Source organism: Paraburkholderia caribensis, assembly GCF_002902945.1.
Classification (GTDB): Bacteria; Pseudomonadota; Gammaproteobacteria; order Burkholderiales; family Burkholderiaceae; genus Paraburkholderia; species Paraburkholderia caribensis.
The window spans coordinates 1,898,412-1,955,552 of the sequence record NZ_CP026103.1 but is presented as its reverse complement, the minus strand read 5'-3'; the positions used below and the strand labels follow the sequence as shown (position 1 = coordinate 1,955,552).

Genomic DNA, 57,141 nt, shown 5'->3' with positions numbered 1-57,141 from the left:
GTCAGCGGGAGCGAAGGCCGTTGCGCTTGCTCCGCCGGATGCGTCGCTGAAAACTGCCCATTTACCCGTTCCCGAACTCGTCGATACGGATCTTCGCGTCGCACGCGCGTTTGGCTTGACCTTCGATCTGCCCGAGGAGCTACGCGGTCGGTACATCGATCTCGGGTACGTACCTCCTAAAAAAAGACGGTCAGGATTGTTTCTTGTTCCCGTGCCCGCGACATATCTTCTCGACGAGGACGGCATTGTCGCTTTTGCACATGTCGATTTCGACTATCGAAACGGGTTTGACGGCGAGTCGTTATTGAAGGCGCTGGATGCGTTTCGGGCACGACGTGAAGTGCGCGATCGCAATCGAGGGCGTCTTGCGGTACTGGAAGTCGTGAAAAAATCCCCGTGATTTTTGCTGTGTTTGTGAGTCTGAGCGGGAAACGGGCCGATGTATCAGCCAACTCAAATATGAACAGCGCAACGACAGGTATGGAAGCGGAACGGCCATCCGTTGCGATCGTCAGGCCATCGTTCGAATCTGAGGCGGCTTCCAGGAACCGTCGAGGATCGACTGCTTTCCCCAGTAGGCCCGTATGTATAGCGAGAATGCTCGAGCTGGCGCAGGTAGCCAGTTTGACTCGCGATCTGATCCGGGCGATTTCGCTCCAGCGTAGAGCGTCATCGAACCATCCGCGTTACGCTTGAGACTCGTGTTCTTGGTGCCAAGGGAATAGCGCTTCAGGTCGTTCGCATGGAAGAGATGTTTGTCGTTGTAGAGCGTCAGCGACCAGAAACCGTTGACGGGCGGCTCTTCCCCTTTGGCGAAAGTAATTTCATAGGTGTTCGCGCCGTTGAGCGCCTGACCAGACGCGTCGAAATCCGTGTAGAAATACTGCGTCTCATTCGGCCTGTTATCGAACATGTTCGATTTGGCCGTCCCCGTGCGGTCGAAATAATCGAACCCCGTCTGTGCGTTGTTGGTCGAGCGATTCCAGTTGTTGCCGGCTGGCACTCCGTTGCGCCGCCATTCGAAGAACGGAGCGATAGCTTGCTGCTCCGTGTCGACGGCCGTCGAGACCAGTATCTTTTTGATTTCAGGATCGCGGTTTGCCACTTCCATCAACGATCTGAACTGCGCATAGAGCGCTTCCTCGCCCGGCAGTGGCGCAACCGTATCGAGCACCTGAGGAAACTGATCAAAGAACTTCTCGGGGATCACCCACTTCGTTTCACCGCCGCCCTCGTCACTGCCTTTGTCTTCCGTTGGCGGCTGGATGATGGGCGCGTTCATCCAGTCGATCGTCTTCATGCGGCCATTAAACTGTTTGAGCGGATAAAAGACGATCTGATTCAGTACCGTCTGGATGGCTTGCTTATCCTGTGGTGTGTCGTTCTGGAAGACGCGCGGAATTGCATTGGCGAGCGCAGTGGGACAGCGGATCACGTCGGTGATGCCCACAGGCTTGATACCCTTCCAGTTCGGCCCGGCGAGCAGATAGAATCCGCGCCGCGTTTTGTAAGGCTTGCCGAGATGACCAAACTGATTGGTTCGCGCGTCGTACAGTGCATAGACCCAGAACCGGTCGCCAAAGTCGGGCACCTGGGCGACGACGGGCTCTTCGTCGAGCGAGAAAAAACCCAGACCATACACCACGTCCTGGTTAGGGCATGTCACGAAGGTCTCAGCTGGATCGATGTAGTCGTGAAGCATGCCAACCTGCCCGCGCGGAGCCGCTGGCAGCACGCCGGCCAGCAGGCCCGGATACGGCGCCTTGGTGATACGCGCGTTGCGATTCAACATGTTGACCATCGGCCAGCCCCAAACATAGGCCATACGCGCGATGACCTGCGCGTATTCCGGATGCATCAGGATTCCAGCTGGTGGGAGCGTCTCTTTCACCGATGTGCTGGTTGCAGGATTCGCGCGCTTCGACCCGTTGTCTTTCGCGGCAGCGGCGTCGGCAGATCGCGGCACAGCCGCTAACGCTGCGTAAGCGAGCGGCAATGCTGCGCTCATCGTAGTGACGAGCCTTCGCGTGGAATTCACATCATCTTGATCAGCCATGTTTGCCTCGTTGCGCGGGTTCTCAGTTATAGATTCAGGCGTATCAACTTTTCTTTTCGAGGTCTCCAGGTTTCCAGGTCTGATCGAAAAAGGCCTTCTCCGGTGAGTAGAGTCTGAAGATCACGAAGTAGCCTTTGCTGGGGACCGTTCGAAGCCAGTTCTTCTCTTTGCCAGCGGGTGCGGTGGGGCCGAAGTAAAGATCGAGGGAGCCATCGGCGTTCTGCATCGGCTGATCCATCTTGTTCAGCGACGGGTGCGGCTGTCCGCTATCCAGGCCAGATGCTGTGGTCGCGTCATACACCGTAGCCGACCAGAAGTTTTTCGCGGGGATGTCAGGCGGCAGATGCAGCGTGTACGACTGCCCTCCATCCAGAAAATTGCCGTCTTTGTCGCGGAACGTCACGGGGTACTTTGCGCCTGCGTCGATGAGATTCTTCACCATGCCCGGGCTCGCCGAATAGGCGCTTGTAAAGTACCCGGAGCGTTGTTCGAGGTTGGTAAAGGTGTGGCTCGACTGGAACGCCGTGTCCTCGCCCGCAAATACGTTGACCCACTGGCGATCAGGATAGTACTTGCCACCCGGCTCCTGCGGCAGCATCTCGGTGATCACAACCTTGCTCATCTTGAATCCGGCCTGCGCGGCGCTGTCCAGTAGCGCGTGCATCTCGGGCGTCGGCGCAAACGGCTTGCCTTTCTCGATGCCGATCGTATGCAGGAAGCCGCGCATATCGAGATCGGACGGATCGACGTATTCGCTATCGATGAAGCGCGACATCATTTCGAAGTAGCGGATATCGCGTGGGAAAAGCAGGTCGGCAGGTCGCTGGTTCGCGTCCGGAAACTGCATCGGCTTCGCGCTCGCCTTCTTGCCGAGCGGATAAATGCGCGTCGCGGCGATCTGGGCGTTCGGCCTCGTCAGATCCTTTGGGTTGGTGAAGAACGTGCGCCAGAAAAGGAACACGTTATAGGTGCGCGAGCGATAAACGAAGGCACCCTTGGGCATGCTGTCTTTCGGCGGCTCGCCCTTGTAGTCGGGTGGCAGGAGAACGTACGTGCCGCCCTTGCCTTTGTCGGGACCGGCAAGACCAACGTCGCCTATCCAGGTACGGCCATCGATGGTGGGGCCGATCAGCGGACGCTGGAAAAAGTCATCAAACATGCCTTGCACGCCTTGCGGCGCCTCGACGACGAGCGGACCGTCCTTGTGCAGATCGAGATAGCCCATCGCGTAGACAACGTCGGAATTGGGCGTCGTGACAAGTGTGGATGCCGTTATCCGCTCTTTCCAGACGGGCAGCACGTTGTATCCGTCACCGAAGACCTTTTCAGAGCCCTCCTTCATCGCCCAGATATTAATGGCAGGCAGTGCCCACAGGTACGCCTGCGTCGCGCGCTGGAAGATCAGTTCATCGCGCAGACTGCGAGCGGTATCGGCCGTTGGATAATCCTTGTCAAACTGGGCATTGACGAGCGCGTCGTAACGCGAAGTCTGAGCCTGCGATGCAATCGATACGACCATTGCTATTGCCGCGACCGCGAGTCGGGTGATCATCCCGTGCGTGAGCTGCATGACAGTTTCCCTGAGTGTTATTCATGGTCGAAACGCGACATGGCCTGATTGCGCGGTAACTCAGCAGACAGGCGCAGCACTGCAAGGATAGGCACGGTTACGCGGCGACCGCAAATCAAGTGTCGCGGCATTTCGGCATATGGGACAGAGAAAGGCCTACGTCCACGATTCAGTCAACAATCACACTTACTGTTTCGGAGAAAATGCGAGTGAGGCGCACGCCTGCCGCACTGATCCTTGGACAAAAGCAGCCGTTCGAAAGACAAACCTGCGGGACAGGCGAGCGTCGCTTCATGGCCGCTTCGAGGCAATGGCACCAGCGATATGCTCGCCGAAGACCGGCCATTTAGCGTGGGCGGACGAAACATTAGATATCCGAATTGGATGCGGCCTCGACGACCGGTTGTGGCCGATCGGATGAGGTCTACTTTGCGGATGTCCGCCGAGGAGCGCCAGGCCGTACTGGTCGTTCCTCAGGCTTGGCGGGATTCCGGGCTTTTCTGGTTTTATGTGGGACCGAGCTTCCGATAGCATCCTTCGGGCAGTTCTGGTGATCGCCGAGACGCTCAACGAGTTGTGCCTCGCATTCGGAAAAAGAGTACCCGCGCCGCTGCGAGATCATGAAGGTGAGAGGACGCATATGCCATGCGCGCCGTTGGAGTTCGACAAGTGTTCCCTTTGCGAGGTCTTCATCGACCATATGGCGCGGCATGTGGCCCCAGCACAAGCCTCCCCTGAGCAGATCGTGCTTCGCGCCGAGGTCGTTCACCCACCACTGGCGTTCACTGGCGACGCCCTGTTGGGTCTTTTCCGCATCGGGCTGATTGTCCGTTACGACAAGCTGGATGTGCCGGCCGAATTCCTCCCGCGGGATCGGCCCCGCGATTGAACCCAGCGGATGCGATGGTGCACAGACGGTCACCATTTGCACTTCAGATAGATGCTGCCTTTCTATGGTGCCGGGGCTCAACTCCGGCACGTCCGTGATCGTCACCGCCAATGCGCACGTGCCTTCGAGAACCAAACGCTCGCCGCCCTGCATGGTCGTCATGCGCAGATTGATTGCAACCGTTGGAAAGTCCGCCTGCAAGGTGCGCAGACATTTGATCAGGTGCGCACGTGGGAAATAGGTATCCACGGCAACCGAGATCTGAGGCACGCCGGCTTCAGCAATCGCAACCGCACGCATCTTCATCTCCTCCGTGCGTGAGATTACCCCACGCGCATCAGGCAGCAGGCTGCGGCCCGCAGCCGTCAGCGTCGCTTTGCGAGTGTTGCGCTCGAACAGCACCACATCAAAGGCGCTCTCGAGTGCGCCGATCGCATGACTGATCGCTGACTGCGCACGCCTTAGCTGCCGTGCGGCTCCGGAAAAGCTTCCCTCATCACACACGGCGACGAACGCCCGCAGTTGATTGATGGTGACGTTGTCCAACATATTTATCTAAAAAGTAGATGGTATTTATAGATATTCGGTCAATTGGCTTCATGAAGCAAGAGTCGCAGAATCGGGTTTGTCGCTTTTGTTTCGAAGGATGCATGACACATGAACAGACTGAATGGAAAGACCGCGGTGATAACGGGTGGCGCTTCGGGCATCGGCCGCGCCGCAGCAAAGCGCTTCATCGAGGAGGGCGCCTTCGTCTTCATCTTCGGCCGCCGGCAGGACGCGCTCGACGCCGCTTTGACCGATCTCGGGCCCAATGCCCGCGCGGTGAAGGGCTCCGTCTCCAATCTGGCCGACCTGGACCGGCTATACACGGCGGTGAAGGCCGAGCGCGGAACCCTCGAGATCGTCTTTGCCAATGCCGGGACGGGAAGCCCGCTTCCACTCGGCCAGATCACCGGCCAGCACATTGACGACATCTTCGAGACCAATGTGAAGGGGACGATCCTGACGGTCCAGAAGGCGCTGCCGCTGATGGGCTCGGGCAGTTCGATCATCCTGACGGGATCGAGCGCAGGCACCACGGGAGCCCCAGGATTCACGGCCTACAGCGCGAGCAAGGCGGCGGTGCGCAACCTCGCCCGGACCTGGGCCGAGGAACTGAAGAGTACGGGCATCCGGGTGAATGTGCTGTCGCCCGGCGCGACGGCGACCGAACTGGCGAAGGAGGCGCTCGGCGAAGAGGGCCAGAAGGCCTACGGCGCGATGACGCCGCTCCAACGTATGGCCGATCCCGCGGAGATCGGGGCGGTGGCCGCCTTCCTTGCGTCGTCGGACAGCAGCTTCATGACCGCCAGCGAAGTCGCCGTCGACGGTGGCCTGGCACAACTTTGAGGAGAACAATCAAATGACACGATCACTAAAGGGCAAAACAGCGCTCGTTACCGGCGCATCACGCGGCATTGGCCGCGCCATCGCTGAACGTCTTGCAAAGGATGGTGCGACAGTCGCGCTAGCCTACAACGCCAGCAAATCCGGCGCGGACGAGGTGATCGCGGCTATCGAGAGCGCGGGAGGCTCCGCGTTCGCGGTCCATGCGGATCTCGTTGATCCGGCGGCCATCCCGACTTTGTTCGAGAGACTCGACGACGAGTTCACCAGGCGCAACGGACGTAAAGCCCTCGACATTCTGGTCAACAACGCTGGCAATTCCGGCTGGCTTGGCTTCAAGGACGCAACGCCGGAGAGTTGGGACACTCTGATGGCGGTCTACGCCCGCGCGCCCTTCTTCATCGTTCAGGCCGCTCTCGATCGTCTCGCCGATGGTGGACGCATCATCAACATTTCTTCCGCTGCCGCCACGAAGCCCGTGACGGCTGCGCCCGTCTACTCGATGGCGAAAGCGGCCATCAACACGCTGACCCATACGCTCGCTATCGAGCTGGGGCCGCGTGGCATCACCGCGAACGCCGTCGCGCCTGGCTTCACGCGGACGGATGCGAACGCCGATTTTCGCCAGAACCCCGAACTCGTCAAGGCAGCCGAGGCCCAGATCGCGCTCGGCCGCTTTGGCGAGCCTTCGGAAATCGCCGCCGTCGTGGCGTTCCTGGCCTCCGATGACGGCCATTGGGTGACCGGCCAAACGATTGAAGCCAGCGGCGGTTACAAGCTCTGACCGCACCCGGAAACGAAGGAGAACCTGATGAAATACGCGATCATTGGCTTCGGCAAGATCGGCCACGCACTTGCCAAGGCGTTCGCCCGCAACGGCATCGAAGTGGTCGTTGCAACCACGCGCGCCCCGGAAAGCTTTGCAGCCGACGCGGCCGCGATCGGACCCACGATTGTTCCCAATACCCTCGCGGAAGCCGTCAAGGCGGACGTCATCTTCTTGGCAGTCCGTTTTGAGTCGCACCCGGAGGTCGCAAAAGCACTGCCCGACTGGAAGGGGAAGACTGTTGTCGACGCGATGAACACGCAGGCCCCGCTCGAGGAGTTGGGCGGTGTCCCGTCCTCCGCTTACGTCGCGAGGGTGTTTGCCGGAGCGAGGGTGGTGAAAGGCTTCAACCATCTGGTCGCTGCCGTCCTCGGCCAGAACCCGGCCGTACACGGTGGCAGAAGGGTCGTGTTCCTCGCGAGCGACGATGGCGGCGCTGCAGCGGAGATGGGTACGCTTGCGGAACAGCTCGGATTCGCGCCTATCCAGCTCGGCGGGCTTTCTGAGGGCGGACTGCTTGTGCATGCGCGCGGGAAAAGCTGGAGTCACCTGATCTTCAAGGACTTGATCGCGTTCGACCGATGAACAACCGAGCCGTTTCCGGATATTTTCGCTGAATGGAATGGCTGATTACCCAAAACGACCGACATCCGAACGTCCGAACGGCAACGCGCCGGAATGCCTCCTCATGGCCGATCACGGAAATCCGCAGGGCGCCGATGATTGCGCGTCGCTGAGCCGACTCCCGACCTCCAAAGCTTCCGAAGAGTTGACCGGCGCGGCGTTCGACAAGTAGGGCGGTACAGCAACCGGCGTGGATGAAGATTCGCGTTCTTCGGGTTACATCTGCCCGGCATAAAAATTGCTACGGTGACGGTTTTTATCCCCGGCACCTGGTCCGGCAGGCATCCGCACACCGGTCGCACATGAACGACGACACAGCACCCGCCACTGGCTTTAGCGCTGTCTGGCTTCGGCTATGGGCCGAGTCGACTGACGACTATTCCATTTTCGCCCTCTCGCCTGACGGCATCGTGATGACCTGGAACCCGGGAGGCGAACGTATCCAGGGTTACACGGCTGATGAAGTTATAGGGCAGCCATTCTCCGTGTTTTACACGGAGACCGAGCGTGCCTCGGGCGTGCCCGAGGCCGCGCTCAAAGCTGCGGCCAGTTCGGGGCGCTATGTTACTGAAGGATGGCGTGTACGAAAGGACGGCTCGAGGTTCTGGGCCAATGTCGTCATGACAGCACTTCGTGACAGCACCGGCCAGCTTCTGGGCTTTGGAAAGGTCGTTCAGGATGTCAGCGACAAAAAGGCGGCTCACGATGCCGTGCTCGAAAGCGAGCGGAGCTTTCGCCTGCTGGTTCAGGGCGTCACCGACTATGCCATCTTCAGGCTGTCGCCCGACGGGCGGGTCACAAGCTGGAACTCCGGCGCCCGGCGAATCAAGGGATACAGCGAAAGCGAGATCGTCGGCTCGCATTTTTCGAGGTTTTACGCGCCCGAGGACGTGGCGGCCGGGGTGCCATTTCGCGGCCTGGAGACGGCAAGACGCGAGGGCCGTTTCGAGGCAGAAGGCTGGCGCGTGCGGAAGGACGGCAGCCGCTTCTGGGCGCATGTCGTCATTGACGCGATACGCGAGAATGGTGAGCTCGTCGGATTTGCGAAGGTCACGCGGGACATTACCGAGCGTCGGCGTGCATCGGAACTGCTCGAGCAAACGCAGCGTGCTTTGTTCCAGGCGCAAAAAATGGAGGCGCTGGGGAAACTGACGGGCGGGGTCGCGCACGATTTCAACAATGTACTGCAGGTGCTACGGGGAAACCTGGAAGTACTCGAAAGCAGGTACGGTCGCGACAGCTGGAGCGCCGAGCGCCTGGGCAAGGCGATTGACGCCGTGGATCGCGGCGCGAAACTGGCCTCGCAGCTGCTCGCCTTCGGACGTCAGCAGCCGCTGGCGCCCGTCGTCATGAATCCCGCACACCAGCTTCGCGCGCTGGACGACCTGTTGCGCAGGGCGCTGGGCGAGACGATCGAGATCGAGTCTGTAGTCGCGGGCGGTCTCTGGAACATCCTTGCCGATCCCCATCAGCTGGAAAACGTGATTCTGAATCTGGCCATCAACGCGCGCGACGCAATGCCGGATGGCGGGAAGCTCACGCTCGAACTCGCCAACGCGACGCTGGACGACGAGTATGTATCGACGGTTCCTGACGTCAGCCCCGGACAGTACGTCATGCTGGCTGTCACGGACACGGGAACCGGCATGACCCGGGAAGTGATGGAACGCGCTTTCGATCCCTTCTTCAGCACGAAACCGGAAGGCCAGGGTACAGGCCTCGGGCTGAGCATGGCGTATGGGTTCGTCAGACAGAGTGGCGGGCACATCAAGCTCTACAGCGAGATTGGCGAAGGAACAACCGTCAGGATTTATTTACCCCGCTCGACCGGTACGGCAGTCGAATTCCCGCCTCGTACGAGTCGCAGCGTAGAGCATGGCGAAGAGACCATTCTCGTGGTTGAGGATGATCCGCAGGTCCAGTCGACGGTCGTCGAGCTTCTGACCGGTCTAGGCTACGCCGTGTTGAAGGCCAATGACGCGCAACAGGCACTGGCCGTCGTCGCGAGCGGCGTGCACATCGATCTGCTATTCACGGATGTCGTGATGCCGGGGCCGTTGCGTAGCCCCGACATGGCACGGCAAGCCGCCCGGATGCTACCGGGACTGAAAGTGCTTTTCACTTCAGGGTACACACAGAACGCTATCGTGCACGGCGGCCGGCTGGACCCGGGCGTGGAACTGCTCAGCAAACCGTACAGCCGTCAGCAGCTCGCGATGAAAGTGCGGCAGGTCCTCGGCGACAGTGATGGCGATAGCAAGGCGATGGAACAGCCGATGACCGGGTCCGTCGATGGCCCGAATGGTCCCGTCTCGCGCCCCGAAGAATTGCGCGTCCTCGCGGTCGACGATGACCGCGCGTCGCTCGACGCGCTCTGTGAACTCCTCCAGCTGCTGGGAATCGACGCACGGCGTGCCGAAAACGCAGCGGCAGCTCTCGAAGTGCTAGAAGCAATCGACGTCGACGTTCTTCTCACAGACGTGGTCATGCCCGACATGTCCGGGCTGGAACTGGCGCGCCGCGCAGCGGCCATGCATCCCGGCCTCAAGGTCATCTTTGCTTCTGGAAAGAGGCTGCCGGACCAGCAGACCATGACATTCGACTGGTCGGCGCTTCGCAAGCCGTACACGTTCGCGCAGTTGCAGGATGCCCTGCAGTCAGCCGGTTACCGGCAGGAAAAGCGGAAAGCCGGCGGGGGCGGCGCCGACAGAATCCGCCACCCAGGCGATAAACCGGGCGCTGGATCATAGTGCCTTCGGACCCGCGTTGCCCCGGGTTTCCCAGCGAAATCAGTGCGCCCGCCTGCTATGAAGAGAGTCTGCGTGCGCATGCGGCTCCAGGCTAACGCGCCTTTTTGGATAGTGCGCGGATAGTGCGCTCCTGCCCGGGACGAGTTCTGCGTCGTACCCGGACAGACCCCGGAAAACAGTGATCGCCTCCGCCTCGTCCCTGCGATCATCTACGACCAGTAGCTGGCGCGGAGTGAACCTTTTGGGACCGCGCGTGCGCTGAGTTCACCGAGTAATCGGCGAGGACAGCGGCATGAGCGGATATATACTTTTCAAGTTGCCTGGCAACGTGCAAAGCATCGTCCGTTCCGGACGTGGGAAGGGGGCGGACACAAGGGGCGGCCTGTTTATTGCGCACAAGAAGCCAAGGCGTGGATGGGCGAGGGAACATATGACTCTGTCGGACTTCATCGAAAGCAACCTGGCCCCGCTCGTCGAAGACTGGACGGCATTTGCGCGCCAACTGACCCCCGCGGACGGCCAGCTCAACGACGAGCAATTGCGAAACTCAGCGCGCGCGCTCCTGACCGGGATTGCAGCCGACATGCGGGAACCGCAGACTGCAGCGCAGCAACAGACCAAATCCTACGGCCATCGCCCAAGCCCGGATTCGCACTTCAACCAGATTGGTCGCGTACACGCCGACGACCGGCGCGCGCACGGCTTCGAGATCAATGCCCTGGTGGCGGAATATCGTGCGTTGCGGGCAAGTGTCCTGCGCAGATGGCAACAGACCTGCCAGTTCGACGCAGCGGCATTTGAGGAGATGATCCGTTTCAATGAGGCAGTGGATCAGATGGTTGCTGAGTCGGTTCAGCAGTTCGCGAAGACGACAGAGCGTATCAGGGATCTGTTCGCGGGTGTCCTTGCACACGATCTGCGCTCGCCAGTGGGCGCGATCGTCAACTCGACCTACGTGGTTCTGAAGGACGAGAACCTGTCGCCGACCAGCGTTCGGGCGGCTGCGAACCTGCGACACAGCGCGGAGCGCGTGAAAATGATGGTTGACGATCTTTTCGTCTTCACGCGTACACGCCTCGGGGACGCGCTTCCCGTTGATCCCGCCCAGCACGATCTCGAGCGCATCTGCCACGGCGCGGTCGACGAGGTGTGCGCCACGCATCCCGACTCACACATCAGGGTGGAAGCCCGAGGTGAGCTCATCGGCACGTGCGACGGCGCACGCATGAACCAGCTCGTCGTCAACCTGGTCGCAAACGCCGTTCAGCATGGCTCTGGGCCTGTCCGCGTCGAAGTGGAGGGCGATGGCGAGCGCATAAAGATCGCTGTCTCAAGTGGAGGGCAACCGATACCGCCCGACGCACTGCCCACCCTCTTCGATCCGTTGACGCGCGCAGCGCCTTCGCGGGAACGCAAGCGCGCTTCGCCCGGCATGGGGCTTGGCCTGTATATCTGCCGGTGCATTGCGCACGCCCACCGCGGCACGATTACGGTTGCATCTGATGAGCGCGCAACGGTTTTCACGGTGGACATCCCGCGGTTCGCCGTGCCGAACCGCTGACCCGGACTACGACGCCAGCAAACGGAAGTCTGATGGCTATTGGCCGGTGAGCGGCCGCTTCCTCGCGGATTACCCGTTTAACGCTGGCTGAATCGTTAGTCTGCAATACGCGACTCTGGCCGCATCAATCTTGCTGAAGCGTCTCGACTGCAAGCGTGAGATCAATAGCGCTACCGCTCGTGGACGGTAGGTCGCGCCCAATGGTGGGCCTGCCTGCCAAACGCAATGCAGTCCGATAGGCCTTTGGCGATCTCCCCGTGATGCGCTTGAAAGCGTGGCTGAACGCGCTCTCGGACGCATACCCCAGTGTCTGAGCGACGACCGAAACCGGCGTGGCGTCGTCTCCCAGTGCGCGTTCCGCCAATCGCATGCGCCAATTGGTCAGATAAGTCAGTGGTGCAACGCCCGCGACGGCTTTGAAGTGAGACGCAAATGTTGTTCGCGACATAGCGCAGGCCTGGGCCAGATCTTCGAGATGCCACGACCGTGCGGGACTCTCATGCATCAAACGGAGCGCAGGAGCGATGCGTGCGTCGCTCAACGCGCGCAGCCATCCAGCGTTCAGCGGCCCCGAGCTCGCCACGTGTGCGCGCAGGATCTCGATGAACAGCAGCTGCGACAGTTGCGCCGACGCGAGATGCGAGCCGGGCTGCCCTGCCGCTCGCTCCTCCACCAGTCTGTCGAGGAGCCAACTGAAGACCGCCGCTTGCGGCGACGCGGCCTTGATATGGATCCACGGAGGCAAGACGTCCAGCAGCAGCGGGCCGCTGACGGGGTCAAGCAATACGTGTCCTCCGACGTGCGCGAACTCGTTCCCATTTGCTAGCTGCGTGGTCGAGCGTCCGGCGCGAGAGAAGATATCCATCGCTTCAATCGGTTCGGTCTCCAGATCGCTCGACAGGATCGACCAGCGGGGAGCAGAGAGCAACCCGACATCGCCCGTCTCGAAACGCACCGGCTCGGGTTCGCCCTCGAGCCGTACCCAGCACTTCCCTTTCACAACTGCAAAAAACTTGATCTTGTCGGGAGCGGGGAAGCGCACTGCCCATGGCCCACCAGCCGTAAACCCGCCGGTGACGAGGCTCCGAGCCTGCGTCAGTTTGAGGATGTCGGAGAACGGATCGGTCGTCATCTTCGTACTCTTGCACAAGCAAAACGTACTTTCAAGCATTCTCAGCACGGCGAGCGTGGCTTATCGTGCTGCCTGTCTGGCGGCAGCTTCGACGATGAATTGCCCTGCAGATGTAGGGCTACGCGGTTGATCGCTGAGCCGGCCGACTGATTCAAACGACTTAACCCAAGGATCAAAAATGGACCAGGAAATGGTACTCGTCACCGGCGGAACCGGGTTTATCGCTCAGCATTGCATGCTGGCTTTGCTGAGTCAGGGCTATCAGATCCGCACAACCTTCAACTTGTCGCGGGAAGCAGAAGTCCGGGAGAACCTGAAGACGGGCGGTGCAGAACCAGGAGATCTGTTGTCGTTCGTCGCGGCAGATCTCGGTTCCGACGAGGGATGGGCCGAGGCAATGCGCGGCTGTACCTATGTCATTCACTGCGCTTCTTCAACGCCGTCGGGCAACTACGCCACCCAGAACGACTGGAATAAGCCCGCTGTCGAAGGCAATCTGCGAGTCTTGCGGGCAGCGCGCGACGCAGGTGTGAAGCGCCTCGTGCTGACTTCTGCGTTCGGCGCTGTTGGCTGCGGCCACGAGCCACTCAACAGGCCTTTCAACGATAACGATTGGAGTAATCTGCAAAGCGACCTCGCGCCCTATCAACGGTCAAAGACACTCGCAGAGCAGGCTGCCTGGGAATTCGTGAAGCAGGAGGGCAACGGACTGGAGATGACTGCCGTCAATCCCACGACTGTTTTAGGTCCCGCCCTCGGCCCGGATTACTCGCATTCCATTCGAATGATCAAGAATATGCTGGAAGGCCAGCCCGGGATACCCAGGCTCAACTCGTGTTTTGTCGACGTACGCGATGTCGCCGACTTGCATGTGCGTGCCATGTTGGCGCCGACTGCCGATGGGGAGCGCTTTCTCGCGTCCGCGGGCGAAAGCCTGTGGTTGGCCGATGTCGCCAGGATTCTGCGCAGGCGCATGGGGCCGGCGGCCAGCAAGGTTTCGACGCGCGTGTTGCCCAACTGGCTCGTTCGACTCGGCGCGCGGAAGAACCCTCAGCTGAAGGCCATCGCACCTCTGCTGGGAGTCAACATGAACGCCACGAGCGCGAAGGCGAGAGCACGTCTCGGCTGGAAGCCGCGTTCGGCCGAGGACGCCATCGTTGCGACCGCCGAGAGCCTCGTCCGGCTGAATCTGCTCGGGGCTTAGCCGTCGCGCTCTGGCAAAACGAGGCCATTGCTTCGGATATCAAATTGATGAGGGATTGCGTTGAGCGCACGTTCGAATAGCGTCAGTGACCGCTAACAGGTCTTTGAGTCCGAATCGTTGTGTCCGCTCAGTCACGCCTTCAGACGCATGTCCGGACACGCTCCGACAGCATATCGGCATATTGCGCGGGCTGCTTCCGAAGCTGGCGACAGAGAACTCAGCGGCGTACGCGAGAACGAACGGGCTGCTGGTTCGAGTCTGCAGACGTTTCCACCGGAAGCCCGGTGAAATGTTCGAGCGACTCTGCGTTCGCGTACAGGCGCTCCAGCAGATCGCGCAGGAAGTCGATTTCCACCTGACTGAAGCAGTTCAGCGCCGTGACTTCGAAGTGCTTCGCAAGCGGCACGATTTTGCGCGTCAACCTCGCGCCTTCGGCGGTAAGCGAGAGCTGCACGGCGCGTCCATCCGCCGAACTTTTTTCGCGCAACACCAGGCCTTGCGCGATGAGGCGATCGACGATACGCGAAAGCGCGGACATGTCGACGCAAGCGCGTTCGACCAGTTCCGACAGCCGTTGATGCGGACGATGCCCAAGCGACGCGCACACGCGCCATTCGCTAAGCGACAGGCCGTAGTCGCGCAGCACTTTCGAAAATGAACTGCCCATCCGACTGCCCGCGCGCGCAACCAGGTACGGAATAGCGCGTTCCAGATCATGCTCGATGAGCGGCGGGTTCGGCTTCTTCATGTCATGCCATGTTTTATAGTTGAAGATGCAAGTATATACCATAGGCGGGGCGCGACAGGTACGACCGCATCCAGCTCGTGTTTTCATGCGCTTTGAGACATGAATGTAAGAAACACCGCACGGGTAATCCCTGGTTTATAGTTGAAAAATCAAATATATACTTTCCGGAAATTTAGATGATTTTTCAAGTAAATTACCTGAGACCTGTACCATGAAAGACAAGATCGCGCTGGAAGAACACTTCGCCATCGACCAGACCATCGCCGACTCGCAGGTATATGCACGTCCGGAAGTGTGGACGACGCTGCGCGCCAATCTGCTCGACTTCGAGCAGCAGCGCCTCGAACAGATGGAAGAATGGGGCACCGCATATTCGATCCTGTCGCTGAACTCGCCGGCCGTACAGGCGATTCCGGACGCCGGCCAGGCCAACGACGTTGCGCGCCGCGCCAACGACGTGCTCGCCGAGCAGATCAACCGTCATCCGACGCGCTTCGGCGGTTTTGCCGCGTTGCCCATGCAGGACCCCGAACTCGCCGCGCGCGAACTCGAGCGCTGCGTGAACGAGCTGGGCTTTCACGGCTTTCTGGTAAACGGCTTCTCGCAGGTCGGCGACGCAGAGACGGTCGTCTACTACGACGATCCGCGCTATGAGGGCTTCTGGGCACGCGCCGCCGCGCTGAACAAGCCGTTCTACATGCATCCGCGCGACCCGCTGCTGTCGCACGCGAAGATATTCGACGGTGCGCACTGGCTGACGGGCCCGACATGGGCGTTTGCGGCCGAAACCAGCATGCACGCGCTGCGCCTGCTGTCGAGTGGGCTTTTCGACCGTCATCCCCGCTTGCAGATGATTCTCGGCCATTTCGGCGAGGGCATTCCGTTCAACGTCTGGCGTATCGATCACATCCTGCGCAAGGGCCGCCGCGGCATGCCATGCGAACGTGAGATCGGCGCATACCTGCGGGAGAACGTGTACATCACGACGAGCGGCAATTTCCGCACGCCGACCCTGCTTTCGACGATGCTCGAAGTCGGCAGCGACCGCATCATGTACTCGGTCGACTATCCGTTCGAAAAGCACGAGGACGCAGCGCGCTGGTTCGATCGCTGCGAGATCAGCGAGAACGACCGGCACAAGATTGGCCGGGACAACGCGCGCCGCCTGTTTGGTCTTGCATGAACACGCGCGCGCAACAGCCGGACGCAATCGACGTCGCCGCCACCATCGACGCGCAGCCGGTCGGCGCGTTCCAGAAGCGGCTGATGGTATTGATCGCGCTGTGCGTGGTGGTCGACGGATTCGACGTGCAGTCGATGGGTTTCGTTGCGCCGGCGCTGATCGCATCGTGGCAGGTGTCGCGCGCGGCGATGGGGCCGGTGTTCGGCGCGAGCCTCGTCGGCATGCTGATCGGTTCACTGGCGATGGGGCCGCTTGCCGACCGCGTAGGCCGTCGCCCGGTGCTGCTCGGCTGCACGGCGTTCGTCGGCGCGATGATGATCGCCACCGCCTTCGCGGGTTCGCTCACACATCTGCTCGCGCTGCGTTTCGTGACGGGCGTCGGCCTCGGCGGGATCATGGGTAACGCGGTGGCGCTCGTCAGCGAGTACAGCCCGGCCCGCAAGCGCGCGACGTTGACCATGTGGGTGTCGTGCGGCTTCACGCTTGGCGCGGCGTTCGGCGGCGTCGTGTCGGCGCTGCTGATTCCCGTCGCCGGCTGGCGCGCGGTGTTTGCGCTCGGCGGCGTCGTGCCGCTTCTGATCGCCGCCGTCATGGCGTTCACGCTGCCGGAATCGATGCAGTTCCTGATCGCGCGCGGTGCGCCTGCCGCCCGGGTTGGCGCGCTGTTGCAGCGCGTCGCGCCTTCCGTGCGCGTGGCGATGCACACGCGTTTTGCCGCGCCCGTGCGCGCGTGTACGGGAAGCTCTGTCGCCGCGCTCTTCGCGGACGGCCGCGCGCGCGTCACGCTGCTCGCGTGGGGCGTCAATTTCATGAACCTGGTGAACCTGTTCTTTCTTGCGAACTGGCTGCCGACCATCGCAACCGACTTCGGCTATGGCGTCGCCGACGCCGCCGTCATCGGCACGACGCTGCAGGTCGGCGGCGTGATCGGCACGGTCGCCATGGGACCGTTGATCGACCACTGGGGTTTCTTTCGCGTGCTCGTGCCGGCTTATCTCGTCGCGACCGTGACGATCCTCTCGGTCAGTCACGTCGCCGCTTCGCTGCCGATGCTGCTGGCCATCGTCGCGGCGAGCGGCTTTGCGATCGTCGGCGGACAGCCGGCGAACAATGCGCTGTCGGCCGCGCTTTATCCCGTGACGCTGCGCGCGACGGGCGTCGGCTGGTCTCTCGGCATTGGCCGTGCCGGGTCGATCGTCGGGCCGATCGTCGCGGGCTCGCTGATGCAACTGCACTGGAGCGCGCAGCAACTCTTCTACGCGGCAGCCATTCCCGCGCTGCTGTCGTCGCTGATGTTGTACGCCATGTCGCGCGACGGGCGCCTCATGCTGACGCCCAAGCCATCGACGGAAGCCGCCTGAGCCTGAATGCGCGGCTCGCGTCGCCGTCGTACTTCTTCCTTTCCCACTGAGGTATTCCGATGACGATTTCGCTGCTGGTGAACCGGCAACGGCACACTGTTCCCGCGGCGCCAGAGACGCCGCTGCTTTATGTGCTGCGCAACGATCTCGCGCTGAACGGCGCCAAGTTCGGCTGCGGACAGGCGCAATGCGGTGCATGTACGGTGATGCTCGGCAAGACACCCGTGCGCTCGTGCGTGTTCCCGGTCGGCGCCGTGCGCGGGGAGCCCGTGACGACGGTCGAGGGGCTCGGCACACCTGAGCATCCGCACCCGTTGCAGCAGGCCTTCATCGCCGAGCAGGCGGCGCAGTGCGGTTACTGTTCCAGCGGCATGCTGATGGCGGCCCGGGCATTGCTGGAGGCGAACCCGCACGCCGACGAGAGCGCGGTGCGCGCCGCGCTGGCCGGGCAGAAATGCCGTTGCGGCGCGCACAACCGGATCGTGCGCGCAGTGTTGCGGGCAGCGGAGGCGATGCGCGCATGAACGCCACTGACACATCATCCTCACGCTTTTCTCCATCGCGCCGCCGCTTTGGCAAACAGGCGGGCGCGTTGGTGGCGCTGTTCTCGCTCGCGCCGTTCGCTTCGAATGCGCAAACGTCCGCGCAAGGCGCGCAGAAGGCGCCGATGCCCGTCAGCTTCCGAGAAAACCCGCGACTGACCGGCTGGATTCGCATCGACGATCGGGGTCACGTGACAGTCTTCACGGGCAAGGCCGAACTCGGGCAGGGCATCCTGACTGCGCTCACGCAAATCGCCGCGGAGCAACTGGACGTCGACTTCGCGAGCGTATCGATTCTCTCCGCCGACACGTCCCGTGGCCCGAACGAGGGCTACACCTACGGCAGCCAGTCCGTCGAACAGAGCGGCGCGGCGTTGCAGGCCGCGAGCGCGCAGGCGCGCGCGGTGCTGGTCGGCGCGGCGGCGCGGCAACTCGGCGTCGCTGCCGACGCGCTGAGCGTACGCGCCGGCGTGATCCACGCGCCGGATGGCCGCACCGTGCGCTACGGCGACCTGGTGCGCGGCGAGCGGTCGCTGCTGGATCGCGCGGTGACGGGCGATGCGCCCGTCAAGCAGCCTGCCGACTATCGGTTGATTGGTCGTTCCATTCCACGCATCGATCTGCCGGCAAAGTTCACGGGCGGTGCCGCCTTTGTGCAGGACATGCGCTTGCCCAGCATGCTGTTCGGCCGCGTGGTGCGTCCGCCGCGCGCGGGCGCCGCGCTGATCGACGTCGATCTCGAGAAGGCGCGGGCGATGCCAGGCGTGGTCGCGGTGATCCGTGACGGCGGTTTTCTCGCGCTCGCCGCAGAACGTGAAGAACAGGCAATCGCCGCGCGCGCGGTGCTCGCGAACGCAGCCCGCTGGAGCGACGCGCACGCCGATCATCCCGATGTCGACGCATTGCCGGCCGCACTGCGCAGCTGGCGCAGCGAAGACACCGTCGCGGCGGCGACTGGCCAGGATGCGCCCGTGCCTTCGGATGTCCGCTGGATCGAAGCGGATTACTCGCGGCCGTATCTGTCGCAGGCTTCGATCGGGCCTTCATGTGCGCTCGCGTGGCTCAAAGGCGCGCGCATGACGGTGTGGTCGCACACGCAGGGCGCGTATCCGCTGCGCGGCGATCTTGCGACGGTGCTCGGCATGCCTGTCGATTCCGTCGATGTGGTGCATGTGCCGGGTTCGGGCTGCTATGGCCACAACGGCGCGGACGACGTGGCGCTCGATGCGGCGCTGCTCGCACGTGCCGTCGCGGGCCGTCCCGTGAAGCTGCAATGGATGCGCGACGACGAATTCGCGTGGGCGCCGATCAGTCCCGCGATGTCGATGCGCATCCGGGCCGCGCTGACGCCGCAAGGCCGCATCGCAGACTGGCAGTACGACGTGTGGAGCAACACGCACGCGGCGCGTCCCGGCCAGCCCGGCGGCATCAATCTGCTCGCTGCCTGGCATCTGCAGAAGCCGTTCACGCCGTCGCCGTTCCTGCGCATTCCCCAGCCATTCGGAAACGGCGATCGCAACGCGGTGTCGGTGTATGCGTTGCCGCGACAGCGCGTGGTCAATCATCTGCTGCTTGAATCGCCGATCCGCACCAGTTCGCTGCGCACGCTCGGCGCGTTCGGCAACGTCTTCGCGATCGAGTCGTTCATGGACGAACTGGCAATCGCCGCGAATGCCGACCCCGCCGCGTTCCGCCGCGCGCATCTCACTGATCCGCGCGCGTTGGCCGTGCTCGATGCGGCGCTCGCAAAGGCGAACTGGCGCGCGGACGAAAAACTGCCACCAGGACGAGGGCGCGGTCTCGCTTATTCGCGTTACAAGAGCATACAGGCGTATGCGGCGGTGATCGTGGATGTGGACGTGGAGCGCGAGAGCGGCGCGGTGAAGATCACGCGCGTCGCCATGGCCGCTGATCTCGGTCGCGTCATCAATCCTGACGGGGCGAAGAACCAGATCGAGGGCGGTGTGCTGCAGGCGCTCAGCTGGTCGCTGAAGGAGCGCGTGAGTTTCGACCGGCGCGAGATCACGACGCGCGGCTGGGCCGACTATCCAGTCTTCACCTTCGAAGATGTGCCGCCCGTCGATATCGTGCTGATCGACAGGCCGGACATGCCGTCGCTAGGTGCGGGCGAGTTCTCCGTGGGACCCGCCGCGGCGGCGCTGGCCAATGCGGTTGCGGCGGCGACCGGCGGCCGCGTGCGCGATTTGCCGATGACGCCGCAGCGGGTCAAGGCGGCTTTCGTTGCAGCTTGAATGGCGAAAGCGCGGCTTGTCGCCAGTTGCCGCGCTGCGTGTTCATCATCGTTCGCCGGGCTTAAAAGCGAAGAGCCCGCTGCCGGATAAACCGGCGGCGGGCTCGGCGATCAATCAGCTTTAGCCGACGCGAGGCGGCAAGCGCGTACTTTGTTCGATCACTCGCGCGCCGACGTGCCCGAACGCGGCTCGATCAGCAGCAAAAAGCCGCCGACCATCGCGATGTTCTTGAAGAAGTTGTTCAGTTGCGGATTGAATTGCGCCGGATCGGCGTCCCAGAAGCGATGCGCGACGAACGCGGTCATGAGCGTGTAGACAGCGAGAATCAGCGCGATTTCCCGCAGGCGCCAGCCGAAGATCAGGGCCAGCGAGCCGCCAATCTCGAGCAGTATCACGAGCGGCACGATCGCTTCCGCCATCGGCAGGCCGAGTTTCGCGAAATAGCCCGTCGTCGCCGACCACGTGAGCAGCTTGCGGATGCCGGATATCAGGAACAGTGCGGCCATCAGCGTGCAGGCAATGCGCAGTCTGGCGGGATGCGTAGCGAGTGTATTCATCGTCGAGGTGTCCTTGCTGGTGAAGATTGACATGTCAGGAAAGCGCGGGCGGCGCGCCGTCGAACGCTCGCTGCAGCAGCGCGCGGATGGGCGCCCGTTCGATCGGGCGCGGATTCCAGTAGGCGTTCTGGCAGGCGAGATCGGCGGCGCGGTCCAGATCTGCCTCGCGCATGCCAAGCGCGGCAAGCGAAACGGGCGCGCCGTGGTCGCGCGCGAGCGCATAAATGCCGGCGGGCGCGTCGTCGCAGCCGAGCGCGTCGGCAATGCGTGCCATCGCGTGCGGCGCGGCGCTCGCGTTGTACGCAAGCGCGTGCGCGAGTACGGCCGTGTGTGTCGGCGCATGCGGCAAATCGAAACTGCCGCCGAGCGTATGACAGAGCTTGTGATGCAGCGACATGCCAACCGAGCCGAGCACCGAGCCGCACAGCCACGCGCCGTACAACGCATCGGCACGCGCTTCACGGTCCGAGGGCGTGCGCGCGATTGTCGGCAGACTGCGCGCGAGGGCGGCGATACCCTCATGCGCGAACAGGCTCGTGACGGGATTCGCGTCGCGTGCGTACAGACCTTCGGCCGCATGTGCGATGGCATTGATGCCGCTCGTCAGCGACAGCGCGGCGGGCAGCGTCAAGGTGAGTTCGGGATCGTAGACGACGGTTCGGGGCAGCACGCTCATGTCGCTGCCCGTGCGCTTCAGGCCGTCTTCCGTGAGACCGTAGATGGGCGTCATCTCGCTGCCTGCGTAAGTGGTCGGTACGGCGATCACGGGCAGCCCGCTCGTCAGCGCAATGGCTTTCGCAAGGCCGATTGCGGAGCCGCCGCCCGCCGCGATCAGGCAATCCGCGCGCAGTTGTGCGGCGGCCTCGCGCGCCTCGCGGGCCAGCGCGGCCGGCACGTGCATCGCGGCGCGATCGAAGAGCCCTGCGCTCGCGCTTCCGAGCGCGTCCGAAAGCGCTTCGCCCAGCGCGCGCTGCTCCGCACCGCAGATCACGAGCGCGCGACGGGCGCCGAGCAGACGCACTTCATCGGCGAGGGTCGAACGCTTGCCGGCGCCGAACACCACACGCACGGCGCGGCCTGTATAGACGAACTCAGTGGTGTGCATGACGCGTGTCCTCGATTGCATAGTCGACCTGAAAGCGCGCGATACGAATATCGCCGAGCGCCGCTTTCATGCGCAGATGGGCGGGATGCGTCGCGTAGCCATCCAGCGCGCTCTGCGATTCGAAATCGGCGACGAGCACGGCATCGCACGCGTAGTCGACGCCGCTCATATCGAGACCGAGTTCGATCGACAGCATGCCGGGAATCTCGCCGCGCATCGCTTCCACCGATGTCTTCACGAGCCTGCGCGCGGCGTCGCGCTCGACGGGCGAGTCGCCGCGCAGCTTCCACATCACGACATGGCGGATCACGTGTTGTCTCCTTGCGGGTTGGCCGGCTTGCGTGGGTTCAACACGAAGCGGTAATCGAGCGTGTAGAAGGGCACGTCCATCCGCGTGGAGTCGGGCGCGATGCCCGCTTCGTGCCGGTTCCAGTCGACCACCAGCGACGAGCGCACGCCGAACACCGCGTCGCTGTCGAGGTAGCGATCGCCGTTGCGGAACACATGGGTGATCAGTGGTTCGTAGCCGTCGGCCTGAATCCAGAAGTGCAGATGCGCGGGCCGCCACGGATGCCGGCCGAGCGCGTCGAGCATCCTGCCGACCGGGCCGTCATGTGGGATTGGATAGGCTTGCGCGAGGATCGAGCGGAAATGGAACGTGCCGTCGGCAGCGGTGCGCAGACGGCCGCGCGCTTGTGGCTCGATGCGGCCTGTCGGGTCCGCGTCGTGTTGCACGTCGTAGAAGCCGTGTTCGTCGGATTGCCATACGTCGAGTTGCGCGCCGCCGACCGGCTCGCCGTCGAACCCGACCACGCTGCCGCTGACGAAGCATGGTGCGCCGACTGCGCCGTTCGCAATGTCGTCGCCGGGCGCGTATTCCGGCGCACCCGCCACGAAGAACGGGCCGAGCACGGTGGCTTCCGTGCACGCAGCCGGCTTGCGGTGATTCTGCGTCGTCACGAGCATGGACAGGCCCAGCGTGTCGGACAGCAGCACGAATTCCTGGCGGCGATCGTCGGTGATATGACCGGCCTCGGTGAGAAAGCGGATCGCATGGAACCACTCGTCCTCGGTGAGCTTCACGTCGCGCGCAAAGGCATGCAGATGCTGCACGAGGCTCGTCATGACAGTGCGCAGGCGCTCGTCGTCGCAGTGCGACATGGACGCGATCACGGCCTGGGTGATGGTGTCTTCGTTGATGTTGCGCATAGGTCTCCTCCACAAGTGTCCCGGTACTGTAATCGTGCCGCGTGTTGAGAAATATGATCGTCGCGGAAAACATTCTTCCGCTCAGCGGATAAAAGCGGCGATCACAAGAGAGATCACAAGAGAGATCACAAGAGAGATCACAAGAGAGATCACAAGAGAGAGTCGTCATGGATCGCTTCGCACAGATGGAATTTTTCGTATTGACCGCCGATCTCGGCAGCCTGACGCGCGCGGCAGAGCGGCTCTGCCTGTCGAACGCGGCGGCGAGCCGGATGCTGAGCGCGCTCGAGAACCGGCTCGGCGTGCGGCTTCTCGAACGCACGACGCGGCGCCTGTGGCTCACCGATGCCGGTCGCGAGTATCATCGGCGATGCAGCGCGCTGCTCGCCGAAGCGGCCGCCGCCGATGCCGCAGCGGGGGAACTGAGCGCGCGCCCTCGCGGCGTATTGCGCGTCACGTGCTCGGTGTCGTTTGCGTTGTTGCACATCGCGCCGTGGCTGCCGGGCTTTCACGAATGCAACCCCGAGTTGCGCGTGCAGATCGAAGCGGCCAACCGCTATCCGAACTTCATCGAGGCAGGCATCGACGTCGCGGTGCGCACGCGTGAACACGAAGGCGATTCGGGCATGATGGTGCAGAAACTGGCGCAGACACGCCGCGTGTTCGCGGCATCGCCGGCGTACCTGGCTCGACGCGGCTGGCCCGAGACACCGGAAGCACTGGCCTCGCATGATCTGCTGGTCTACACGCACGCAGCCGATCCGTATGTCTTGCATCTGCACAAAGGCGACCAGTTGCGGGAAGTGCGCATCACGCCCGTGTTCGAATCGAACGAAGGCCAGGTGATCTGCGCGGCGGCCCGCGCAGGCATGGGCATTCTGGTCCAGCCGCTCTACATCGTGCGCGACGACATCGTCGCAGGGCGGCTCGTGCCGGTGCTCGAAGACTGGCAGTTGCCGCCGCTCACCGTCAATCTCGCGTATCAGAGCCGGCGCCATCAGCCGGCGAAGATTCGCGTGTTTGCCGAGGCGCTGCGAGAACATATGAAGTCGTCCGATCTGCAGGCTTCGTGGCATGTACGCGGTGCGTGACGGCGGAGCGCGTTTGCGCGAGTGAGCAAGGTCTTGCAAATCCGTCTCGGCGCAGTTCCTGTCGCCGCGGAGCACGGAACAATGCCTGCAGAATAGCGTCGACGTTCATGTCGGGATGGTCGGCACGGAATTTCGCCAGTCGCGGCACCAGCCAGCGCAGTGTGAATGTCGCCGGCACCTTCACGGACAGGGATCGGGAAACGGCTCGGGTGCCGTGCATCGCGTGCAGCCCAGCGGCGGCTTACCTAAGATTGCCGGGTCGCCCGCAGCCTCGAACGCCCGTAGTGAATTGAGCGGCGGCAATGCGCGCTTCATTCGAATGAGTTTATCTAACGCGAACAGGCAAATTATCTGGTTTGTTAGCGGGCTACGAGATCGATATCCTTCTCGTTGAAATAAATGAAGCCATCTTGTTCCTCTCCAATCCGACATCCGCATGCTCAGTTACACCAGCGGCATCGTGCTTTTCGCCGCGATGCTTCACGCAAGCTGGAACGCAATGCTGCACGGCAACCGCGACCGCTTTTTTTCGATGACGTGGATGAGCATCGCCATCGCGGCCGTTTCCACGCTGATCGCGCTGTCCACGCCGTGGCCGACCCGCGCCGCGTGGCCGTACATCGGCGCATCGGGGCTCGTGCACGTGTTGTACAACGTGAGTCTCGTGCGCTCGTATCGCCACAACGACCTGGCGCTCGCGTATCCGATCGCGCGCGGCTCGTCGCCGCTGCTCGTCACGCTCGGCGCGGCGCTCTTCGCGCACGAGGCGATCGGCCCGCTGCACGCGCTCGGCGTCGTGATGATCTCAGGCGGGATCATCGCGATTGCGCTGCAGGGGCGTCAGGTGTCGCGCGCGGGGACGCTGGCCGCGCTGACGACGGGCGCGACGATCGCGCTCTATACCGTGATCGACGGCATCGGCGTGAGGTTGTCCGACGGCCGGTCACTCACCTACACCGCGTGGATGTTCCTCTTCTATTGGCTGATGCCGCTGCTGTTCGTCGCAACGCGCGGGTTTGCGCCGCTATGGACGCCAGTGCGCGCCGAGCCGTTGTCGATCGGTTCGTCGCTGGTCGGCGGGCTGGTGTCGATCGCCGCGTACGGCATCGTGATCTGGGCGATGCAGTCGGGCGCGATGGGCGCAGTATCGGCGTTGCGCGAGACCAGCGTGGTGTTCGCGGTGCTGATCGGGCGAGTGTTTCTGCGCGAAACGGTAAGCGCAAAGCGATGGCTCGCGTGCGTCGTCGTAGCCGCCGGCGCGGTTTGTCTGGGACTTTGACATGAAGGCAAATGCATCGCGGGTTTTTTGTGCGGGCCGCACGATTCGATGCCTATGCGAAGGAGAGCGTCATGCTTGAACGTAGTCGGTGCCCGGCGGATACGTCGCGCGGCATGACCGTCGGACCATTCATCACCATCAGGACATATTTATGACGAAGCCTGAACATCCAACCGTCGCGCTCGTGGGTCCGGGCGCAATCGGCACGACCATAGCGGCAGCGCTTCATGAGGCAGGACGCACGCCTGCACTGTTCGGCCGCACCGCGCACGAGCGCCTGGAGCTTCGCTTCGATGGCGGCCGTATTGTCGTGCCGGGTCCTGTGCAGAACGATCCGGCGAAGATCGAAACCAGATTCGACCTTGTTTTCGTCGCGGTCAAGTCGACGCAGATCGCGGCCACCGCACCGTGGCTTTCTGCCTTGTGCAATGAGAAGACCGTCGTTTGCGTACTGCAAAACGGCGTCGAGCAGAAATCGCTCATCGCGCCGTACTTGCCGGGCAGCCCGGTACTGCCCTCTGTCGTGTGGTTTCCCGCTCAACGTGAAGCGGACGCGTCGGTGTGGCTGCGCGCCAGGGCGCGCCTCACCTTGCCAGACGTACCCGAAAACAGCGCCGTGCTCGCAGCGCTGTACGGCACGCGATGCGCGGTCGACGTAGCTGCCGACTTCGTATCCGTCGCGTGGAGAAAGCTTTTGCAGAATGCGGTCGCAGGTTTGATGGTTCTGACAGGACGCCGATCCGGCATGTTCTCCCGAGCCGACATCGCCACATTGTCTTTGGCCTATCTGCGGGAATGTCTGGACGTCGCCCGTGCGGAAGGCGCCACGCTGGGCGACGAGGTGCCGCAAGAGATCGTCGATGCGTTTCAACGCTACCCGGCCGACATGGGTACATCCATCCTTGCGGACCGGCAGACAGGCCGTCCGCTCGAATGGGACTGCCGCAACGGAGTCGTGCAGCGATGCGGTCGCGCTCGCGGCGTCCCGACGCCGATCAGCGATCTGGTAGTACCGCTTCTTGCAGCGGCTAGTGACGGTCCTGGCTGATGCCGACGGGCAAAGTTCGATCCCTGGTATCACTCATCAATGGCAGGTGGCATGGGAAACGGTAACGGAGTCGTAGTCGTAGCCTGACGCGAGCGGCAGCGCAACGATGGCGAGACCACGTCGGCTTGCTAATGTGGCTCTGTGGAGTCGCGAGGCGTGGTCACGATTGCGACAGACGACGGGATTGTAAGGGTTCATGCGCAGAGGCATCGCGCCGAGGCGTTGCAGGTCGATCGTCCTGTCGACGAGACGGGCGGTCGAAGCTGTGCTGCCCATGATGATCGCCGAAGACTTCGGCGCGTTTTTGCAGGCCATGCCCGGTTCGCGGGCTTGCGCGTCTCGAACTGCCTGGTCACCACGCATAGCAGCCGCTCGTAAGGCACAGTAAGGACGCCGTTTGAATCGTTGCGCCGGAAAACACTCTCACCGTGTTTGGGGAGTGTTTGATGAAAAAAACCGTATCGGTCTTGTTGCTTGCTGCTTCATCTGTCGTTGCTCAAACTCAGGCGTTCGCGCAATACGCGCCCGGCGATGACGGCGGTCCGGGCCGTCATCCCGCTGCCGAAGAACGCGGCGGTCCCGATGGCGGTCCCGGCGGCCCTGGTGGTCCGGGCGGTCCGCAGTATGCTGGCGGGCCCGTTCGCGCGGAAGCATCGCGTGGTCCCGTACCGCACCGTGACTGGCATCGCGGCGACCGCTTGCCGCCCGACTATCGCCGTTCGCAATATGTCGTCGACGACTGGCGCGGCTATGATCTCCAGCCGCCGCCGTCGGGTTATCACTGGGTGCAGGTCAATGGCGACTTCGTGCTTGTCGCGATCGCGACGGGTGTGATTTCGAGCATCCTGCTCGCGCCGCATCGCTGATCCATGAAAAATGCCGCCCGCTGCGGGCGGCATTTCATCCAGACACTGCGTGAAAGAAGAAGCGCCGCCGGCTAGGCTTCGCGCCCGAACGTCAGCGTCACGCGAAACCCGCCATCGGGCGCGTTATCGCATTCGAAGTGTCCGCCGTTGTAGCGTGTGAGCCGCCGCACGATTGCGAGGCCGAGGCCGCAATGCGCGTCGCCGCCGCGCGCCGGATCGAGGCGCGTGAACGGCTGCAATGCGCGTTCGAGCTGCTCGCCCGGAATGCCCACGCCATGATCGCGCACCGAGAGCGTGTAGATGCCGTTATGCGCGGAGGTCGAAATCTCGACGGGCGGCTCGCCGTAGTTCATCGCGTTTTCGATCAGATTCGACAGTATCCGGTCGAGGTCCACGAGCGGCAGATTGAAACCCTCACCCGCGTTCAGATGCAGGCGCACGAGTGCTTCATCGTCCAGCCCGTCACCATAGTGACGGCGGCAATGCGCATCGACATTCGCGGGCGGCGAAGGATCGGCCGTATCGCGCGCATAGTCGAGAAACTGCGTGACGATGCGCGACAGCGACTCGGCATCGCGCAGGAAGCCGCTGCGGTTCGCCGCGTCGGGCAACAGGTCCGCGCGCACCTGCATGCGCGTGATCGGCGCGCGCAGATCGTGCGCGACGCCCGCCAGCATCACGGCACGCTCCTGCTCGGACTGCGCGAGCTCGCGCATCATCTGGTTGAAGTCGCCGATCAGCGCGCGCATTTCGGCGGGACCGCTCTGCGTCACGGGCGGCACCCGCCGGCCCACTCTGAATTCGCGCGCCGCATCCGCCAGCCTGTGCAACGGACGCTGAAACTGCCACGCAGCCAGCAGCGCCGCGCAAACGGCCAGCACCAGCATCACCAGCGACGACCCGACAAAGCGCATGCCCGGCAGATTCGCGTTGCGCATGAAGAGCCAGTACGGCTCGTGGCCATACCGTATCCACAGCGAGCCCGTGTGCGGATCGAACACCACGCGGCTGCCTTCGGGCATGCGCGGCAGGAGATCGCGCTCGAACGGCGCATGGGAGCCCGTGCAGCCGTTCGGACAGCCCGAGCGAACCAGGTCTGCCTCAGGGATGTATTCGATGCCGAGTGTCTGCGCGACGTGCTGCGCGGCGGCCTCGCCATCGTGCCTGGCCTGCACGGCCAGCATCACGTCGCGGCGAGCATGCTCGGCGTCGATATGGCCGCGTTCGCGGTCGACGACGAACAGCGAGGTCACGTGCACGGCCACGATCAGGCCGACCGTCAACGTCGCGAGACGGCCGAACAGCGTGTTGAACGGGTTTTTCATTGCGATGCGCTGTCGCCGCCTTCGCCGGCATCGTCGCCGTCGCCGCCTTCGCCCGGCACGAACATATAGCCGATGCCGCGCATCGTCTGGATGCGGCGCGGCGCGGCCGGGTCGTCTTCGAGCAGACGCCGCAGACGCCACACGGGCACGTCGATGCCGCGTTCCGTCACTTCCGAATCCGGGCCGTGCAGCAGATCGACGATACGCGTGCGCGACAGTGTTTCCATCGGATGCTGCGCGAACACTTCGAGCAGCGCGTACTCGCTGCCCGTCAGCTTGACGGGTTCGTTGTCGCAAAACAGCGTACGCGAGGCGAAGTCGAGCCGGAAGCGTCCGAACACGAGCGCCTCGCGATGCTCCACGGGCGGCGCATCGGGATGCAGCTTGTGACGGCGCAGCACGGCGTGAATGCGCGCGAGCAATTCCTGCGGCATGAACGGCTTGCCGAGATAATCGTCCGCGCCGAGTTCGAGGCCGATCACGCGGTCCACGCCGTCGGCGCGCGCCGTCAGCATGACGACGGGAATCGTGTCGCCGCTCGCGCGCAACTGCTTGAGCGCCGTGAGCCCGTCGACGCCGGGCATCATCAGGTCGAGCACGATGATTGACGGACGCTCGCGTTCGAGCCTGCGCGCGAGATGCGTGGCGTCGTGCAGCACCGAGAATTCGATGCCGCGTTGCTGGAAGAAGTTGCGAAGCAGGTCGCGCAGGTCGGCGTCGTCGTCGACGAGCAATACCTGGATGGGCGTGTCGGGCATGATGTGAGCAGGCTGCGCCGGCGCTTCGCCGCCTTGGGCGGGGCAGCGTCGTTTCCGCCGGGGTGTCGGATGTTGCGTATGACTATAGCGCAACGCGGTGCGAACCCGGTTCTGGGGACTTAGCAAGTCTTACCAAGTCTTAACTGAATTCCGGCCGTCGTCCCCGACGCCGTGCGGTCAGACGCGGGCGGGTTCGAACGGTTTAAACGTCGTGTTCGCGCCCACGCATCTTAGCGCCGAAGCAAGCGTCTGCTCGGCTTCAAGATCGACGCGCGGTTCAGCCGACATCAACAGCCGCTTGTGCAAAAACCCGGTCAATGCCGCGTGGATGAAACCGGCCGCCGCGCGCGTGTCGAGATCGGGCGGCAACTGTCCGCGCAGCGACGCGGCCCGTAGCGCCGCATCGATCTGCGCTTCGGCGCGCAAGGCCGCCATTGCGACGCGCTCGTAGAAGGCTGCCGTTTCCGCCGTCACTTCGCACTTGGTCAGCGCGATGCTGTACAGACGCCGCGCGCGCCGCAGATGCAACGCGTCGCGCAAGCGCTGCAGCAGTTGCGCATGCAGATGCTGCAGCGGATCGGCGTCCTGCTCGCACGACTGTACGACGAATGGATCGAGCGGCATGTCGGCGCACTCGTAGATCGCCTGAAACACGGCCTCCTTGTTCCTGAAGTGACCGTAGACGGCGCCGCGCGTCACGCCCGCTTCCGACGCAATGTCTTCCAGCGCAGCGCGCGCAAAACCGCGCACGAAGAACACACGCTCGGCGGCGTCGATGATCCTCGCCCGCGTGTCGAGCGCCTGTTGCTTCGTTCGTCCCATGACGGGTGCCTTTCTCCTGCCGTTCGGCGCCGCGCACGCGAAGCCACGCAGCGACTGTGTGAGTCACGCGGCCATCGTAGTCGGCGCGACACCACGTTGGATTAACAAGTCTTACGGCAGCCTGGTGGCTGTAACCCGAGAAAGGCGAACAACCCCTATCGTCACGACCTTATCGTGTCGGTGCGTGTTGGATCAACACTCGTTGCGCGCCGGCCCCGTTCAATTCAAACAAGTTTGTACGATGCCAGCGCTATTAAAGAACCGTAACTTTCGTATGCTCGCGGCCACGGCTGCGATCTCCGCTGTGATCCCGTTTCTCGCCGCATGCAGCGACAAGCCCGCAGCGCCGCCTCAACAGACGCCCGAAGTCGGCGTCGTCAGCGTCAAGCCGACGGGCGTGCCCGTCACCGTCGAATTGCCCGGCCGCGTGAGCGCGCATCTCGTGGCTGAAGTGCGGGCGCGTGTCGACGGCATCGTGCTGAAGCGCACGTTCACGGAAGGCAGCGAGGTCAAGGCGGGGCAGACGCTCTACAAGATCGATCCCGCGCCGTATATCGCCTCGCTCAACAGCGCGAAGGCGACGCTCGCGAAGGCACAGGCGTCGCTCGTATCGACGCATGCGGAAGCCGAGCGCTACAAGGTGCTGGTCGCGGCGAACGCCATCAGCAAGCAGGACTACGACAACGCCGTCGCCTCCGAGGGCCAGGCCGCCGCCGATGTCGCATCGGGCAAGGCCGCTGTCGAAACGGCGCAGATCAATCTCGGCTATACCGACGTGACCTCGCCCATTTCGGGGCGCATCGGCAAGTCGTCGGTGACGGAAGGCGCGTATGTGCAGTCGAGCGCGGCCACGCTGCTCGCCACGGTGCAGCAGCTCGATCCCGTCTATGTGGACCTCACGCAATCGAGCCTCGTCGGCCTCAAGCTGCGCCGCGACGCGCAGGAAGGGCGGCTCAAGACGAGCGGCCCGAATGCGGCCAAGGTCACGCTGATCCTCGAAGACGGCCGTCCATACGGCGGCACGGGCAAGCTCGAATTCTCCGACGTCACCGTCGATCAGACCACGGGCTCCGTCACCGTGCGCGCCCTGTTCGACAACGCACAGCGTGTGTTGCTGCCGGGCATGTACGTGCGCGCGAAGATCGAGGAAGGCATCAACGAACAGGCGTACGTCGTGCCGCAACAGGGCGTCACGCACGACCAGAAGGGTGACCCGACGGCGCTCGTGGTGGGCGCCGACGGCAAGGTCGCGACGCGGCAACTGGTGACGTCGGGCACGTATGGCGCGAACTGGGTGGTCGAGAGCGGCCTGCAAACAGGCGACCGCGTGATCGTGCAGGGCGTCGACAAGGTGCACCCCGGCATGACCGTGAAGACGGTCGACGCGCAACTGCCGAACGCCGATGCAGCCGCCGCCGCGCAAACGGCAGCCGCCGCGCCTGCCTCCGGCGCGCACAGCGCGCAGTAACGAGGACGCATTCGATGGCAAAGTTCTTTATCGACCGCCCCATTTTTGCCTGGGTCATCGCGATCATCCTGATGCTCGCGGGCATCGCTTCGATCTTCAATCTACCCGTCGCGCAGTATCCGACCATCGCACCGCCCGCTGTGCAGATCAGCGCGACGTATCCGGGCGCATCGGCGAAAACGGTCGAAAACACCGTCACGCAGGTGATCGAGCAGCAGATGAGCGGCCTCGACCATCTGCTCTACATGTCGTCGTCGAGCGACGACTCCGGCAACGCGACGATCACGCTGACCTTCGCGGCGGGCACCAATCCCGACATCGCGCAGGTGCAGGTGCAGAACAAGCTGCAGCTCGCGACGCCGCTGTTGCCCGAAAGCGTGCAGCAGCAGGGCACGAAGGTGACGAAGTCGAGCAGCAGCTTCCTGCTGGTGATGGCGTTCGTCTCGACGGACGGCAGCATGGACCGCTACGACCTCGCGAACTATGTGGCTTCGCATGTCGAAGACCCCGTCAGCCGCGTCGACGGCGTCGGCACCGTGCAGCTGTTCGGCTCGCAGTTCGCGATGCGTATCTGGCTCGACGCGAACAAGCTGAACCAGTACAGCCTCACGCCCGTCGACGTGGAAACCGCGCTGACGAATCAGAACGTGCAGGTCGCGGCGGGCTCGCTCGGCGGCACGCCTTCCGTGCCCGGCCAGGTCTTGCAGGCGACCATCACGCAGGCGACCTTGCTGCAAACCCAGGAGCAGTTCGGCAACGTGCTGCTGAAGGTCAATCAGGACGGTTCGCAGGTGCGCATCAAGGACGTCGCGCGCATCGAGCTGGGCGGCGAGAACTACAACTTCGACACGAAGTACAACGGCCAGCCGACGGCGGGCTTCGGCATTCAGCTCGCAACGGGCGCGAACGCGCTGCAAACGGCAAAGCTGGTGCGCGCGAAGATCGACGCCTTGTCGAAGAACTTCCCGCACGGTCTCGCCGTGCAGTATCCGTACGACACGACGCCGTTCGTGACGATGTCGATCGAAGAAGTGGTGAAGACGCTGCTCGAAGGCATCGTGCTGGTGTTCCTCGTGATGTATCTGTTCCTGCAGAACCTGCGCGCCACGCTGATTCCGACCATCGCGGTGCCCGTAGTGCTGCTCGGCACCTTCGCGATCATGAGCGCGGCGGGTTTCTCGATCAATACGCTGTCGATGTTCGGTCTCGTGCTCGCCATCGGCCTGCTGGTGGACGATGCGATCGTGGTGGTCGAAAACGTCGAGCGGGTGATGTCGGAGGAGGGGCTGTCGCCGAGAGAAGCCACCCGCAAGGCGATGGGCCAGATCACGGGCGCGCTGGTCGGCGTGGCGCTGGTGCTGTCGGCCGTGTTCGTCCCCGTGGCGTTCTCGGGCGGATCGGTCGGCGCGATCTACCGGCAGTTCTCGCTGACCATCGTGGCGGCGATGGTGTTGTCCGTGCTGGTTGCGCTGGTTCTCACGCCCGCGCTGTGCGCGACGATCCTCAAGCCGATCCCGAAAGGCCATCACGGGACGACCAGGGGCTTCTTCGGCTGGTTCAACCGCACCTTCGACAACGGCCGCGACAAGTATCACTCGGGCGTGCAGCATGTGATTCGCCGCTCGGGCCGCTGGCTGGTGCTGTATCTCGCGGTGATCGTCGCCGTCGGCTTCCTGTTCATGCGTTTGCCGAAGTCGTTCCTGCCCGATGAGGATCAGGGCACGATGTTCGTGCTCGTGCAGACGCCGCCCGGCTCGACGCAGGAGACCACGGCACGCGCGCTGAAGAACGTCACCGACTATCTGCTCAACGACGAAAAGGACATCGTCGAATCGGTCTTTACCGTGAACGGCTTCAGCTTTGCGGGCCGCGGCCAGAACGCGGGCATCGCGTTCGTGCGGATGAAGGGCTACTCGCAACGCCAGCATGCGAACCAGAAAGTGCAGGCGCTGGTGGGCCGCGTATTCGGGCACTACGCGTCGTACAAGGAAGCGACGGTGCTCGCAGTGAACCCGCCGTCGATCCCCGAACTCGGCACGGCATCCGGCTTCGACTTCGAACTGACCGACAACGCCGGCCTCGGCCACGACGCGTTGATGGCCGCGCGCAACCAGTTGCTCGGGATGGCCGCGAAAGATCCGTCGCTGGCGCTGGTGCGTCCGAACGGTCTGTCCGACACGCCGCAGTTCAAGGTCGATATCGACCGCGAGAAGGCGCAAGCGCTCGGCGTGACCGTGTCGGACATCGACCAGACGTTCTCGATTGCGTGGGCGTCGGCGTACGTGAACAACTTCCTCGATACCGATGGCCGGATCAAGAAGGTCTATCTGCAAGGCGACGCGCCGTTCCGCATGACGCCCGAAGACATGAGCAAGTGGTACGTGCGCGGCAGTTCGGGTTCGATGATGCCGCTGACGTCGGTGGCGTCGGGACACTGGACCTACGGCTCGCCGAAGCTCGAACGCTACAACGGCATTTCGTCCGTCGAGATCCAGGGTGCGGCGTCCGCAGGCAAGAGCACGGGCCAGGCGATGTCCGCGATGGAAGCGCTCGCCGCAAAGCTGCCGCAGGGCATCGGCTACGAATGGACAGGCCTGTCGTTCCAGGAACGGCAGTCGGGCTCGCAGGCGCCGATCCTCTACGGCATCTCGATCCTCGTCGTGTTCCTGTGTCTCGCCGCGCTGTACGAAAGCTGGTCGATTCCGTTCGCGGTGATTCTCGTCGTGCCGCTCGGCGTCATCGGCGCCTTGCTCGCCGTCACGATGCGCGGGCTGGAAAACGACGTGTTCTTCCAGGTCGGCTTGCTCACCACGGTGGGTTTGTCGGCGAAGAACGCGATTCTGATCGTCGAGTTTGCGCGCGAATTGCAGATCAACGAAGGCATGACGGCCGTGCAGGCCGCGCTCGAAGCGGCGCGCCTGCGGCTGCGGCCCATCCTGATGACGTCGCTGGCGTTCGTGCTCGGCGTGCTGCCGCTCGCCGTCAGCAACGGCGCGGGTTCGTCGAGCCAGCACGCAATCGGCACGGGTGTGATCGGCGGGATGCTGACGGCCACGTTCCTCGCCGTTTTCATGATCCCGATGTTCTACGTCGTGATCCGCGAGAAGTTCTCGCGCGACGGCTCGCCGCCGCATGGCAGCGAGCACGACGTCGAAGAAGAAACGGCCCAGTAAGGACAAGCATATGAACAGAACACTACTGACGACGCTCGCCGCCGCGCTCTTCGCGACGGGCTGCACGCTCGCGCCGACCTATGAGCGTCCGGCCGCGCCCGTCGCGGCGACCTTTCCGCAAGGCGGCGTCTACGACAACCAGCCCGGTAAAGGTACGGCGACCCGCACGGCGACCCGCACGGCAAACGATCACGCCGCAACCGACATCGGCTGGCGCGAGTTCTTCGTCGATCCGCGCCTGCAACGGCTGATCGAACTCGCGCTGCAGAACAACCGCGACTTGCGCGTGTCGGCGCTGAAGGTCGAGGAAGCACGCGCGCAATACCGCATTCAACGCGCCGATCTGATGCCGTCGCTTTCGGTCGACGGCACGGGCACGCGCAGCCGCACGCCGAAGGACCTGTCGTACGTCGGCAAGGCGACGGTGAGCGCCGACTATCAGGTGGCGGCGAGCGCTTCGTGGGAACTCGACTTCTTCGGCAAGGTGCGCAGCCTCACCGAGCAGTCCTTGCAGACGTACTTCTCGACAGCGCAGGCGCGCAAGGCGGAAGAAATCCTGCTGGTGTCGCAGGTCGCCGATCAATATCTGACGCTCGTCGCCTACGACGAAATGCTGGCAAGCACGAAGAACACCTACGACACGGCGCGCCGTTCGTACGAACTGACGAAGCTCCAGTACGACACGGGCACGGGCTCCGAACTCGATCTGCGCGAAGCGGCGGGCACGATGCAGCAGGCGCAGGCGAACTACGAAAGCCAGCAGCGCTCGCGCGCGCAGGCCGAGAACGCGCTCGTGCTGCTGGTCGGCGCGCCGCTGCCTGCCGACCTGCCGCAAGGCTTGCCGCTCGCGAGCCAGCAACTGCTCGCGGATATACCGGCGGGCCTGCCGTCCGATCTGCTGACGCGCCGTCCCGACATCATGGAAGCCGAGGCAACGCTGATCGGCTCGAATGCGAATATCGGCGCGGCGCGCGCGGCGTTCTTCCCGAGCATCTCGCTGACGGGCGACTTCGGCACGGCGAGCGCGAGCCTCGGCTCGTTGTTCAAGCCCGGGCAGCTGGCGTGGAGCTTCGGGCCGACGATTTCGGTGCCGATCTTCAAGGGCGGCGAGAACCGCGCGAACCTCGATCTTGCGAAGCTCGAAAAGAACGTCGCCGTCGCGCAGTACGAAAAGGCGATCCAGACGGCATTCCGCGAAGTGTCCGACGGGCTGGCGGCGCGCGGCACCTACGACGGGCAGATCAAGGCGTTGCAGGAGAACGTCGAGTCGCAGCAGCGCCGCTATGACCTGTCGGATCTGCGGTATCGCAATGGCGTGGATAGTTATCTGAACGTGCTGACGGCACAGAGCGACCTGTATTCGGCGCAGCAGTCGCTGATTACGGCGTCGCTGAACCGGCTCACGAATCTCGTCGATCTGTATCAGTATCTTGGCGGCGGCTGGATCGAACGCACGGGCGACACACCGCGCTCCGCCGATGCGCCCTACGCGCAGCAAGCCTCACAGACCCCGCCGCCCACGCGCGTCGCCGCGCAGCCGTAACGCGCTGAAACATCTGCTAAGCGCGCTAAACCTGGGCGCGCTTTCCCGTTGCTACATTCCCCGTCATCTCCTGAGCAGCCGCCCGTCCTCGCGTGAGGCGGGCGAACTGCTTTCCGGCGACGCCCGTGTGGCGTCGTTCTTTGTGTGGCAAACCGTCGAGCGGCCCGAGTGCCGACCCATCTTCGCGTGAAATTCAATCGTCCAATCCGTCGTGTGTTGATCGCCGCAGGCGTTGTCGCTGTGGGCGTTGTCGTCTGGCAGGCGTTCGCTGCGTTCCACAAGCCGCCGCATCCCGTTGCGCAGGCCACGCCTGTCACCATCGGCACGGTGACGCGTGCCGACGTGCCGCTGCAATTCGACGCGCTCGGCACCGTCACGCCGCGCGCGACCGTCACCGTGAAAACGCAGGTCAACGGCACGCTCGAAGCGATACTCGTGAAAGAAGGCCAGCGTGTGAAAGCGGGCCAGCCGATCGCGCGGATCGATTCGCGCGCGCTGCGCGCGCAGTTGCTCGAAGCGCAAGGCACGCTCGAACACGATGAAGCGCTGCTCGCGAATGCGCGCGCCGATTTGACGCGTTACGAAAGCCTGATCGACGGCGGCTCGATTTCGCATCAGACGCTCGACACGCAGCGCGCGACGCTGCGCCAGTACCAGGGCACCGTCAAGGCGGATCAGGGCAGCGTGGCGAATCTGCGCGTGCAGGTCGGCTACTGCGAGATCGTTGCGCCGATGGACGGCACGATCGGCCTGCTTTCCACCGACGCCGGCAACTACGTGACGACCAGCGACACGACAGGCATCGCCACGATCACCAGCGACTCGCCGACCACCGTTGTCTATGCGCTGCCCGAAGACAAGATGGGCGACGTGGTCGACGCATTCCACGACAAGGGCGCATTGCCTGTCGAGATATTCGCGCGCGACAAGCGCACCGTGCTCGATCACGCGACGCTCGCCGCCATCGACAACCAGGCCGACACGACGACGGGCACGGTCAAGCTGAAAGCCAGCGCGCCCAACCGCGACGGCCGGCTGTTCCCGAACCGCTTCGTCAACGTGCGGATGACGGTCGGCACCTTGCGCGACGCGTTGACCGTGCCGACGGTCGCGATCCAGCACGGCGCATCGGGCGATTTCGTGCTGACGCTCGCCGCCGCCGATGCGAAGCGGGGCGAAGGCAAGGTCGCGCTGCGCCGCGTGACGGCGGGCGTCGCCTACAACGACACGACCGTGATCGAGCAAGGCGGCCTGAAAGCGGGCGACACGATCGTGCTGGACGGTGCGGACAAGCTCGACGACGGCAGCGCCGTGAAGATCGTTCGCCCCTGACGCGCGCTTGCGAACCGAAAGATACCGATGGATATTTCCCGCCCGTTCATCCGCCGTCCTGTCGCGACGGGCCTGATGACGCTTGCCCTGCTGCTGATCGGCCTGATCGCCTACCGGCTGATGCCGGTTTCGGCGTTGCCCGAAATCGACTATCCGACCATTCAGGTCTACACCCAGTATCCCGGTGCATCGCCCGATGTGATCAGCACGTCCGTCACCGCGCCGCTCGAAAAGCAGTTCGGGCAGATGGCGGGGCTCAAGCGCATGAACTCGACGAGTTCGCTCGGCGTGTCGCTCGTCACGTTGCAGTTTCAGACCTCGACGAATCTCGACGAAGCCGAGCAGGAAGTGCAGGCCGCGATCAACAGTGCGAACAGCACGCTGCCGACCAACCTGCCGTATCCGCCCGTCTACAGCAAGGTCAATCCCGCCGATACAGCCGTGCTGACGCTCGCCGTCACGTCCGATGCGTTGCCGCTCACGCGTGTCGAAGACCTGACGGATACGCGCATTGCGCAAAAGCTCTCGCAGGTGTCGGGCGTCGGGCTCGTCACGCTGTCGGGCGGCGCGCGGCCTGCCGTGCGCGTGCAGACGGATACGCGGGCTTTGAACGCGATGGGTTTGTCGCTCGAAGACGTGCGCACGGCAGTCGGCGACGCCAACGTGAACAGCGCGAAAGGGACGATCGACGGTCCGCTGCAGGCCTTCACGATCGACGCGAACGACCAGCTCACGTCCGCTGCCGATTACCAGGACCTCGTGCTCTCGTATCGCAACGGCGCGCCCGTGCGTCTCGCGGATGTCGCGAAGATTTCGGAGACGGCCGAAAATCCGCGCCAGGCTGCATGGAGCGGCGCGACGCCCGCAATCATCATCAACGTGCAGCGGCAGCCGGGCGCGAACGTCATCGAAGTCGTGGACGCGATTGAAGCGCTGTTGCCGCAACTGCGCGCGTCGCTGCCCGCGACCGTGAAGATCAGCGTGCTCAGCGACCGCACGCAGACCATCCGCGCTTCCGTGCATGACGTGAAGATGGAACTGGCTGCGGCGATCGCGCTCGTCGTGATGGTCGTGTTCGTGTTCCTGCGGCGGCTCGAATTCACGCTGATTCCCGCCGTGACCGTGCCGTTCGCGCTGGTCGGCACGGTGGCGGGCATTTACGCGCTCGGCTTCTCCGTCAACAACCTCACGCTGATGGCGCTGACCGTGGCGACGGGCTTCGTGGTCGACGACGCAATCGTGATGCTCGAAAACGTGATGCGCCACATCGAGAACGGCGAGACGCCTTTGGACGCTGCGCTGAAAGGCGCACGGCAGATCGGCTTCACGATTCTGTCGATCTCGGTGGCGCTCGTCGCCGTGCTGATTCCGTTGTTCTTCATGCCCGATGTGATTGGCCGGTTGTTCCGCGAGTTTGCGCTGACCTTGGCGATTGCGATCGTGATCTCCGCCTGGGTCTCGCTGACGCTCACACCGATGATGGCCGCCCGCATGTTGCGCGCCGATCAAGCGGCGAGCGACAGCGACGCGGCCGCAAAGGACTGGCTCGCGCGTTTGAATCGCGGCTATCTGCGCGCGCTCGACTGGGCGTTCGTGCATCGCCTGACGGTGCTTGTGATGGTTGCCGTCAGCACGCTGCTGACCGTCGTGTTGTTCGTGGTGCTGCCGAAGGGCTTGTTCCCGATGCAGGACACGGGCTTGATCGAAGGGATTTCGCTGGGTTCGCCGCGCGCGTCGTTCGAGCGGATGGCGGCATCGACGCGCACGCTGGCCGGCCGCGTCGCAAGCGATAGCGCGGTGGCCAATGTGTCGTCCTTCGTCGGCATCGACCAGAACAACCCGACCATCAACCAGGGCCGCATGCTCATCAGCCTGAAGGACGGCGATTCGAGCCGCGCCGTGATTCAACGGCTCACGCAGGACGCGGCGCAGCGCGCGGACCTCAAGCTCTATCTGCATCCCGTGCAGGACCTGACGCTCGACGATCAGATCAACGCGAACAGCTATCGCGTCGGCGTGCAGGCGACCGACCGCGCCGAACTCGACGATTGGACGCAACGTTTGCTCGCCGCCTTGCGCGCCGATCCGATGTTCACCGACGTGCAAAGCCAGGCGCAACAGCAGGGCAACGTGCTGAAGTTCGACTTCGACCGCGCGACAGCGTCGCGGCTCGGCCTCACCGCACAGGACATCGACAACGCGCTGTACGACGCATTCGGCGACAGGCAGATTTCGACTATCTATACGCACGTGAACCAGTATCACGTGACGCTGGGCGCGGACGTGCGGCTGGTCGGCGAGTCGCCGCTGGCGTTGCTCGACGGTTTGTATGTGGGCACGACTAGCGCTTCATCGACTGCTTCTTCCACCTCGTCCTCGACCAGCACATCGTCATCGCTCTCGCCGCTGTCGAGCATCGCAACGGCTGCCGTCGGCGCTGCGCCTCTGACGATTCAACGGCAAGCACAGTTCCCGTACGCGGACGTCTCGTTCAATCTCGCGGATGGCGTGACGCTCGGCACGGCCATCGACCGTATCGAAGCGATCGAGGCGAAGCTGAAACCGCCCGCCAGCGTGCAGATGAACTTCGAAGGCGCGGCGCAGCTTTACAGCACGTCGCTCGGCAATGAAGCCTTGTTGCTGGTGGGCGCGCTGATCGCCGTGTATATCCTGCTCGGCATTCTGTACGAAAGCCTGATCCATCCGCTGACGATACTCTCGACGCTGCCTTCCGCCGCGTGCGGCGCGCTCGCGGCGCTGTTGTTCTGCGGCGGCGAGCTGGACATCATCGGTTTGATCGGCATCGTGCTGCTGGTCGGCATCGTGATGAAGAACGCGATCATGATGGTCGACTTCGCGCTCGAACAGGAACGCACGCTCGGCCTCACCGCGCATGATGCGATGCGCCGCGCGTGCGAACTGCGCTTCCGGCCGATCCTGATGACGACCTGCGCGTCGCTGTTCGGCGCGCTGCCGCTCGCGCTCGGCACGGGCATGGGCCACGAATTGCGGCAGCCGCTCGGCATCGCGATCATCGGCGGGCTGGCGGTGAGCCAGTTGCTTACGCTGTTCTCGACGCCCGTGATCTTCCTCGCGCTGCATCGTCTCGCGACGCGCGCCGCGATCACGCCGTCCAGCGATGCGAACGCGAGCTGAAGCATGAATCTGTCCGCTCCGTTCATTCGCCGTCCCGTCGGCACGATGCTGCTTGCGATCGGTCTCGCGCTGTTCGGCATCGTCGCGTTCCGGCTGCTGCCCGTCGCGGCGTTGCCGTCGGTGGACTTTCCTGTCGTGATGGTCAGCGCGACGTTGTCGGGCGCGAATCCCGACACGGTTGCCAAGACCGTGACGGCGCCGCTCGAACGCGCGTTCGGCTCGATTGCGGGCCTCACGCAGATGACCTCGCAAAGCTCGTCGGGCTCGTCGCAGATCGTGTTGCAGTTCGATCTGAACCGCGACATCGACGGCGCCGCGCGCGACGTGCAGGCGGCCATCAACGCCGCGCGCAGCAATCTGCCCACGACGCTCACGCAAACGCCGACCTATCGCAAGATGAATCCCGCCGCCGCGCCCGTGTTGATCGTCGGGCTGACGTCGGATACGGTGGGCGTCGGGCAGATGTACGACTACGCTTCTTCGGTGCTGCAACAGAAGCTGCTGCAGGTGGAGGGCGTCGGCGATGTGACCGTGGGCGGCGGCGCGCTGCCCGCGGTGCGCGTCGAACTGAACCCCGATCAGTTGAGCCGATACGGCATCGCGCTCGACTCCGTGCGCACCGCATTGGCGAACGCCACCGTCGATCTGCCGAAGGGCGCCGTCAGCATGAACGGCCAGCACTATGTGCTGGGCGCGAACGATCAGCTCATGGAACCCGCCGACTACAAGCCGCTCGTGATCCGCACGCACGACGGCACGGTGGTGCATGTCACGGATGTCGCGCAAGTGGTGAAGTCGACGGAAGACCTGCGCAACTACGGCCTCGCGAACGGCAAGCCGGCGGTGCTGCTGATCGTCTCGAAGCAGCCGAACGCGAACGTGATCGAGACCGTCGACGCGATTCGCGCCACGCTGCCGCAACTCGCCGCGAGCCTGCCGTCGACGGTCAAGCTGAACGTCGTGCTGGACGGCACGCAGACGATCCGTTCATCGGTGTTCGATGTCGAAGTCTCGCTGCTGGCGGCCGTGCTGCTGGTGACGGCCGTCTCATACGCGTTTTTCCGCGACTGGCGCAGCACGCTGATTCCCGCCATCACGGTGCCGCTCGCGCTCGCGGGCACGTTCACCGCGATGTATTTCCTCGGCTACAGCCTGAACAACCTGTCGCTGATGGCGCTGACGATCTCGACGGGCTTCGTGGTCGACGACGCGATCGTGGTCGTCGAAAACATCATGCGGCATCTGGATCAGGGCAAGTCGCCGCTTGCCGCCGCGCTCGACGGCACCCGCGAAGTCGGCTTCACGGTGCTGACGATCAGTGTATCTCTGGTGGTCGTGTTTCTGCCGCTCATTATGATGAGCGGTCTGGTTGGGCGGCTGTTCCGCGAGTTTTCGGTGTCGCTTGCCATTGCGATCCTGATTTCAATGGTCATTTCACTGACGCTCGCGCCGACGCTCGGGCGTCTATTGTTGCGCCCTGTGCCGCACCAGCCGCGTGAAGGCGCGCTGGGGCCGCGTGTGGAACGCGCATATGGGCGCAGTCTGCGCTGGGCGCTGCGTCATCCGAAGACGATGCTTGCCGTCACCGTGTTGTTGCTGTTTGCCAATGTCGGCGTGGTTGCCGTCATGCCGAAGGGCTTTTTCCCGATTGAGGACACGGGGCGGCTGATGGGCAATGTTCAGGCGTCGCAGAGCATCTCGTTCCAGGCGATGAAGCAGAAGTTCGACGAGATCAACAGGCGCATCCTGCAGAACCCGGATGTGCAATCGGTGTCGGGCTACGTCGGCGGCCGCAATGCGGTGAGCAACAGCATGATGTTTGTTACGCTCAAGCCGCTGTCGGAGCGCAAGCACAGCGCCGATCAGGTGATCGCCGACCTGAGCCGCCGCACGGCCGACATTCCCGGCGTGCGCTTGTTGATGCAATCCGCGCAGGATCTGATGTTCGGCGCGCGGCAAAGCTCGGCTCAGTTCCAGTACACGGTCACGGCGGAGAATCAGGACGAACTGGATACCTGGATGCCGCGCATCGAAGCAAAGCTGCGCTCGTTGCCGCAACTGCGCGACGTGAACGCCGATGTGCAGAGCGCGAGTCTTTCGATGATGCTGCAGGTGAATCGCGACGCGGCGGCGCGTCTCGGCGTGCCGTTCGAAGCAGTCGACGATGCGTTGAACGATGCGTTCAGCCAGCGTCAGATCGCGACGATCTACGGCCCGGCCAACCAGTATCACGTGGTGATGGAAGTCGCGCCGCAGTACTGGCAAGACCCGAAGACGCTGGACACGCTGTACGTGCCTGCCACGAACGCGACCAGCACCGCCGCGACGGCCAGCGCGTCTTCGTCAACCAGCGCAACGCTCGTGCCCTTGTCCGCGCTCGCCACGCGCACGCTGTCGCACGCGCCCGTCACCATTGCGCACGACAACCAGTTTCCCGCTGTCACGCTGTCGTACAACCTGCGCGAAGGCGTGACGATGAGCGATGCCAATGCCGCCATCCAGTCGGCCGTCGCGTCGCTGAATCTGCCGAACACGATCTTGCCCGCCTTCGCGGGGCAGGGCGCGATGATGCAGCAGTCGGGCGGCAGCGAACTGCTGCTGATCATCGGCGCGCTGATTGCCGTGTATATCGCGCTCGGCATTCTGTACGAGAACCTCGTTCATCCGCTGACGATTCTCTCGACGCTGCCTTCAGCGGGCCTGGGCGCCCTCATCGCTCTCTACGTATGCGGCTACGAGCTGACAATCATCGCCTTGATCGGCATCGTGCTGCTGATCGGCATTGTGAAGAAGAACGCGATCATGATGGTCGATTTCGCCGTCACGTACGAACGGGAACAAGGCGCGAGCGCGGAAGAGTCGATCTATCAGGCGTGCCTCACGCGCTTCCGGCCGATCATGATGACGACGCTCGCCGCGCTGTTCGGCGCGGTGCCGCTGATCGTCAGTTCGGGCTATGGGCATGAGTTTCGTCATCCGCTCGGCGTCGCGATTTTCGGCGGCCTGATGGTCAGCCAGTTGCTGACGCTCTTCACGACGCCCGTGATCTACCTCTGGCTCGACCGCTTCAACGGCCGGCGCGCCTCACGTAACGGAAACCCATCATGATGGACAGAGCAACGCGCACGATGCGGCGTGCGCATCGAACGATCGTGGCTGCCGCCATTGCCGCACTGTGCGCCGGCTGCGCGGTCGGTCCCGACTACAAAAAGCCCGACGTTGCCGTGCCCGCCGCCTTCAAGGAAATGAGCAGCCCCGACGCGAACGGAATCTGGCAACAGGCGCAGCCCGATCCGGCGGCCTCGCTCGACAGCCGCTGGTGGACGATGTTCGGCGACCAGACGCTCGACGATCTGTGCGAGCGCGCATTGAAGGCGAACCAGACGCTCGCGCAGTATGAAGCCGCCTATCGCTCCGCGCGCGCGCAGGTGGCGTCGGCGCGCGCGAGTCTGTTTCCGACCGTTTCCTTCGCGGGCTCGGGCACGCGCTCGGGCAGCGGCAGCACGACCCAGCTGTCGTCGAGCGGAACCGTCAGCAGCTATGCGTCGAAGAGCGTGTCGGCGGAACTGGAGGCCAGCTGGGAGCCGGATTTGTGGGGCAGCGTGCGACGCTCCGTGGAAGCGAGCGAGGCGAGCGCCCAGGCTTCGGATGCGCAACTGGCAGGCGAACGCCTGAGCGTGCTCGCGACGCTGGCCGTCGACTATTTCACCGTGCGGGCCGCCGACGCCGATCTCGCGATCCTCGACCAGGAACGCCGCATCGACGCGGAACTGCTGGCGCTGACGGAAGCGAAGTATAAGCACGGCGTGTCGTCGTATGACGATGTGCGCACCGCACACAACACGCTGCAAGCGATCGACGAAAGCATCGCGAGCGCGCAACTCACGCGCCGTCAGTATGAACATGCGATTGCCGTGCTGGTCGGCGAAGCGCCTGCGGCGTTTTCGTTGCCGGTTCAGGCGGACTACCGGTTCGACCTGCCCGCGCTGCCCGTTTCGCTGCCGTCCGCCTTGTTGCAGCGGCGGCCGGATGTCGTGCAGGCCGAGCGCACGGTCGCGCAGTACAACGCGAAGATCGGCGTGGCGAAGGCGGGCTATTTTCCGACTATCACGCTTTCCGCCGACGGCGGCTGGAGCGGCACCTCGCTCGCGCATCTGATCTCGCTGCCGACCCGGTTTTGGTCGCTCGGATTCGACGTCGCGCAAAAGGTCTTCGACGCGGGCGCGACGAGCGCATCGGTCCGCGCCGCGCGCGCCAATTACGACCAGGAAGTCGCCGCTTACCGACAGACGGTGCTGGGCGGGTTCCAGGACGTCGAAGACTATCTGAGCGCAGTGCAGATCGCAACGCGCCAGGCGGCGGCATCGAACGAGGTCGCGCAGCGCAGCGGCGAACTCGCGGCCAGCCAGCAGCGCAATTTCGCGGCGGGGACGTCGAGCCGCATCGATGTGCTCGATACGCAATTGACGCAAGTACAGGACCGCAAGATCGCGCTCGATTACAGCAGCAGTGCGCTACAGAACGCCGTCATGCTGGTGAAAGCATTGGGCGGCGGCTGGGACGGCGACGTGGGGACGCTCAAAACCGCAAAGGCACCTTCTGAATAGCGACGGGCGCCGGAAACGGCGCATATGACGTGTACGGCTTTGCTCGTGACGATTTATTGGTTCGTCGCGCGCGCGGGCGTTGCTACAGTCGCGGCTCATCATCGATAGCGGCGATGAGCCGTTGCACGCCGCTACACGCATAACTATCAGAAGGTCTTTACCATGAAAATCCGATTCGCTGGCGCTGTCATCATGGGGTTGATGCTCGCCGCTTCCAGTGCGGCCCACGCCGACCGTCTCGACGACATCAAGAAGGCAGGCGTGCTGCGCGTCGCGACGTTCGACAGCAATCCGCCGTTTGGCTTCGTCGATCCGAAGAACAATCAGATTGTTGGACTCGATGTCGATTACGCGCGCGCCGTCGCGGACAAACTCGGCGTGAAGCTCGAAATCCAGCCGACCAATCCTGCCAACCGCATTGCGTTCCTGAAGTCGGGCAAGGTCGATCTGGTGTTCGCGAACTTCACGATCACCGACGAGCGCAAGAAAGAAGTCGATTTCAGCACGCCGTATTTCGCATCGGGCACGCAGTTCATCGCGAAGAAGGGCGTGCTGAAAACGCCGCAGCAACTGAACAGCCTGCGCGTCGGCGCCGATAAGGGCACCACGAACGAGCAACAGGTTCGCGCGCAGTTCCCGGGCGCGACCATCGTCGCCTACGACGACACGCCGTTCGCATTCGCCGCGCTGCGCACGGGCAACGTGCAGGCGATCACGCAAGACGGGCCGAAGCTCGTTGCGCTGCTGGCGAACGTGCCGGACAAGGCGAATTACGAAATCTCGCCGTTCACGATTTCCAACGACTACGAAGGCGTGGGCGTGCCGAAGGGCGAGACGCGTCTGTTGAACGTGGTCGATGACACGCTCAAGGGACTCGAAGCGAACGGCACGGCGGGCAAGATCTACGATCAGTGGTTCGGCCCGGCCAGCCGCGCGCCGTTGCCGCGTCTGTTCAGGATCGGCGATCCGCAGAAGAGCTGAACGGCGCATGAACAGCTGGCTGGAACCGAAGTACGTCGGGTGGCTCGCGCACGGCTTCGAGATGGCCTTGCTGTTGTCGGCATGCGTGATCGTGTCGGCAACGGTGCTGGGCTTCGCGCTTGCGATTGCGCGCGATGCGCGTAGCGGCTTCGCTGCGCGCCTTGCTGCGCTGTATGTGCTCGTCTTCCGCAACTCGCCGTTGCTGGTGCAGCTGCTGTTCTGGTACTTCGGTGCGGCGACGCTGCTTCCCCAAAGCTGGATGGAATGGCTCAACACGCCGCACACGCTTTCCTTGTGGCGCTTCACGCTTGCCTGGCCGCCGTTCGAGTTCGTCGCGGGCTGGATCGGGCTGACGTGCTACGCGACGACGTTCGTGGGTGAAGAGTTTCGCGCGGGAATGCGCGGCGTCAAGGCGGGGCAGTACCAGGCGGCCGCCGCATTGGGACTGACGCCGCTCGGCACGTTTCGCTACGTGATCCTGCCGCAGGCGATCCGCATCGCGACGCCGCCGCTTGCGGGGCAATACATGAACATCGTGAAGAACTCGTCGCTGACGATGGCAATCGGTCTCGCGGAACTGTCGTACACGTCGCGGCAAGTCGATACGGAAACGTTCAAGACTTTCCAGGCGTTCGGCGCCGCGACCGTCCTCTATATCGCGACCATCGCGGCGATCGAAGTCGGCTTGCTCCTCTGGAAGCGCCGCAGCGCGCACGCGTGGCAGCGAGGCGCAGCATGAGCGCAATCGACTGGCTGCCCACACTGCGCTATCTGTTGCTCGGCACGTTTCCGAATGGCCCGCTCGGCGGGGCGGCGTTGACGCTGGTGATGTCAGTGGTGTCGGCGTTGCTGTCCGCTATCGTCGGGCTGGCGGGCGGCATTGCACTGTCGATGACGCGCGGCGCGGCGCATCTCGCGCTCACTGCAGTGGTCGGCTTTTTCCGCGCGATTCCCGTCCTGATGCTGATCTTCTGGACGTTCTTTCTGATGCCGATGCTGCTGCACATCGACGTGCCCGGACTCGCAACCGTTGTGTGCGCACTGGCGCTGATCGGCGGCGCGTACCTGTCGCATTCGGTGCAGGCAGGCATTGCCGCCGTCCGCGCGGGGCAGGAGCAGGCGGCCCTGTCGCTGGGCCTGACGCGCTGGCAGGCCTTGCGCCATGTGCTGTTGCCGCAGGCCGTGCGGATCATGACGCCGTCGTTCGTGAACCAGTGGGTGTCGCTGATCAAGGACACGTCGCTTGCGTATATCGTCGGCGTGCCTGAGTTCACGTTTCTCGCCAATCAGGTCAATAACCGGCTGATGGTTTATCCCGTGCAGATATTCCTGTTCGTCGGTCTGGTTTATCTGCTGCTGTGTTCCGCGCTGCAATTTTTCGCAACGCGCCTCCTCGACGCCGGGCGGCGCCGCAATGCCGCCCGCGCGCACTCGCGAATCACCCGGTTCTCCCATGTCCAATCCGCCGATTCCTGAACCCAAGACCGCTCCCGTGTTACCGCGTCGCCGGATGCTCGGCGGGCTGGCGCTTTCCGCGCTGGTCGCGCCCGGCGTGCAGGCGGCGACGCTGTTGCGCCCGCTGAACGTCGATCCGTGGACGCAAACGCCTGGCGCGCCCATCCTCGATCATCCGTATGGGCAGCCGTCGCCGCGCGAAGCGAACGTGGTGCGCCGCGCGGCGCGCGCATGGCCGATGCCGGGCGCAGCCTCTTCCCTCACGCCGCTCGCCGACCTGCACGGCACGATCACGCCGAACGGGCTCGTGTACGAGCGTCATCATTCTGGCGTGCCGGATATCGACCCGGACGCGCATCGTCTCGTCGTGCATGGCCTGGTGCGTGAGCCGAAGCTCTTTACGATGGACGATCTGCTGCGTCTGCCGTCCGAGTCGCGCATTCATTTCCTGGAATGCTCGGGCAACACGGGGAGCGAATGGAAAGGCCCGAGCGGCCTGCCTGTGCAGATCACGCACGGGCTGCTGTCCTGTTGCGAATGGACGGGCGTGCGTCTTTCGACCTTGCTTGAAGCGACGGGCGGACTTGCCGCCGCGCAGGACGGCCGCGCGCCGAAATGGCTGCTTGCCGAAGGCGCCGACGCCGCCGCGATGACGCGCAGCCTGCCGCTCGACCGGATTCTCGACCGGGCGCTCGTCGTCTACGCGCAAAACGGCGAGCGTCTGCGGCCCGAGAATGGCTATCCGCTGCGGCTACTCGTGCCGGGCTTCGAAGGCAACACGAACGTAAAGTGGCTGCGGCGGTTGAAGATAGTCGATGCGCCGCTGGAGACGCGCGAGGAAACGTCCAAATACACGGGGCTATTGCCGGATGGGCGTGCGCGGCAGTTCGTGTTCGAAATGGATGCGAAGTCGGTGATTACGCGGCCGTCGTCAGGGCAAAAGCTGACGGTGCACGGCTTTTATCCGATTGTCGGTCTCGCGTGGTCGGGACGCGGCGCGATTCGCCGGGTCGAAGTATCGACGGATGGCGGCAAGACGTGGCAGGACGCGGCGCTCGACGGCACGCCGCGGGATCGCGCGTTGACGCGCTTTCAATCGGGCTGGGTCTGGAACGGCGAGCCAACGGCGATTCTGTCGCGCGCCACCGATTCGACCGGCTATGTGCAGCCAACGCGCGAGGCGCTCGTGCAGGCGCGCGGATTGAACTCGAACTATCACTACAACGGCATTCACCAATGGCGCATCGGCGCCGACGGAAGCGTGAAAAATGCTTAAGTCCATGTTTCGGGCGTCTTTGCTGTGCGCGTCGCTGGCCGCGTGCTCGACTTCGTTGACGGCCTCGCATGATGCGCAACGGCCAGCGTTGAACGCCGATCTGCGCAAATCCGCCGATGCGATCGGCACGCCTGTCAGCGACGCCGATATCGCCGCATGGAATATCGACGTCGCGCCCGATGGCCACGGTCTGCCTCCCGGCAGCGGCGACGTCGCGATGGGCGGCAAAGTGTTCGCGGCCAAATGCGCCGCGTGCCACGGTGCGAAGGGGGAAGGGCTGATCGGCGACCAGCTGATTGGCGGGCAGGGCACGCTTACCTCGGCGAACCCGAAGCGCACGGTAGGCAGCTACTGGCCGTATGCGACGACGCTGTTCGACTACATCCGCCGCGCGATGCCGTACAACGCGCCGCAATCGCTCAGCGCCGATGAAGTCTATGCGGTGAGCGCGTGGATTCTGAACCAGAACGGCATCGTGTCCGACGATGCGCGTCTCGATGCGCATTCGCTGGCATCGGTTCGCATGCCCAATCGCGATGGTTTTGTACCTGATCCGCGACCGGGCCGTCTCTAGTTGCTCAAGCCGTCTGCGCGAGTTGCGCGGGTTGGGCCGAGAACGGGTTCTCCGGACGCGGCAGTCCCAGATGATCGCGCAGCGTGCGGCCCGCGTACTCGGTGCGAAACAGTCCGCGCCGCTGCAACTCGGGTACGACCAGTTCGGCAAACTCGCTCAGTCCGCCGGGCAGCCACGGCGACATGATGTTGAAGCCGTCGGCGCCTTCCTCTTCGAACCATTGCTGCAACTGATCCGCGATGCTCTGCGGCGTGCCGATCACCTGCTGATGTCCGCGCGCGCCCGCGATGCGCAGATAGAGCTGGCGTATCGACAGATTGTCGCGGCGCGCGAGGTCGAGCAGAAGCCGTTGCCGGCTCTTGCCGCCATTGGTTTCCGGCAGTTCCGGCACAGGCCCGTCGACGTCGTACTTCGACAGATCGACACCGCCCGACATGTTCGACAGCAACTGCAAGCCGACAACCGGATGAATCAGGTCCTGCAACGCGTCGAACTTGTCTTGCGCTTCCTGCTGCGTCCTGCCGACAACAGGAAAGATGCCGGGCATGATCTTCAGATGCTCCGGCTCGCGTCCATAGCGCGCGAGCCGCCCTTTCACGTCGCGATAGAAATGCTTCGCTTCGTCGAGTGTCTGATGCGCGACGAAGATCACTTCGGCCGTTTGCGCAGCGAGTTCCTTGCCCGCATCGGATGCGCCCGCCTGAATCACGACGGGCCGTCCCTGCGGCGAGCGTGCGACGTTCAACGGCCCGCGCACCTTGAAATGCTTGCCGCGATAGTCGAGCACGTGCACCTTGCCGGGATCGAAGTAGACGCCGCTCGCCTTGTCGCGCAGGAACGCGTCGTCGTCCCAGCTATCCCACAGGCCCGTCACCACGTCGTGGAATTCCTTCGCGCGCTCGTAGCGCAGCGCGTGGTCGGGATGTCTGTCGAAGCCGAAGTTGTGCGCTTCCGTCTCCGTGCTGGACGTGACGAGATTCCAGCCGGAGCGACCGCCGCTCAGATGATCCAGGGACGCGAACTTGCGCGCGACGTTGTACGGCTCGTTGAACGTCGTGGATACCGTGGCGACGAGACCAATATGCGAAGTCACGACGGAGAGCGCGGACAGCAGCGTCAGCGGCTCGAAGTGATCGGCGCGGGCCGTGCGCGACAGCGAAGGCAGGTGCGTGTCGCGCACGCTGACGCTGTCGGCGAAAAAGATCGCGTCGAACTTCGCGCGTTCGGCGATCTGCGCAAGCTGCGCGTAGTGCGCGAAGTCGAGGCCGCCCGTCGCGTGCGTGTCGGGGTGGCGCCATGCGGCGATGTGATGTCCCGTCTCCATCAGGAACGCGCCGAGGCTGATCTGTCGCTGGTGTTGTCGTGCTTCGCTCACTGTAGTTTCCTTGATCGACGTCGAAAGAAATCGGGCTTCACCACGCAAGGCGCCATTCCGTGATGCGCGGCTCAGGCGTGTTCGCGCGCAGGCCGTTGGCAGGCGTGTCGTGATCGGCGGGCGCGGGCTGGTCGGTGAAGTCGGCGAGAATCTGCTCGCGCAGCCGCACGAAGCGCGCATCGCTGCGCTCGCGCGGGCGCGGCAGATCGACGTGAGCGATGCGCTTCACGCGGCCGGGGCGCGGCGCCATCGTCACGACGCGGTCGCCGAGATAGATCGCTTCGTCGACGTCGTGCGTGACGAGAATCATCGTGATCCGTTCGTGTTGCCAGATGCGCTGCAATTCGTTTTGCAGGCGGCCGCGCGTCAACGCATCGAGTGCGCCGAACGGTTCGTCGAGCAATAGCACGCGCGGCCGGTTCACGAGTCCTCGGGCAATCGCGACGCGCTGCGCCATCCCGCCCGACAACTGATGCGGATACGCATGCTCGAAGCCTTCGAGGCCCACCAGCGCAACATGCTCGGCGACGGCGTCGCGCTTCTGCTGCGTGGTAAGCGGTGCGTTGCGCAACGCGGCGAGAATGTTCTGCGAGGCCGTGAGCCACGGGAACAGCCGGTGATCCTGGAACACGATGCCGCGCTCGAGCGACGTATCGCGCACGCGTTCGCCGTCCACGCTGATATCGCCGCGAAAGTCGCGGTCCAGCCCTGCGACGAGCCGAAGCAGCGTCGACTTGCCGCAACCGCTGGCGCCGAGCACGCTGACGAATTCGCCCTGCGCGATATCGAGCGAAATGTCGTCGAGCACGAGCAGCGTGCCGTTCGCTTCGTCCTGTTGCGCGTAGCGTTTGCTGACGTTGCGAATGCGGATGCCTTCGGAGACTGTCGTCGTCATATGCCGTTACCTGAATGTTGATGTCATGCGGCGGCGCGTGCGCGCGTTGCGCCATTGCGCCGCGCGAGCACGCGCCGTTCGACGCTGCGTGCCAGTGCGTTGAGCGCCCAGCCCGTGATGCCCACGACGATGATGCCAAACAGAACGAGATCCATCCTGAACTGCTCGCTGCCGTCGATCAGCGTATTGCCGATGCCGCTGCCCGCAACCAGCAGGTATTCGGCGCCGAGCGTCGCGAGCCACGAGTAGATCAGGGCGAGATAGATGCCCGTGAAAATCGACGGCAGCGCGGCGGGCAGAATCACGAAGCGCGCCATTTGCAGGCGCGAATAGCGAAACGCGCGCGCGACTTCCACATAGCGCGGCGACACGGCGTGGATGCCGTCGCACGTATGCGCGGCGACGGGCAGCAGCGCGGCCAGCGACAGGAACACGACCTTCGCCATATCGCCGAGACCGAACCACACGGAGATCAGCGGTATCCACGCGAACAGCGAGATCTGCTTGAAGGTGTCGAAGGTCGGACCGATCAGGCGCGTCGCGACGCGCGAGAAGCCAAGCGCCGCGCCGAGCAGCAGGCCGCCCGCCGTGCCGATCACGAAGCCGCTCGCTTCACGCGCAAGCGAAGCCGACAGCGCGCGCAGCAGCGCGCCGCTCTGAATCTGCTGCCACGCGGTGCGCGCGACATCGACCGGGCTGACGAGCAAGCCGCTCTTGACGAGATGCAACGACGACACGATCCACCACAACGCAAACGCCGCGAGCGGCAGCACGAGGCCGCGCCAGTTGAACGCGGACAGACGCTGTTTGAGTGCGGAATGACGCTCGGGCTTGACGGGTGCGTCGCAACTGCACGGCGGCGGGCCGCTGGATTTGCGCTGCGAAAAAAGACCTGAAAGCGGACGGGTGGAAGGCATGACGTGTGTCCTCGATCGAATGATTCACTCGCGAAATGCCGATGGTTGTCCGCGCCGCAAACGGGCTTCGAGCGCATCGAGCGCGCGGTTGATCGCAAAGCCGATGGCGCCGACGATCACCACGGAAGCCATCACGAGGTCGAGTTGAAAGAGCTGCCGGCCGTACACGATCAGATAGCCAAGCCCTTCCGACGACGCGACCAGTTCGACCACGACGAGCGCGAGCCAGGCCTTCGTGAACGCGAGCCGCACGCCTGTCGCGAGCGTCGGCACGGCGGCGGGCAGCACGACATGCACGACGCGCTGAAAGCGGTTGTAGCCGAACACGCGTGCGACTTCATCGAGCGCGGCGGGCGTGTTGCGCACGCCTTGCATCGTGCTCAACGTGACGGGCACGAGCGCGGCATGCGCGATCAGGATGTACTTCAACGGCTCGCCGACGCCGACCAGCAACAGCAGAAACGGCAGCCAGCCCAGTACGGGAATCTGCACGAGCGCATTGAAGGCGGGCAGCACATAGGCTTCGACGGTGCGCGACAAACCCAATGCCGCGCCGATGAAAAAGCCCGCGAGCGCGCCGACGCCGAAACCGACCAGCACCCGCTGCAGGCTGACCAGCGTGTTGCGCGCGAGATCGCCGCTGACTGCGAGGTCGTACAGCGTGTCGAATACCTGTTGCGGCGGCGGAAGAATTTGCGGCGCGATCCAGCCGTGCGCGCAGCCGATGCTCCATAGCGCGAACAGCGCGGCGGGCAGCAGCCATGGCGCGAGATGCCACACGGCCGCGCGCACGCGCCGTTGCACCTGCTCCGACGCCGGGCTTGTCTCGTCCCGATCCGAGGTGGCGCGCTTCGTAATGGCCGGCCACTGGCCTATCGCCTTGCTCATCGCGGACTCCGTCAACCCAGCGGTTTGCCTTGCGCGTCGTAACGCGTCCAGTAGTGTTCGAGCGACTGGGTGCGCAGTGCGTTGTCGAGATAGCGCGTCTCGAACCAGCCGTCGACTTCGACAGGCTGGCGGATCAGCTTCAGCCTGAGCGCGTCGCTCGCCACGGCCTTGTAGCGCGCGACGATGAACGGATCGACGAGCGGCGAGTTGCGCGACTTCAGAGGCTGGTTGGCGAACTCTGCCTGCCACGACGCGTAGGTGACGCCGCTCTTCGCCCACAGCTTGAAGAGCGCATCGCGGTTCGCTTCGTCGGACGACCATTGCGCGCCTTTGACGAACGAATTGACCACGCGCTGCACGATGTCGGGATGCGCGCGGTCGAAGTCGTCGAGCACGAGCAGATGCGACTGTCGCGTGAATTGCGGCCCGTCCGTCTGCGATTCGTAGATGATCTTCGCGAGGCCCTGATCGCGCAGCTTGTAGAGGTGATAGTCGTTGACCGACGCGTCGATGCCCTTCGACGACAACGCCGCCAGCGAACTCGCCGAGTCGAGATTGATCACGCGCAGGTCGCGTTCGTCGAGCTGGTTCGCGGCGAGCACGTTGTCCGCGACGAGTTGCAGATTGGTGCCGCGAAAGATCGACACGCGCCGGCCTTTCAGGTCCTTCACCGACTGCACGTTCGAATCGGGCGGCACGGCGATCTTCACGCCGACGCGCACGCCCGATTCGAGCAGAATGCGCGTCTTCAGGCCATTGGCGCGGCCGAGCACGGAAGGCAGATCGCCCTGAAAAGCGAAGTCGAGCGATTTGTCGGCGATCGCTTCGTTGACAGCGGGCCCCGCGCCCTTGAAGAACAGCCATTCGACCTTGATGCCGTCGGCGGCGAATTCCTTTTCGAGCAGTTGCAATTGCTGCACCGTCGCGGCGGGCGAACCGCCGAACGTGGGCGGATCGCCCGCGCCTTGTTGCGCGACGCCGATGCGGATCACGGCGGGTTTATCGGCGTACGCCTGCGGCACGGTGAAGGCAAGTGCGGTTGCCAGCAGAACGGACTTCACGAGCGTGAAGGTGCGTCGGAATCGGTTGTCCATTGGATGAGCGAATGCAAACGGAAGAAGAGATGAAGGGCGGACGCCGAAGCAGGCGGACCGTCGCCGCGCGATGAGTGTGCGATTAGTGCGCGAGCGGTTTGCGAGCGGCGGTGAAGATCATGCGGCGCGTCAATTGCAGGCCACGCGGACCGCGATGCAATTCGAGCGCAGCGGCGAGGCGCTCGCGCAGACGCGCAACGTGCGGATCGGGCAGCGACGAGAGGAAATTGCCGAAGGAACTCGCACGGCTGAACGACAGCACGTCGTCGACGTTGTCGAATGCGTCGTCGAACTCGCGAATCTCGTTGAGCATGGGCTCGAACCCCACGGAAGCCAGCAACGTTGCCGTGCTTTCGCGCGTCAGCTTGTTCGGCGCGCCGATCTCCGCGTGCTGCGAGGCCGGGTCGTCGGCGATCAGCGCGTGCAGCACGCGATGCAGATCGTGCGGCACGTCAGCGGGCATGGTCGTGAAGCCGATCCGGCCGCCGGGCTTCAGCACGCGCCACGCTTCGCGCAACGCCTCTTGCTGGTCCGGTATCCAGTGAATCACGCTGTTCAGATAGACGACGTCGAAGTGCGCGTCGGCGATTTCCGCGAGGTTTTCCGCGCGGCCGACGCGCGCCGCGAAACGGCCTTGCGCGCGTTGCAGCGCGCGTTCGACGCGTAGCGGCAATGGATCGATGCCGAGCACTTCGCCGCGCGCGCCGACGCGCTGCGCGGCCGATTCCGTCAGGCGGCCCGTGCCGCAGCCAATGTCGAGCACGCGTTCGCCTTCGCGCAGGTCGAGCGCGTCGAGCAGTTGCAGACCGTGATTGAACTGGCGGGTGCCGAGGCGATCGTATTCGTCGGCAAGCGTGGCTGAATCGAGCTGCAGGCTGGGTGCTTTCGACATGGGAATGAGCGCAGTGGTCGTCTTTGAGCGCTCATTCTTGTCGACGCAGTACGGGACGACAAGAAAGCATTCGAGCTATGGATATGCGCTGCGATGCTTTCCTGTCACGTTCTGGTGCAAATGCGGCTGTTATCGTGAACGCGTATCTGCAAGAGTGAATAATGCGGATGCCTGATCCATCGATTCGCCGCTAACGTGGGTCAATGCGCCTCGTTCGTCAATGCCTCGCGTTCCAGTTCGCGCAGCGGAATGTGACGTACATCGCGCCCCTTGACGACGAACACGACAAATTCGGCAATGTTCTTGGCGTGATCGCCAATGCGCTCCAATGCCTTCGCGATGAACAGGTATTCGAGCGCGACCGTAATGGCGCGCGGCGCCTCGTTCATGTGCGTCGCGAGCCGCTCGACGAATGCGCGGAACACGTCGTCGATGGCCTTGTCGTCGCGCACGATTTGCGCAGCGGCGGCGGCGTCCATGCGCGCAAACGCATCGAGCACCCGATGCAGGATCGACGACGCCAGTTCACCGCACTGCTTCAGTTCGGCCAGCGAGATGGGCGGCGTTCCGCCATGTTCGTCGACGCGCCGCATGCGCTTGGAGATCTTGCGCGCTTCGTCGCCCATGCGTTCGAGGTTGGTGACGCACTTCGACATGGCCATCAATAACCGCAGATCGCGTGCGGCCGGCTGCCGCCGTGCGATCACACGGTGTATTTCTTCGTCGATTTCGATTTCGAGCGCGTTCAGTTCGCGCTCACTGGCGCGGATGTCTTCGACGAGCGCGGCGTCGTAGGCGTCGAGCAACGACAGACAGCGGGTGATTTGCCGTTCGACGACGCCGCCCATTTCCAGCAGCCTGGTCGATAGCATGTTGAGCGCGGCGTCGAACTGACTGGAAAGATGCTTGTCGGACATGATGCGCCTCCTTGCCACGCAGGCTCTATGTAACGTGATGCGGTACTGCTGCTTGCCGCCGCATCACGTCGAATTCCACGGCGCAGAAAACCGTATATATCGTTTCATGTTAACGGCGCAAAAACGCACATGCAAGCGGGGTTATACCCACGTGCAAGCTCGCGTTGCCCGTGGGCAACGGGTTGCGGAGGCAGGGAAGGGTCCGCGGCCGTCCGCAGACGGCCTGACGGTCATGACGGCATTTATTTGCCGACGGGCGGGATCGGAATCATCCCGGGGAAGACATAGGCCTGCAACATCGCGATCACGCCGATCAAGGCGGCGCCGGCAATGGAATGGAAGAACACCGTGCGGAAAATCGGCCCAAGCGCGAACGAACGCTCCTTCGGATCGTCGTAGCAAGCCGCGCAGGCGACCATGATGGACTGCGCGTCGATCATCTTGCCCATCA

General features: G+C 63.8%; 48 protein-coding genes and 1 pseudogene (2 of these 49 running past the window's edge). 27 read left to right on the top strand and 22 right to left on the bottom strand.

From position 1 onward, the window contains the following. Window positions 1-400: the 3' portion of a peroxiredoxin-like family protein gene (locus tag C2L66_RS38420; protein ID WP_158512195.1), read on the top strand. Its footprint begins 266 nt before the window's first position; the window shows 400 of its 666 coding nt (coding positions 267-666); the start codon falls outside the window, past its left edge; the stop codon is at window positions 398-400. A gap of 111 nt (window positions 401-511) precedes the next feature. Here C2L66_RS38420 and C2L66_RS38415 read toward each other — a convergent pair whose 3' ends face one another. The 3 genes from C2L66_RS38415 to C2L66_RS38405 all read right to left on the bottom strand — a co-directional run bounded on the left by C2L66_RS38415 (window position 512) and on the right by C2L66_RS38405 (window position 5,064). Next, the gene (locus C2L66_RS38415) at window positions 512-2,056 is read right to left on the bottom strand and encodes a DUF1254 domain-containing protein (RefSeq protein ID WP_098021705.1); all 1,545 of its coding nucleotides are present in this window, start codon (window positions 2,054-2,056) and stop codon (window positions 512-514) included. Window positions 2,057-2,099: 43 nt separating this feature from the next. Continuing rightward, window positions 2,100-3,626: a DUF1254 domain-containing protein gene (locus C2L66_RS38410; RefSeq protein ID WP_060609476.1), complete on the bottom strand. Its 1,527-nt coding sequence runs from the start codon at window positions 3,624-3,626 to the stop codon at window positions 2,100-2,102. Window positions 3,627-4,050: 424 nt separating this feature from the next. Further along, window positions 4,051-5,064, bottom strand: a complete 1,014-nt coding sequence (locus C2L66_RS38405; RefSeq protein ID WP_060609474.1) for a LysR family transcriptional regulator — start codon at window positions 5,062-5,064, stop codon at window positions 4,051-4,053. A gap of 108 nt (window positions 5,065-5,172) precedes the next feature. Between C2L66_RS38405 and C2L66_RS38400 the strand changes: the two genes are divergently transcribed. The 5 genes from C2L66_RS38400 (at window position 5,173) to C2L66_RS38380 (ending at window position 11,665) form a co-directional block, all read left to right on the top strand. Then, on the top strand, window positions 5,173-5,907 hold the full coding sequence (locus C2L66_RS38400) for an SDR family NAD(P)-dependent oxidoreductase (protein ID WP_060609473.1): 735 nt from the start codon (window positions 5,173-5,175) through the stop codon (window positions 5,905-5,907). Between the two features lie 13 nt (window positions 5,908-5,920). After that, entirely contained in the window at window positions 5,921-6,688 is a 768-nt protein-coding gene (locus C2L66_RS38395; RefSeq protein WP_060610624.1) for an SDR family NAD(P)-dependent oxidoreductase, read from the top strand. 27 nt (window positions 6,689-6,715) lie between these two features. Next, complete coding sequence (locus C2L66_RS38390; RefSeq protein WP_060609472.1) at window positions 6,716-7,315, top strand: NADPH-dependent F420 reductase; 600 nt, start codon at window positions 6,716-6,718, stop codon at window positions 7,313-7,315. A 341-nt stretch (window positions 7,316-7,656) separates the two neighbouring features. Further along, complete coding sequence (locus C2L66_RS38385) at window positions 7,657-10,104, top strand: hybrid sensor histidine kinase/response regulator (RefSeq protein ID WP_082670524.1); 2,448 nt, start codon at window positions 7,657-7,659, stop codon at window positions 10,102-10,104. 430 nt (window positions 10,105-10,534) lie between these two features. Continuing rightward, the gene (locus C2L66_RS38380; RefSeq protein ID WP_060609469.1) at window positions 10,535-11,665 is read left to right on the top strand and encodes a sensor histidine kinase; all 1,131 of its coding nucleotides are present in this window, start codon (window positions 10,535-10,537) and stop codon (window positions 11,663-11,665) included. 124 nt (window positions 11,666-11,789) lie between these two features. Here C2L66_RS38380 and C2L66_RS38375 read toward each other — a convergent pair whose 3' ends face one another. Continuing rightward, the gene (locus C2L66_RS38375) at window positions 11,790-12,836 is read right to left on the bottom strand and encodes an AraC family transcriptional regulator (RefSeq protein ID WP_082670523.1); all 1,047 of its coding nucleotides are present in this window, start codon (window positions 12,834-12,836) and stop codon (window positions 11,790-11,792) included. A 139-nt stretch (window positions 12,837-12,975) separates the two neighbouring features. On the opposite strand from C2L66_RS38375, the gene C2L66_RS38370 reads away from it, so the two are divergent. Continuing rightward, window positions 12,976-14,001, top strand: coding sequence for an SDR family oxidoreductase (locus tag C2L66_RS38370; protein WP_060609466.1), 1,026 nt, complete (start codon window positions 12,976-12,978; stop codon window positions 13,999-14,001). A gap of 217 nt (window positions 14,002-14,218) precedes the next feature. Here C2L66_RS38370 and C2L66_RS38360 read toward each other — a convergent pair whose 3' ends face one another. Further along, window positions 14,219-14,749, bottom strand: a complete 531-nt coding sequence (locus tag C2L66_RS38360) for a MarR family winged helix-turn-helix transcriptional regulator (protein WP_054931315.1) — start codon at window positions 14,747-14,749, stop codon at window positions 14,219-14,221. A gap of 211 nt (window positions 14,750-14,960) precedes the next feature. Here C2L66_RS38360 and C2L66_RS38355 point away from each other — a divergent pair, with 211 nt between their 5' ends. From C2L66_RS38355 to C2L66_RS38340, 4 genes are read left to right on the top strand one after another with little or no spacing between them, the layout of a single operon-like run. Next, window positions 14,961-15,932, top strand: a complete 972-nt coding sequence (locus C2L66_RS38355; RefSeq protein WP_060609463.1) for an amidohydrolase family protein — start codon at window positions 14,961-14,963, stop codon at window positions 15,930-15,932. After that, window positions 15,929-17,293 (top strand): MFS transporter, encoded by a 1,365-nt coding sequence (locus C2L66_RS38350; RefSeq protein WP_060609460.1) that lies wholly within the window; start codon window positions 15,929-15,931, stop codon window positions 17,291-17,293. The genes C2L66_RS38355 and C2L66_RS38350 overlap by 4 nt, the downstream gene beginning before the upstream one ends. A gap of 59 nt (window positions 17,294-17,352) precedes the next feature. Then, complete coding sequence (locus C2L66_RS38345; protein ID WP_082670522.1) at window positions 17,353-17,817, top strand: (2Fe-2S)-binding protein; 465 nt, start codon at window positions 17,353-17,355, stop codon at window positions 17,815-17,817. Then, window positions 17,814-20,087: a xanthine dehydrogenase family protein molybdopterin-binding subunit gene (locus C2L66_RS38340; protein WP_060609455.1), complete on the top strand. Its 2,274-nt coding sequence runs from the start codon at window positions 17,814-17,816 to the stop codon at window positions 20,085-20,087. The genes C2L66_RS38345 and C2L66_RS38340 overlap by 4 nt, the downstream gene beginning before the upstream one ends. Before the next feature lie 158 nt (window positions 20,088-20,245). Here the strand turns inward: C2L66_RS38340 and C2L66_RS38335 are convergent, their stop codons facing one another. From C2L66_RS38335 to C2L66_RS38320, 4 genes are read right to left on the bottom strand one after another with little or no spacing between them, the layout of a single operon-like run. Beyond that, complete coding sequence (locus tag C2L66_RS38335) at window positions 20,246-20,644, bottom strand: DoxX family protein (RefSeq protein ID WP_054931376.1); 399 nt, start codon at window positions 20,642-20,644, stop codon at window positions 20,246-20,248. 34 nt (window positions 20,645-20,678) lie between these two features. Then, complete coding sequence (locus C2L66_RS38330) at window positions 20,679-21,749, bottom strand: maleylacetate reductase (protein WP_060609452.1); 1,071 nt, start codon at window positions 21,747-21,749, stop codon at window positions 20,679-20,681. Next, window positions 21,736-22,059, bottom strand: coding sequence for a Dabb family protein (locus tag C2L66_RS38325; RefSeq protein WP_098021701.1), 324 nt, complete (start codon window positions 22,057-22,059; stop codon window positions 21,736-21,738). The genes C2L66_RS38330 and C2L66_RS38325 overlap by 14 nt, the downstream gene beginning before the upstream one ends. Then, a complete protein-coding gene (locus C2L66_RS38320; RefSeq protein ID WP_060609441.1) occupies window positions 22,056-22,958 on the bottom strand; it encodes an intradiol ring-cleavage dioxygenase in 903 nt (300 codons plus the stop codon). Before C2L66_RS38320 ends, C2L66_RS38325 begins: the two co-directional genes overlap by 4 nt. A gap of 167 nt (window positions 22,959-23,125) precedes the next feature. On the opposite strand from C2L66_RS38320, the gene C2L66_RS38315 reads away from it, so the two are divergent. Continuing rightward, on the top strand, window positions 23,126-24,049 hold the full coding sequence (locus C2L66_RS38315) for a LysR family transcriptional regulator (protein ID WP_054931310.1): 924 nt from the start codon (window positions 23,126-23,128) through the stop codon (window positions 24,047-24,049). Between the two features lie 100 nt (window positions 24,050-24,149). Here C2L66_RS38315 and C2L66_RS42035 read toward each other — a convergent pair. Beyond that, a pseudogene (locus C2L66_RS42035) lies at window positions 24,150-24,364 on the bottom strand (hypothetical protein); the annotation flags it as partial. A 121-nt stretch (window positions 24,365-24,485) separates the two neighbouring features. On the opposite strand from C2L66_RS42035, the gene C2L66_RS38305 reads away from it, so the two are divergent. Then, on the top strand, window positions 24,486-25,328 hold the full coding sequence (locus C2L66_RS38305; RefSeq protein WP_060609438.1) for a DMT family transporter: 843 nt from the start codon (window positions 24,486-24,488) through the stop codon (window positions 25,326-25,328). 151 nt (window positions 25,329-25,479) lie between these two features. Beyond that, window positions 25,480-26,376 carry an oxidoreductase gene (locus C2L66_RS38300; RefSeq protein WP_060609435.1) on the top strand — a complete coding sequence of 299 codons (897 nt, stop codon included), beginning with the start codon at window positions 25,480-25,482 and terminating at the stop codon, window positions 26,374-26,376. 36 nt (window positions 26,377-26,412) lie between these two features. On the opposite strand, the gene C2L66_RS41055 is transcribed toward C2L66_RS38300, so the two are convergent. Next, window positions 26,413-26,739, bottom strand: a complete 327-nt coding sequence (locus C2L66_RS41055) for a hypothetical protein (RefSeq protein WP_060609432.1) — start codon at window positions 26,737-26,739, stop codon at window positions 26,413-26,415. 83 nt (window positions 26,740-26,822) lie between these two features. Here C2L66_RS41055 and C2L66_RS38295 point away from each other — a divergent pair, with 83 nt between their 5' ends. After that, window positions 26,823-27,242, top strand: coding sequence for an RcnB family protein (locus C2L66_RS38295; protein ID WP_060609429.1), 420 nt, complete (start codon window positions 26,823-26,825; stop codon window positions 27,240-27,242). A 71-nt stretch (window positions 27,243-27,313) separates the two neighbouring features. Here the strand turns inward: C2L66_RS38295 and C2L66_RS38290 are convergent, their stop codons facing one another. The 3 genes from C2L66_RS38290 to C2L66_RS38280 all read right to left on the bottom strand — a co-directional run bounded on the left by C2L66_RS38290 (window position 27,314) and on the right by C2L66_RS38280 (window position 30,147). Beyond that, window positions 27,314-28,567 (bottom strand): ATP-binding protein, encoded by a 1,254-nt coding sequence (locus C2L66_RS38290; protein ID WP_060609426.1) that lies wholly within the window; start codon window positions 28,565-28,567, stop codon window positions 27,314-27,316. Beyond that, window positions 28,564-29,325: a response regulator gene (locus C2L66_RS38285; protein ID WP_060609423.1), complete on the bottom strand. Its 762-nt coding sequence runs from the start codon at window positions 29,323-29,325 to the stop codon at window positions 28,564-28,566. The genes C2L66_RS38290 and C2L66_RS38285 overlap by 4 nt, the downstream gene beginning before the upstream one ends. A 177-nt stretch (window positions 29,326-29,502) precedes the next feature. After that, window positions 29,503-30,147 (bottom strand): TetR family transcriptional regulator, encoded by a 645-nt coding sequence (locus C2L66_RS38280; protein WP_060609420.1) that lies wholly within the window; start codon window positions 30,145-30,147, stop codon window positions 29,503-29,505. 274 nt (window positions 30,148-30,421) lie between these two features. Between C2L66_RS38280 and C2L66_RS38275 the strand changes: the two genes are divergently transcribed. From C2L66_RS38275 to C2L66_RS38220, 12 genes are all read left to right on the top strand, one after another. Further along, window positions 30,422-31,615, top strand: coding sequence for an efflux RND transporter periplasmic adaptor subunit (locus C2L66_RS38275; protein ID WP_060609417.1), 1,194 nt, complete (start codon window positions 30,422-30,424; stop codon window positions 31,613-31,615). Window positions 31,616-31,629: 14 nt separating this feature from the next. Then, window positions 31,630-34,788 (top strand): efflux RND transporter permease subunit, encoded by a 3,159-nt coding sequence (locus C2L66_RS38270; RefSeq protein ID WP_060609414.1) that lies wholly within the window; start codon window positions 31,630-31,632, stop codon window positions 34,786-34,788. A gap of 10 nt (window positions 34,789-34,798) precedes the next feature. After that, window positions 34,799-36,331 (top strand): efflux transporter outer membrane subunit, encoded by a 1,533-nt coding sequence (locus C2L66_RS38265; protein ID WP_060610621.1) that lies wholly within the window; start codon window positions 34,799-34,801, stop codon window positions 36,329-36,331. A gap of 168 nt (window positions 36,332-36,499) precedes the next feature. Next, window positions 36,500-37,663, top strand: coding sequence for an efflux RND transporter periplasmic adaptor subunit (locus C2L66_RS38260; protein WP_233445072.1), 1,164 nt, complete (start codon window positions 36,500-36,502; stop codon window positions 37,661-37,663). 27 nt (window positions 37,664-37,690) lie between these two features. Next, a complete protein-coding gene (locus C2L66_RS38255; RefSeq protein WP_060609408.1) occupies window positions 37,691-40,819 on the top strand; it encodes an efflux RND transporter permease subunit in 3,129 nt (1,042 codons plus the stop codon). 3 nt (window positions 40,820-40,822) lie between these two features. After that, window positions 40,823-43,927: an efflux RND transporter permease subunit gene (locus C2L66_RS38250; RefSeq protein WP_060609406.1), complete on the top strand. Its 3,105-nt coding sequence runs from the start codon at window positions 40,823-40,825 to the stop codon at window positions 43,925-43,927. Then, entirely contained in the window at window positions 43,924-45,426 is a 1,503-nt protein-coding gene (locus C2L66_RS38245; RefSeq protein ID WP_060609404.1) for an efflux transporter outer membrane subunit, read from the top strand. The genes C2L66_RS38250 and C2L66_RS38245 overlap by 4 nt, the downstream gene beginning before the upstream one ends. 162 nt (window positions 45,427-45,588) lie before the next feature. After that, window positions 45,589-46,407, top strand: a complete 819-nt coding sequence (locus C2L66_RS38240) for an ABC transporter substrate-binding protein (RefSeq protein ID WP_060609402.1) — start codon at window positions 45,589-45,591, stop codon at window positions 46,405-46,407. Window positions 46,408-46,414: 7 nt separating this feature from the next. After that, entirely contained in the window at window positions 46,415-47,146 is a 732-nt protein-coding gene (locus tag C2L66_RS38235; RefSeq protein WP_060609400.1) for an amino acid ABC transporter permease, read from the top strand. Further along, the gene (locus C2L66_RS38230; protein ID WP_060609398.1) at window positions 47,143-47,883 is read left to right on the top strand and encodes an amino acid ABC transporter permease; all 741 of its coding nucleotides are present in this window, start codon (window positions 47,143-47,145) and stop codon (window positions 47,881-47,883) included. Before C2L66_RS38235 ends, C2L66_RS38230 begins: the two co-directional genes overlap by 4 nt. Then, complete coding sequence (gene soxC, locus C2L66_RS38225; protein WP_060609396.1) at window positions 47,861-49,138, top strand: sulfite dehydrogenase; 1,278 nt, start codon at window positions 47,861-47,863, stop codon at window positions 49,136-49,138. Before C2L66_RS38230 ends, soxC begins: the two co-directional genes overlap by 23 nt. Next, window positions 49,131-49,712: a c-type cytochrome gene (locus C2L66_RS38220; protein WP_060609393.1), complete on the top strand. Its 582-nt coding sequence runs from the start codon at window positions 49,131-49,133 to the stop codon at window positions 49,710-49,712. The genes soxC and C2L66_RS38220 overlap by 8 nt, the downstream gene beginning before the upstream one ends. Window positions 49,713-49,716: 4 nt before the next feature. On the opposite strand, the gene C2L66_RS38215 is transcribed toward C2L66_RS38220, so the two are convergent. The 8 genes from C2L66_RS38215 to C2L66_RS38180 all read right to left on the bottom strand — a co-directional run. Next, on the bottom strand, window positions 49,717-51,087 hold the full coding sequence (locus tag C2L66_RS38215; protein WP_060609390.1) for an LLM class flavin-dependent oxidoreductase: 1,371 nt from the start codon (window positions 51,085-51,087) through the stop codon (window positions 49,717-49,719). A 37-nt stretch (window positions 51,088-51,124) separates the two neighbouring features. Beyond that, window positions 51,125-51,982, bottom strand: a complete 858-nt coding sequence (locus tag C2L66_RS38210; protein WP_060609385.1) for an ABC transporter ATP-binding protein — start codon at window positions 51,980-51,982, stop codon at window positions 51,125-51,127. Window positions 51,983-52,005: 23 nt separating this feature from the next. After that, window positions 52,006-52,899 (bottom strand): ABC transporter permease, encoded by an 894-nt coding sequence (locus C2L66_RS38205; RefSeq protein ID WP_060609383.1) that lies wholly within the window; start codon window positions 52,897-52,899, stop codon window positions 52,006-52,008. Between the two features lie 24 nt (window positions 52,900-52,923). Then, a complete protein-coding gene (locus C2L66_RS38200; RefSeq protein ID WP_225031401.1) occupies window positions 52,924-53,787 on the bottom strand; it encodes an ABC transporter permease in 864 nt (287 codons plus the stop codon). A gap of 11 nt (window positions 53,788-53,798) precedes the next feature. Further along, window positions 53,799-54,881 carry an ABC transporter substrate-binding protein gene (locus tag C2L66_RS38195; RefSeq protein WP_060609376.1) on the bottom strand — a complete coding sequence of 361 codons (1,083 nt, stop codon included), beginning with the start codon at window positions 54,879-54,881 and terminating at the stop codon, window positions 53,799-53,801. A gap of 82 nt (window positions 54,882-54,963) precedes the next feature. Further along, a complete protein-coding gene (locus C2L66_RS38190) occupies window positions 54,964-55,773 on the bottom strand; it encodes a class I SAM-dependent methyltransferase (RefSeq protein ID WP_060609374.1) in 810 nt (269 codons plus the stop codon). 200 nt (window positions 55,774-55,973) lie between these two features. Then, the gene (gene phoU / locus C2L66_RS38185) at window positions 55,974-56,690 is read right to left on the bottom strand and encodes a phosphate signaling complex protein PhoU (protein ID WP_054931289.1); all 717 of its coding nucleotides are present in this window, start codon (window positions 56,688-56,690) and stop codon (window positions 55,974-55,976) included. Window positions 56,691-56,932: 242 nt separating this feature from the next. Further along, window positions 56,933-57,141, bottom strand: the 3' end of a protein-coding gene (locus C2L66_RS38180; protein ID WP_060609371.1) for an L-lactate permease. It continues 1,606 nt past the right edge of the window; the window shows 209 of its 1,815 coding nt (coding positions 1,607-1,815); the start codon falls outside the window, past its right edge; the stop codon is at window positions 56,933-56,935.

Excerpts from the sequence above, each read along its gene's own strand:
- C2L66_RS38415 (WP_098021705.1), bottom strand. The coding sequence starts at position 2,056 with ATGGCTGATCAAGATGATGTGAATTCCACGCGAAGGCTCGTCACTACG.
- C2L66_RS38410 (WP_060609476.1), bottom strand. The coding sequence starts at position 3,626 with ATGCAGCTCACGCACGGGATGATCACCCGACTCGCGGTCGCGGCAATA.
- C2L66_RS38405 (WP_060609474.1), bottom strand. The coding sequence starts at position 5,064 with ATGTTGGACAACGTCACCATCAATCAACTGCGGGCGTTCGTCGCCGTG.
- C2L66_RS38400 (WP_060609473.1), top strand. The coding sequence starts at position 5,173 with ATGAACAGACTGAATGGAAAGACCGCGGTGATAACGGGTGGCGCTTCG.
- C2L66_RS38395 (WP_060610624.1), top strand. The coding sequence starts at position 5,921 with ATGACACGATCACTAAAGGGCAAAACAGCGCTCGTTACCGGCGCATCA.
- C2L66_RS38390 (WP_060609472.1), top strand. The coding sequence starts at position 6,716 with ATGAAATACGCGATCATTGGCTTCGGCAAGATCGGCCACGCACTTGCC.
- C2L66_RS38385 (WP_082670524.1), top strand. The coding sequence starts at position 7,657 with ATGAACGACGACACAGCACCCGCCACTGGCTTTAGCGCTGTCTGGCTT.
- C2L66_RS38380 (WP_060609469.1), top strand. The coding sequence starts at position 10,535 with ATGACTCTGTCGGACTTCATCGAAAGCAACCTGGCCCCGCTCGTCGAA.
- C2L66_RS38375 (WP_082670523.1), bottom strand. The coding sequence starts at position 12,836 with ATGCTTGAAAGTACGTTTTGCTTGTGCAAGAGTACGAAGATGACGACC.
- C2L66_RS38370 (WP_060609466.1), top strand. The coding sequence starts at position 12,976 with ATGGACCAGGAAATGGTACTCGTCACCGGCGGAACCGGGTTTATCGCT.
- C2L66_RS38360 (WP_054931315.1), bottom strand. The coding sequence starts at position 14,749 with ATGAAGAAGCCGAACCCGCCGCTCATCGAGCATGATCTGGAACGCGCT.
- C2L66_RS38355 (WP_060609463.1), top strand. The coding sequence starts at position 14,961 with ATGAAAGACAAGATCGCGCTGGAAGAACACTTCGCCATCGACCAGACC.
- C2L66_RS38350 (WP_060609460.1), top strand. The coding sequence starts at position 15,929 with ATGAACACGCGCGCGCAACAGCCGGACGCAATCGACGTCGCCGCCACC.
- C2L66_RS38345 (WP_082670522.1), top strand. The coding sequence starts at position 17,353 with ATGACGATTTCGCTGCTGGTGAACCGGCAACGGCACACTGTTCCCGCG.
- C2L66_RS38340 (WP_060609455.1), top strand. The coding sequence starts at position 17,814 with ATGAACGCCACTGACACATCATCCTCACGCTTTTCTCCATCGCGCCGC.
- C2L66_RS38335 (WP_054931376.1), bottom strand. The coding sequence starts at position 20,644 with ATGAATACACTCGCTACGCATCCCGCCAGACTGCGCATTGCCTGCACG.
- C2L66_RS38330 (WP_060609452.1), bottom strand. The coding sequence starts at position 21,749 with ATGCACACCACTGAGTTCGTCTATACAGGCCGCGCCGTGCGTGTGGTG.
- C2L66_RS38320 (WP_060609441.1), bottom strand. The coding sequence starts at position 22,958 with ATGCGCAACATCAACGAAGACACCATCACCCAGGCCGTGATCGCGTCC.
- C2L66_RS38315 (WP_054931310.1), top strand. The coding sequence starts at position 23,126 with ATGGATCGCTTCGCACAGATGGAATTTTTCGTATTGACCGCCGATCTC.
- C2L66_RS38305 (WP_060609438.1), top strand. The coding sequence starts at position 24,486 with ATGCTCAGTTACACCAGCGGCATCGTGCTTTTCGCCGCGATGCTTCAC.
- C2L66_RS38300 (WP_060609435.1), top strand. The coding sequence starts at position 25,480 with ATGACGAAGCCTGAACATCCAACCGTCGCGCTCGTGGGTCCGGGCGCA.
- C2L66_RS41055 (WP_060609432.1), bottom strand. The coding sequence starts at position 26,739 with ATGCGTGGTGACCAGGCAGTTCGAGACGCGCAAGCCCGCGAACCGGGC.
- C2L66_RS38295 (WP_060609429.1), top strand. The coding sequence starts at position 26,823 with ATGAAAAAAACCGTATCGGTCTTGTTGCTTGCTGCTTCATCTGTCGTT.
- C2L66_RS38290 (WP_060609426.1), bottom strand. The coding sequence starts at position 28,567 with ATGAAAAACCCGTTCAACACGCTGTTCGGCCGTCTCGCGACGTTGACG.
- C2L66_RS38285 (WP_060609423.1), bottom strand. The coding sequence starts at position 29,325 with ATGCCCGACACGCCCATCCAGGTATTGCTCGTCGACGACGACGCCGAC.
- C2L66_RS38280 (WP_060609420.1), bottom strand. The coding sequence starts at position 30,147 with ATGGGACGAACGAAGCAACAGGCGCTCGACACGCGGGCGAGGATCATC.
- C2L66_RS38275 (WP_060609417.1), top strand. The coding sequence starts at position 30,422 with ATGCTCGCGGCCACGGCTGCGATCTCCGCTGTGATCCCGTTTCTCGCC.
- C2L66_RS38270 (WP_060609414.1), top strand. The coding sequence starts at position 31,630 with ATGGCAAAGTTCTTTATCGACCGCCCCATTTTTGCCTGGGTCATCGCG.
- C2L66_RS38265 (WP_060610621.1), top strand. The coding sequence starts at position 34,799 with ATGAACAGAACACTACTGACGACGCTCGCCGCCGCGCTCTTCGCGACG.
- C2L66_RS38255 (WP_060609408.1), top strand. The coding sequence starts at position 37,691 with ATGGATATTTCCCGCCCGTTCATCCGCCGTCCTGTCGCGACGGGCCTG.
- C2L66_RS38250 (WP_060609406.1), top strand. The coding sequence starts at position 40,823 with ATGAATCTGTCCGCTCCGTTCATTCGCCGTCCCGTCGGCACGATGCTG.
- C2L66_RS38245 (WP_060609404.1), top strand. The coding sequence starts at position 43,924 with ATGATGGACAGAGCAACGCGCACGATGCGGCGTGCGCATCGAACGATC.
- C2L66_RS38240 (WP_060609402.1), top strand. The coding sequence starts at position 45,589 with ATGAAAATCCGATTCGCTGGCGCTGTCATCATGGGGTTGATGCTCGCC.
- C2L66_RS38235 (WP_060609400.1), top strand. The coding sequence starts at position 46,415 with ATGAACAGCTGGCTGGAACCGAAGTACGTCGGGTGGCTCGCGCACGGC.
- C2L66_RS38230 (WP_060609398.1), top strand. The coding sequence starts at position 47,143 with ATGAGCGCAATCGACTGGCTGCCCACACTGCGCTATCTGTTGCTCGGC.
- soxC (WP_060609396.1), top strand. The coding sequence starts at position 47,861 with ATGTCCAATCCGCCGATTCCTGAACCCAAGACCGCTCCCGTGTTACCG.
- C2L66_RS38220 (WP_060609393.1), top strand. The coding sequence starts at position 49,131 with ATGCTTAAGTCCATGTTTCGGGCGTCTTTGCTGTGCGCGTCGCTGGCC.
- C2L66_RS38210 (WP_060609385.1), bottom strand. The coding sequence starts at position 51,982 with ATGACGACGACAGTCTCCGAAGGCATCCGCATTCGCAACGTCAGCAAA.
- C2L66_RS38205 (WP_060609383.1), bottom strand. The coding sequence starts at position 52,899 with ATGCCTTCCACCCGTCCGCTTTCAGGTCTTTTTTCGCAGCGCAAATCC.
- C2L66_RS38200 (WP_225031401.1), bottom strand. The coding sequence starts at position 53,787 with ATGAGCAAGGCGATAGGCCAGTGGCCGGCCATTACGAAGCGCGCCACC.
- C2L66_RS38195 (WP_060609376.1), bottom strand. The coding sequence starts at position 54,881 with ATGGACAACCGATTCCGACGCACCTTCACGCTCGTGAAGTCCGTTCTG.
- C2L66_RS38190 (WP_060609374.1), bottom strand. The coding sequence starts at position 55,773 with ATGTCGAAAGCACCCAGCCTGCAGCTCGATTCAGCCACGCTTGCCGAC.
- phoU (WP_054931289.1), bottom strand. The coding sequence starts at position 56,690 with ATGTCCGACAAGCATCTTTCCAGTCAGTTCGACGCCGCGCTCAACATG.